The following is a 55306-nucleotide window of genomic DNA, read 5'->3' on the forward strand; positions in this document are numbered from 1 at the left end:
TCGACTCCGCTAAGCTCCACCATCAAAGGCCTCGCGGAAGCCCCGCGGGGCCTTTGTCCTATCTGGCTCCTGATATTCAGTCCTCGTCCATCGCGCGGAACATGGCCTCGGCCTCGTCGAAGCTGTCATAGGTCAGTTGTTCAGGCGGACGAGCGATGACGAACCAGGTGACGGAGCGCCCCGGCGCCAGGGTGCGTGTCTGCTGCCAGAAGCTGCGGTCGGACCGGGCCTGAAGCAGGGTCCAGTCCCCCTCGCCCTTGGGCGGTTCGGGCTGTGAGCGTGCGTCCATAGGCTCCCTTCCATCCTAGCCAGCCCCCACACCACAACAGCCACGCTGGAGAGTCAAAGATCAAGGCGTGCGGCCGAAAGGGCGCCGGACTGCCAATTTGTTCCGGCAAGGCGTATGGAACCCTCCATATCCGCATTCAGAGGCTTTATTCGCTCGTGAGCTCTCCGCTGACCGCATCCTCCGCCGAGGACCAGACCAAGACCCGCGCCATCGTCCCCGTGTCGATGCAGGGCTATGACGCCGACTTCCAGGCCTTCGCCGACGCCCTGGGCGCCTCCTTCTCGCGCTACGGCTTCGCCGTGATCGCCGACCACGGCCTGGATCAGGCGACGATCGACGCCGCCATCGCCGACGCCAAGGCCTTCTTCGCCCTGCCGGAAGACGTGAAGCGTCAGTATCACCAGCCCGGCACCGGCGGCGCGCGCGGCCTGACCCCCTTCGGCGTCGAAGCCGCCAAGGGCGCAGCCGCCGTCGACCTGAAGGAGTTCTGGCACGTCGGCCGCGAGCTGCCGGAGGGTCATCCCTATCGCCAATACATGCGCGACAACGTCTGGCCGACCGAGATCGAGGGCTTCCAGCCCCACCTCTACGGCATGTTCGACGCCCTGGATCAGCTGGGCCGCAAGATCCTCAAGGCCATCGCCCGCTACATGAAGCTGGGCGACGACTATTTCGAGGACAAGGTCGAGCTGGGCAACAGCGTGCTGCGGATGCTGCACTATCCGCCGGTCCCAGCCGACGCCCCGGGCGTGCGCGCCGGCGCCCACGAGGACATCAATGTCATCACCCTGCTGCTGGGCGCCGAAGAGGCCGGCCTGCAGCTGAAGGACGCCGACGGCGAGTGGCTGGACATCGCCCCGCCCGCCGGCGCCCTGGTGGTCAATATCGGCGACATGCTGCAGCGCCTGACCAACCACGTCCTGCCGTCGACGACCCACCGCGTGGTCAACCCGGCCCCCGAGCGTCGCGGCTTCGCCCGCTATTCGACGCCCTTCTTCCTGCACTTCAACCCGGACTTCCCGATCGAGACCCTGCCCTCGACCATCACCCCGGAAAACCCCGACCGCTATGCCGGCAAGACCATCCTGGCCGAGGACTTCCTGATGGAGCGCCTCAAGGAGATCCGCCTGATCTGACGGGTCGGCGCATCGCCCAGAAATGAAGAAAGGGCCGGCGGAGCGATCCGCCGGCCCTCTTGTCTATCCGCCGCCGCTCGCGTCAGCGTGCGATGCGCAACCGCGTGATGTCCCGCCCGATAGCCTTGAAGGCGTCCTTCAGGTCCGAGCCGCTGTTGGCGTTGAAGAAGTGAGTGTTCTCGTTGGTGGCGCATGTGCGCAGCACCTCAATCGCCGTATCCACGCCCGCGCCGCCGGTGCTGGGATTGGCGCCGAGATTGAAGCCGACCGTATAGACGATGACCCCCTGATCCCGCATGCCGTTGCACAGGGATACCGACTGCGAGAAGGCGTTCCCATTGGTGGCGTTGCAGTTGATATGGGTCGCCGCCCCGCCGCTGCCGTTGCCGGCATTCTTGGCGATCACGTCCTGGCAGAAAGGGGTGTTGAACTCACCGTCGGTCATCAGGATGACGACCTTCAGCGTCTTCTGCGGATCATAGGCCGCCGGCGCGCTGGAGCCCGTCCACAGCGAGGTGAAGTTCGGCGACACCAGATACCAGCCCCAGGCCAGCCCGATCTGACCCGCTGTCGAACCATCGTCCTTCAGAGCATTGATCGCGGACTTCAGATCGGTTCGACTGCTGGACAGCGGCATGATCGTGGCCGACGGACAGGGATTGCCGCTGTCCGTATAGCTGCGGCCGACGCGCGCGCTGCTGGTGGGGGCCGCGTCCGTGTAGGCTTCAAGGCCCGTGCGCTCGCTGGCGCAGGTGCTGACCTGGTAGGTGCTTATCCCGCCGGCGGCGTTGTCGAAGCGATACCATTCGCAGCCCTGCTGGGCGCACCAGGCGCGCCCGGCGCTTGTATAGGCCCCGTAGCCGGTGGCCAGGACTCCGGTCGAGAAGGAGTTGGTGGTGACATTGCCCACGACCCAGCTCTTTTTGTTCAGCTGAGTCATGCCCTTCACTTCGTCGATATAGACAGCCTCGCCGTTCGTGAGGCCATGACCGCTGGCCGTGACCACCGCCGAGCAGTCCGACACCAGGCATTTCTGGATCGTGCCGCCCGAGGAATAGCTGCTGTAGCCCGACGACGTGCTCAGGGCGTTGGATTGGCCCGGCACCCGCACCTGGAAGGTGTTGGTCCCCTTATTGACGATCTGCAACAGCCGGTTGTTCATCTGGGTCATGCCGCTGATGCCGCTGATCCAGACATAGTCGCCGTTAGAAAAGCCGTGGTTATTGGAGGTGAAGACCGCAGGATTGGCCCGCGTGATGCCGCCGATGTTCTTGGCGGCGCCCGACTTCCACTGAGCATTGGTGATGGCGACCGGCGCCGGGATCGCGCCTCGCGCGGACGCCGCATAGGTCCCCAGGTTCACGCCCACCGCATAGGGGGCCAGGCCGACCTTGGAGTAGAAGGGCGTCTGCTGATCCTGCACCACGATGTCGATCAGTTCGCTGGCCGCCGCCTTCAGATCGATCAGCGGCTGGCCCTTCATCGATCCAGTGACGTCGAGCGCCATGGCCACCTCGACGTCGCGCGAGGCGCGCAGGACTTCGGAATGGCTGCCGACCGGCAGATAGTCGTCCATCAGCTTGCCGTAGGGCGGCAGGACGATGTTGGCGACCAGGACCTTCACGTTCACCCGCGCATCGGCGAGGATGGTGTTGCCCTGCAGCTCAAAGCTGGCGGTATCGGCCCCGCCTTCCTTGAAGTAGGCGGGCATGTTGGCCTTCAGGGCGTCCATCCCGATCCGGTTCAGGTTGTCATTGTCAGTGTATTTCGAACGAGCCGCAGCCAGGGCGGCGGCGTCCAGCGCGTCCTGAAGATTGGCCTTCACCTTGGAAGCCTGGTGAATGTCGACCGCGCCGAAGCTGACCATGACCAGGATCGGCAGAGCCACAGCGAACATCATGGCCACATTGCCGCGCCGACTGCAGGCAAAGCGCGTCGCAAAGCGTCGCACCGCGTGCGTCAGTCCCTTCATCGCCCCTTGCTTCACCGTCTCGATCCCTGAATCTGGCGGCGGACGCAGGTCCGCATTCCAGGCGATCCTGATGCGGTTCGGTTAAGGCTTGGCTCTATGCTGAGGGTTAACGCCGCCTTAGCGGTCGACGCAGCGGTCCAGCCCCGCCTCGCGCACCGTGCCCATGGCGGCCTGGATGCGGCTGGCGCGACGGCGGACATAAGGGCCGGGCGACGCCGCCTTGTAGCGACGCGGGCTGGGCAGGATGGCGGCCAGGCGGGCGGCCTCGCGCGCCGTCAGCTTGTCGGCGCTCTTGTCGAACCAGTGGCGCGAGGCGGCCTCGGCGCCATAGACGCCCGGCGCCCACTCGGCGACGTTCAGATACATCTCCATGATCCGGCGCTTGCCCCAGACCAGCTCGATCAGGCCCGTGTAGCCGACCTCCAGCCCCTTCCTCACCCAGTCGCGACTGGGCCAGAGGAAGACGTTCTTGGCGGTCTGCTGGCTGATGGTCGAGGCGCCGCGCCGCTTGTCCGAGCCGCGCTGCTCGGCCCGTTCATTGGCCTCCATCGCCTTCTGGATGGCCTCGACGTCAAAGCCGTGGTGCTGACAGAAGCGGGCGTCCTCGGCGGCGATCACCGCCTCGACCAGACGCGGCGAGATATGGTCCAGCGAGCGCCAGCGATAGTCCATGCCATGACCCGCGACCGCCTGCTTGACCATCAGGATGGTGAACAGCGGTGGCACGAAGCGGTGCAGCACCACCCCGCCGACGGGAATCAGGGCCAGGATCAGCAGCAGGGTCAGCAGCGGGCGCCGCTTGCGGGTCTTCGCACGGGTCATGACGCCATCCTGCCGGGCTCAAGCTTCAGCGCAAGCGCGATCTCAGAGCGAGACCACGCCCGCCTGACCGTCCTCGTCGGCCCAGGCGACGCGGGCGGCGCCGGAACTCATGGCCAGGGCGACGATGGGCGCGCCCTTGTCCTTCTTGATGAAGTCCAGCCCCTGCCCCGCCGGATCGGCCCACCAGACGCGGCCGTCCTCCAGCCCCGCAGCCAGACGGCCGTGGGCGGGCGCGGCGGCGACCTGGGCGATCAGGGTGGTCTCGTCGAAGCCGATCTCGGTCGCCTCGCGACCCATCGGGCCGTTGGCGCCGATGAAGGGCCACAGCACCACGCCCTGGGCGCCCGAGGTGGCCAGAAGTTGCCCCTTGGCCAGGAAGGCGAAGCTCTTGATCTTGGACGGATAGCCGCCCATCCGCATGTTCTTCTGATCCTTCAGGCGCCAGCCGTGCATCTGGTTGTCCTGCATGGCGGTGACGACGAAGGCCCCGTCCGGCGAGAAGCCGACCGCCAGGTGCGAGCCCGCCCAGGCCATCTTGACCGGCTGCTGCTGCTCGATGCGCGCGTACCACAGCCAGGCCCCGCCATAGGTCGAGGTGGCGATGCGGCGGCCCTTGGGATCGAAGGCCACGCCCGAGACGGTGCGCTCATGCTGGAAGTCGCGGCGGAAGGCGACGTCCTTGCTGTCGATCACCGACAGGGTGCGGCCCGCCGAAAAGGCGATCAGGCCGCTTTCGGCCGAGGCGTCGATGGAGTCGATCCACTGGCCCTTGGCCGTGGCCAGGACGACGCTCTCGCCCTCGCGGCTCCACACCACCTTGCCGTCATCGCCGCCGGTGACGACGCCCTCGCCCGACGGGTGGACGACGGCACAAAGGACGGCTCCGTCATGGACCTCGCTGCGGGCGCCGTTCTCGAACCGCACCGAGCCGTCGCCCAGGGCGAAGATCGCGCCCGTCTTGTCGAACAGGGCGGCGGTGACCTGGGCGTCGAAGGAGAAGATCGGCATGTCGGCTCACGCAAGGCAGAGAAAGTCAGACGCGCCTCATAGCCTTCCGCGTCGCGTCTGTCGCGCCGCTCGCCGACTTGGGCCTATAGAAGCCCCATGACCCTGCTGCTCATCCCCGGCTTCATGGCCGACGCCACCCTGTGGGACGCCATGACGGACGACCTGGCCCCGTTCGGGCCGCTGATCGCCACAGATCTGAGCCGGGGCGAGGACATCGAAAGCATGGCGGCCGCCATCCTGAGCGACGCGCCGGATCGCTTCGTCGCCGTGGGCTTTTCGATGGGCGGCTATGTGGCGCGCGAACTGGCGCGGATCGCACCGGAACGGGTGACGGCCCTGATCCTGATCGCCACCTCGGCGCGCGGCGACACCGAGGAACTGATCCGCCAGCGTCGCTCGGCCCTGAAGGCCGCGCCGAAAGCCTTCAAGGGCCTGAGCCGCCCGGCCATCGTCTCATCCCTGCATCCCGATCTGGCCGGGGACGAAGCGATGATCGCGCGGGTGCGCGACATGGGCCTGCGACTGGGCGGCGAGGTCTTCCATCGCCAGTCGGCGATGGCGCGGGCCGGCGACCTGGACCGTCTGGGCGATATCCGTCAGCCGACCCTGATCGTGGCGGCGGACGCCGACCTGCTGCGCGGAATGGATGAGGCCGAGGAACTGCATCGCGGGATCAAGGACTCGACGCTGGTCCACGTCGCGCACAGCGGGCACATGATCCCGCTGGAGCAGCCGCAGGCCCTTACCCAGGTAATGACGGAATGGCTGTCCACCCTCTCCCAATGGGAGAGGGCTTGAGCGCGCGGCGGCGATGCCGTCGCCCTTGCGCGAAAGGGTGAGGGTTGGCGGCCGAAGTCGGCCGAAGGCCGTGGCGCGGCGGCGCATGCCGACGGAAAGCGTGAACCCTCACCCTTTCGCCTTCGCCAATCGCTTCGCTCTTGGAGGCTCAAGCCCTCTCCCAATGGGAGAGGGTGGGCGACTTACTTGTGCGTCTCGACCCAGCGCTGGGTCATCAGAGCGCCCGAGGCGTAGGCTTCTTGCAACTCCACGCTCCAGTAGTTGAGCATGTCCAGGGGGATGACCGCGCCCGAGACGGCGCAGCGCACATGGTCGCCGCCCTTGACGATCTCGAACTCGGGCGTGCCGTAGATCAGCTTGGCCTCGACCCTGGCGCGGGGCGGCGGGTTCATGCCGCGCAGGCCTCGAACCCGGCCTTAAGCTCGGCCTCGTTGAGGTCGCGGCCGATGAAGACGGCGCGGCTCCAGCGGCGTTCCTTGTCGCCCCAGGCCTGCTGCAGGTCGCCTTCGAGGATCATGTGCACGGCCTGGAAGACCAGGCGGCGGTCCTCGCCGTCCACGTCGATGATGCCCTTGGCGCGCAGGATGTTCTGACCCTGCTCGCCCAGCAGCTTGTCCAGCCAGGCGGTGAACTTGGCCCCGTTCAGCGGGCGGTCCAGCGTCAGGGAGATGCCCTTGATGTCGTCATTGTGGGCGTGGCCGCGCGGGCCGTGCTCATGCGCGTGGTCGTGGTGCTCATGACCGCAATGCTCGTCATGAACGTGGTCGTGCCCGTGATCGTGGCCGCAATGTTCGTCGTGGACGTGGCCCTCGGCGCCGTGGGGCGGGTTCACGAAGTCCGGCTTGACCTCGAGAATGCGCTCCAGATCGAAGGCGTGCAGGCCCAGCACCTGATCCAGCGGCACGTTCGAACGCTCGGCGCGGACGATGGGGGCCAGGGGGTTAAGGGCGCGCAGGCGAGCCTCGAGCGCGTCCAGTTCCTCCGCCGTCGCCAGATCCACCTTGTTCAGGATGATGCGGTCGGCAAAGGCCACCTGCTCGCGCGCTTCCCTGCTGTCATCCAGACGCGCCATGACGTGTTTGGCGTCAACCAGGGCGGTGACGCTGTCCAGCTGGGTCTTGGCCTTGACCTCGTCGTCGACGAAGAAGGTCTGGGCCACCGGGCCGGGGTCGGCCAGGCCCGTGGTCTCGACGATGATGGCGTCGAAGGCGGGCTTGCCGGGGCGCTGGCGCTTCATCAGGCCGTTGACCACGCGGATCAGGTCGCCGCGCACCGTGCAGCAGACGCAGCCGTTGTTCATCTCGAACACGTCCTCGTCGGCGCCGACCACCAGGTCGTTGTCGATGCCGATCTCGCCGAACTCGTTGACGATGACGGCGTAACGCTTGCCGTGGTCCTCGGTGAGGATGCGGTTCAGCAGGGTGGTCTTGCCGGCGCCGAGGTAGCCGGTGAGGACGGTCACGGGAGTCTTCTGGGTCATGGGCGGCTAGATGGCGCTTCGTTGCTGGAAATGGAAGACGTCCTCTTTCCTCCCCATTGCATGAGGAGGGGGACCGCGTAGCGGTGGAGGGGCTTCTGCGCCTGAAGAAGCGGCCCCTCCGTTGCGGGCGCTACGCACCCGCCCCCATTGCATGGGGAGAAGAAGGATCAGCAGCTCGGGCAGTCCGGCAGGGCGCCGCTTTCCAGCTGGAAGGTGGTGTGGTTGACGCCAAAGCGGCTGCGCGCCACGCCCTGCGCCTCGATCAGCAGGGCGTCGGCGTCGGACCGGTCGTGGACCAGGTGCGCCGTCAGGGCCGTGTCCGTGGTCGACAGGCCCCAGATGTGCAGGTCGTGCACGGCGCTGACGCCCGGCAGTGCCAGGAAGGCGTCGTGCACTTCGGCCACCTCGACCCCGTTCGGCGCGGCGTCGAGCGCCAGGTTGACCGAGTCCTTCAGCAAGCCCCAGGTGCCGATCATGATGACGACGACGATGCCCAGGCTGACCAGGGCGTCGATCACGGCCCAGCCGGTCAGCAGGATCACCGCCCCGGCGACGACCACGCCCAGCGACACCGCCGCGTCAGCCATCATGTGCAGATAGGCCCCGCGCACGTTCAGGTCCTTGTGCTGGTCCTTCATGAACAGCAGGGCCGTGCCCAGGTTGATGACGAAGCCGATGCCCGCGACGATCATGATGACGCCCGACGCCACTGGCGCGGGCTCGGCCAGTCGCCGCACAGCCTCGAAGGCGATGGCCCCACAGGCGAAGATCAGCAGCAGCGCATTGCCCAATGCCGCCAGCACGGTCGCCTTGCCATAGCCATAGGTGCGCCTGGGCCCCGCCGCGCGCCGCGCCAGCCAAGCCGCGCCCCCGGCCATAGCCAGACCCAGAACATCGGACAGGTTGTGGCCCGCATCAGCCATCAGAGCCGTGGAATCGGCCCAGATCCCGGCGCCGAACTCGCAGGCCACAAAGGCCAGGTTGACGATCAGACCGACAGCGTAGCGCCAGTCGCCGGTGTTCACCGGCCCATGATGATGCCCGCCGATGCCGTGGGAGTGGGAGTGGCCGTGATCATGCCCGTGTCCATGGCCATGCGAATGGTCGTGGCCCGCATGGCTGTGGTCGTCATGGTCGTGTGCGTGATCGTGCGCCATGCACCCCCTCTATGCCCGCCCGCTGCGCCGCGTCAACGACGCCGAACATAAGTCATTGAATGTAAATATATAAACTATCAGCGCATCAGTGCTGATGGGTCATCACCAGGAAGCCGATCAGGATCAGGGCCACACCCAGGATGGCGCCCTCATAGCGCGCCCAGCGTTCCAGCCGCAGGATGGAATAGCCGGCGCTGGCCAGGGCGGCCAACAGGGTCATGCCCAGCACCGTCCCCGCCGCGAAGGCGAGCGTCAGCAGGGCCAGGGCCATGACCCCCTCGGTCGCCGACGACAGATAGATGGGCAGCAGCACCTCGCCCGGCGTCACCGCCATCATCAGCACCAGGCCCCAGAAGGCCGCACGGTCCGACACGGCCGGCTCGGGCACCTCGGCCTCCGGCCCCGTCGCCGTAATCGGTTTCTGCAAGGAGGCCCGCGCCAGATAGAAGGCGCCGAAGATAAAGAGCAGGGCCGCCGACAAGTGCGGCAGCAGGCCGCCGATCCAGGCGTTCAGCGCCAGTCCCGCCGCCACGATCAGCGACCCGACCAGGGCGGTGGACGCGATGTGCGCCAGCCCCGCCGTCACCGCGACCGTCATGACCCGCGTCAGGCTCCACCGCTGCGCCCGCCCGACCAGGACAAAAGGCAGCCAGTGGGTCGGCAGGGCCGCATGCAGGAAGGCCGCGACGAATCCTCCGCCCAGAAGCGAAATCAGAACGGGCTGCTGAAGATCGTGCGGCGACATTCCCGCCGCTATATCGTGTTACTTTGTAACAGTCGATCCCCTTTTCGCTATTGATAGAGGCTGGCCCTATCCAGCGGCAGGCCCGACGGTCCGGCTCGACGTTTCTGGGCCACGGTCTGGTAGACCTGCACCGCGCCGCGCTCGAACCCCTTGGCGAACAGGGCGAAATAGATGAGCCACAGCCGCGTGCGCGCCTCGCCCGCCAGGCCGTAGGCGTCCTCGCGACGCTCATACAGGCGCCGGGTCCATTCGCGCAGCGTCAGCTCGAAATGTTCGCGCATGTCTTCGACGTCCAGGGTCTCGAAACCGAGGCGCCCCAGGTTGGTGACGGTCATACCGATGGTGTCCAGCTCCCCGCCGGGGAAGATGAAGCGGGTGATGACCTTGGTCGTCGGCGTGGGCCGCAGTTCCCCCTTGCCGCCGCGCCGCACCGAGGCCTGATGGAAATAGAGGCCGCCCGGCTTCAGCAAACGCCGCATCTGTTCAAAATGCCGTTCGTGGTTGGCGAAGCCGGCGTGCTCGAACATCTCGACCTGGGCGATGGCGTCATAGGCGCCGCGTTCATCAACCTCGCGATAATCCTTCAACTCCAGCGTCACCCTGTCCGACAAACCCAGGCGCTCGACCTTGGCGCGGGCGTAGTCCAGCTGAGCCTGACTGAGGGTCACGCCGTGAACATGGACGCCGTACTTGCCGGCCGCCCAGCAGGACAGTCCGCCCCAGCCGCAGCCGACATCGAGCATCCGCTGGCCAGGCTTCAGCCGCAGCTTGCGGCAGATTCGATCCAGCTTGGCCTGCTGGGCCGCCTCCAGCGTCGCGTCGTGGCTGGTGAAATAGGCGCTGGAATAGACCATCTCCGGATCGAGGAAGAGGCCATAGAAGTCGTTGCCGACATCATAGTGGAACTGGATGAAGTCCTGGTCGCGCCGCCCGCTGCGGTCGCGCCCCACGCCGTCATCGCCCGTCGCGTCCCAGGCCGGGAGCGCCTCCGCCCCGCCCTCGCCGCGCCCCAGCAAGAAGGGCAGGGCCTCTCTTAGGATCAACCCGCGATCCAGGGACCGCTTGAGATGGACCGCCCGACCATGGTCCCAACGATCCGCCGCCTCCAGCGGACTGCCGCCCTCCACCCGGACGTCGCCTGAGGCGAACAGCTCAAAAAGCGTCATCAGACTGGGCTTGAAAATCATGCGGCGCACGGCGCTCGGCCGCGCCACCACGATCTGGATGTCCTCACGCGCGCCTGGCCCCAGAGGAAGAACCTCGCCGTTCCACAGCCGCAACGAAAGGTCCGCCTTGAGATGCTCCGCCACATGGCCGACGATGCGACGCGCGGCGACGATACGCCGATCTGTGGATTGTTTCATTCAAACCCCCTACTGAACCCTGTTCGCCCATCGCACGGAAGACGGGCGCAGGATAGCTTGACCGAGCTTTTCAGCCTGCGGACGGGGTTTTCACCCCCGGCACGTTGACTCTGGCGCGCCCTTCCGTATATGTCGCCGCTCTTCGCCCGCAGGGTTTCCTGACGGGCGCATTCTTTTTTGCGTTCACGCTGAGGCTTCCAAATGTACGCGGTGATCAAGACCGGCGGAAAGCAGTACCGGGTTCAACCGGGCGATGTGATTGTTGTCGAGAAGATCGACGGCGACGCTGGCGCTGCCGTCAATTTCGGTGAAGTCCTCATGCTGGGCGGCGACAAGGGTGTTACGGTCGGCGCTCCGCTGATCGACGGCGCCGCTGTCGCAGCCACGCTGATCGAGACCCGCAAGGGTGAGAAGATCAAGATCTTCAAGAAGATCCGTCGCCAGGGCTACCGCCGCACGAACGGCCACCGCCAGATGGAATCGGTCCTGCGCATCACCGGCATCGAAGGCGCCGGCGAGAAGGCCAAGTGGGACGGCAAGGTCGAGCTGATCACCAAAGCCGAGATCAACGCTCGCGCCCGTGGCCTCGCCCCGCGCGTTGAAGCTGTTGAAGCTGCTCCGGCCAAGAAGGCTCCCGCCAAGAAAGCCGTCAAGGCTGAAGGCGCCGAAGCCTAAGACATTCACCGGCGCCGGGATCGGCGCCTAGCAGGACGAAGGTCGCGCTCAAGTAGCCCGCAAGGGCGGTAGCGCACCAAGGAAGAGGAGCAGCAAGATGGCTCACAAGAAATCCGGTGGTTCGTCGCGTAACGGTCGCGACTCCGAGTCGAAGCGCCTTGGCGTGAAGAAGTACGGCGGCGAGAAGGTTCTGGCCGGCAACATCCTCGTGCGTCAGCGCGGCACCACCTTCCACCCGGGCGACAACGTCGGCCTGGGCCGCGACCACACCCTGTTCGCCACGGTGAACGGCTCGGTGAAATTCACCACCAAACGTGGCGGCCGTTGTTACGTGTCGATTCTCGCGGCCAACGACGACGCTCAGGCCATGGCCGCCGAGTAACGCGAACTGGACAAAATCCGGGATCGCGTCGCTCAAGAAGCCGCGATCCGGACCAGGGAAATTTTCCGCGGGGAGTCTGGATCACCAGGCTCCCCGTTTGCGTTTCCCCGCCTCGCTGACCGCCCGAGCCCTGATGAACAAGGACGGCGGTCGCACCAAAGGGGCGTGACCCATGTGCGTGATTGAAACCTCTCCCGTCGTCGAAACCCGGCGCCTCATCCTGCGTGCGCCCGGCGCCCAGGACGTGACCCGCATCGCCGCCCTGGCCAACGACCGCGACATCGCGCGCATGACCAAGCGCATGCCCCACCCCTTCCAGGTCCAGGACGCCGAGGACTTCGTCCTGCACGTCGCCTCCCAGGACCCGAAGCGGGCCAACACCTTCGTCATCGAGCACGAGGACCTGGGTCCGGTCGGCGTCATCGGCCTGTTCGAGGGCGAGGACGCCGTGCCCGAGGCCGGCTACTGGATCGGCCGCGAGTTCTGGGGCCGGGGCTTCGCCACGGAAGCCCTGGAGGGCGCCCTGGTCTGGGCCTCGAAGCGGTGGAAGCGCCGCGCCCTGGTCGCCGGCCACTTCGCCGACAACCCCGCCTCGGGCCGCGTGCTGGAGAAGGCCGGCTTCCTCTATACGGGGGAGACCCGTCCCGCCTTCAGCCAGGCGCGCGGCGCGATCGCCGACACCCGGATGATGGTCTGGCTCGCCTGATAGAACGCTGATTTCGCGGGAATTTCGGTCAACAGCGCAGTTTTTTCAGAGATCGGAAAAAAGGCTGTTGACCGCCCGGAAGGTCCCCCCTATTAGATCGCTCCTCGGCGGGGCGACCCACCGGGCCCAGATGGCGGAATTGGTAGACGCGCTGGCTTCAGGTGCCAGTGACTTAACGGTCGTGGAGGTTCGAGTCCTCTTCTGGGCACCATATTCTCAAGCGGCGTCGCATCCTATCGGATGCGGCGCCGTTTGTCATTTCAGCCCCCTGCTTCATCATCGATAACGGCGAAGGTCGGCGCTGCGTCCTAGCGATAGCGCGCGGTTCGTCTATGTTGTCGCCCTGAACGACCACCCGAGTTTCCAAGCATGACCGTTTACCTGCACGAGGGCGACCTGCCCGACGGCCTCGACCTCGGCCCCGAGGTCGCGATCGATTCCGAGACCATGGGCCTGCGCTTCCGTCGCGATCCTCTGTGCGTGGTGCAGCTGTCCTCAGGCGACGGCGACGCCCATGTCGTGCGCTTAAGCCGCCCCGACTATGACTGCCCCAACCTGAAGGCCCTGCTGGCCGATCCCAAGGTGCTGAAGCTCTTCCACTTCGGCCGTTTCGACATCGGCATGTTCGACCTGCACCTCGGCGTCGAGACCCGCCCGGTCTATTGCACCAAGATCGCCTCCAAGCTGGCCCGCACCTACACCGACCGTCACGGCCTGAAGGACGTGGCGCGCGAACTGGCCGGCGTGGACATGTCCAAGGCCCAGCAGAGCTCGGACTGGGGTTCGCCCGTCCTGTCCCAGGCGCAACTGGACTACGCCGCCTCGGACGTCCTTTATCTGCACGCCATCAAGGCCAAGCTGGACGTCATGCTGGAGCGCGAAGGCCGCGCCGAGCTGGCCCGCGCCTGCTTCGACTTCCTGCCCACGCGCTCGCGTCTCGACCTGGCCGGTTGGGACGAGATCGACATCTTCGCGCACGCCTGAGGATCGAATGAGCGACCTCGACGCCCAGGAAGCGCGCAAGCGCGCCGACGAGGCCCGAGTCGCCCAGGCGGGCGAGCGCTGGCGCGCGCGTTCGCGTCGGGTGAAGCTGTATCGCCGCGTCCTGCCTATCATCATCCTGATGCTGGCGGGCGGGGCCCTGACCTGGACCGTGTTCCGCACCGTCATGTCGGGAGTCGAGCGCAAGGCCAGCGAAAGCCGCGAGATCCGCCTGGACAACCCCATGTTCCACGGCCAGGACGCCCAGGGGCGCTCCTTCGTCATCGGGGCCAAGGGCGCGATCCGCGACCCGGCCACGGGCCACTTCCGTCTGGTCGGCCCTCTGCTGAAGCTGAACCTTGGCGGGCGCAAGGTGACGGAACTGACGGCCGACGGCGGCACCTATATCGAGGCCAGCCGCAAGGTGGTGATCGGGCCGAACGTCAAGATTTCCGACGGCGGCTCCGGCTTCGTCCTGACCACGCCGGAAGCCGTGGTCGACACCAACACCGGCGTCGTGACGGGCGACAAGGGCGTCCAGGGGCAAGGCCCCCTTGGAACGATCAATGCTTCGTCCTATGCCATCTATGACCAGGGCCAACGGGTCGTCTTCAGCGGCCAGGGCGACAACAAGATGAGCGGGACCATCAACCCCGCGGGATCCGACAGATGACCATGTCCAAGTCGAACACCATGATCGCAGGCACCGCCCTGCTGCTGGCCCTGACGGTCCCCGCGACCTCGGGCGCCCAGAGCAGCCGCGCCGACGCCTCGAAGCAGCCGGTCCAGTACGGCGCCGACGGCGGAGAATACACGCCCAACGGCTTCGCCCTGCGCGGTCGGGCCGAACTGACTCAGGGCGGCAACCGCCTGCGCGCCGACGCCATCACCGGGGTCACGGCCAACGGCGACCTGAGCCGGGTCGAGGCGACGGGCAATGTCTACTTCGTCACCCCGGACCAGAGCATGCGCGGCGACCGCGCCGTCTATACCCTGAACAACGCCGAGGTGGTGGTCACGGGCGACGTCATCCTGACCCAGGGCAAGAACGTCCTGACCGGCAACCGCCTCGTCTATAACGTCCGCACCGAGAGCGCCCGCATGGAAGGCGGCAACGGTCGCGTCCAGGGCGTCTTCTATCCGCAAGGGAACTGACCCCGCTTGGCGCGCAAGGAACTCTCAGCCCTCAACCTCGACCAGACGGACGCCGATAGCGCGCCCGTCCTCGAGGAAGCACGCCAGACCGGTCTGCGCGTCGAGCACATCGCCCGCAGCTTCGGCCAGCGTCAGGTGGTGCGCGACGTCTCCCTGACCGTCCAGCGCGGCGAGGTCTGCGGCCTGCTGGGCCCCAACGGCGCGGGCAAGACCACCTGCTTTTACATGATCACCGGCCTGATCCCGGCCGACAGCGGCGCGATCTGGCTGGACGGCGAAGAGATCACCCAGCAGCCCATGTATCAGCGCGCCCGGATGGGCCTGGGCTATCTGGCGCAGGAAGCCTCCATCTTCCGCGGCATGACGGTCGAGCAGAACATCAAGGCGGTGGTTGAACTGCGGGAAAAGACCGCCGCCGGGGTCCGCGACGAAACGACCCGCCTGCTGGAAGAATTGCGCATCGACCATCTGCGCCACGCCCCGGCCACAGGCCTGTCGGGCGGCGAGCGTCGCCGCGTCGAGATCGCCCGGGCTCTGGCCGCCCGGCCCAGCTTCATGCTGCTGGACGAACCCTTCGCCGGCATCGACCCCCTGGCCATCGCCGACATCCGTCATGTGATCCGCTACCTGTCCAGCCAGGGCATCGGCGTCCTGATCACCGACCACAATGTGCGCGAGACCCTGGACATCATCGACCGCGTCTCGATCATCTCGGCCGGTTCGGTCCTGTTCGAAGGCACCGCCGACGAAGCCGTTCACGACGCCGAGGTCCGCCGCGTCTATCTGGGCGAGATGTACGCCTGACGCGTTGCGGCCACCTGGCGAACCCGCCGTTCGCCAGACGTTAAGGTCTCTGCCGCACGATCCCAGCAAGAACCGGGCCAATTGCGCCCGCCGGAGGGATTGAAGCGCCGTGATCGGTCAGAGGCTGGAGGTCAGACAGGGGCAGGGGCTGGTCATCACGCCCCAGCTGCAGCAGGCGATCAAGCTGCTGCAACTGTCGAATCTCGAGCTGGAAGCCTTCGTCGAGGGCGAGCTGGAGCGCAATCCCCTGCTGCAACGCGACGAGGGCGAAGCCAGCGGCGACAGCTCCGCCGAATCGGTCGAGGCCGTCGCATCAGGCGACGCCGCTGAACTGCAGTTCACCGAACCCTCGGGCGAGGCCGAGCAGGCCTTGGATGCCCGCACCGAAGACCTCTATGACGACGCGCCCGGCGAACGCGACGCCGAGCGCAAGCGCGACGCGGGCGAGGTCGGTGCACAGCCCGGCCTGTCCGACTGGTCCCGCGCCGGCGGCGGCGGCGGCCTGGACGGCGAGGGCCTGGAGCGTCCCGACACCCGTGACGTCACCCTGTGGGAGCATCTGCAGGCCCAGGCCTCGTCCGCCGGTTTCAGCCCTGCCGACCACGCCATCGCCCTGACCCTGATCGACGCCACCGACGAGGGCGGCTACCTGCGCGGCGAACTGCAGGAGATCGCCGACAGGCTGGGCGTGGACCTGGCGCGGATCGAGGCGGTTCTGGCCTTCTGCCACGGCTTCGAGCCGACCGGCGTCATGGCCCGCTCGGCCCCTGAATGCCTCAAGCTTCAGCTGATCGAGCGCAACCGCTTCGACCCGGCCATGGAAGCCCTGCTCGACAATCTTGAGCTGCTGGCGCGGCGCGATCTGGCGGCCCTGCGCAAGGTCTGCGGCGTCGACGCCGAGGACCTGGCCGAAATGATCGCCGAGCTGAAGGGCCTGACGCCCCGCCCCGGCGCCGGCTTCGGCGGCGAACCCGCGCAGACTGTCGTGCCCGACGTCCATGTCCGGCCCGACCCGGCCGGCGGCTGGCGCGTCGAGCTGAACAGCGACACCCTGCCCCGCCTTCTGATGGACAAACGCTATCACGGCGTGGTCGCGGCGGGCGCCCGATCCGAAACCGAAAAGGCCTATGTCGCCGACTGCGCCGCCCAGGCAAGCTGGCTGGTCAAGTCGCTGGACCAGCGCGCCAAGACCATCCTGAGGGTCGCATCGGAAATCGTGCGCCAGCAGGACGCCTTCCTGGCCTTCGGCGTGGAGTTCCTGCGTCCCCTGACGCTGAAGACCGTGGCCGACGCCATCGAGATGCACGAATCGACGGTCAGCCGCGTGACGTCGAACAAATATGTCGCCACGCCGCGCGGCGTTTTCGAGCTGAAATTCTTCTTCACGGCGGCCATCCAGTCGTCTGACGGCGGCGCCTCCCACTCGGCCGAAGCGGTCCGCCATCGGATCAAGACCATGATCGACGGAGAGGCCGCAGACGGCGACGTGCTGAGCGACGACCGGATCGTCGAAATTCTCAACGAAACCGGCATCGACATCGCCCGACGCACTGTGGCGAAGTACCGAGAAGCCCTTAGAATTCCGTCCTCTGTCCAGCGTCGCCGCCTGCTGAAAGCTGGCTGATCACGCTGCGGAGAAGCGTCACCACAAATCGGTGATCGGCGTTGACACCAAACGCGACCCGTCGCGTTCTATGCCTATGCAGATCCAAGTCAGCGGCAAGCAAGTGGATGTCGGCGAAGCGCTAAGCTCGCGCATCTCCCAGGAACTCGAAGAGGGAGTCGGCAAGTATTTCGCCCGTGGCGGCGAGAACGCCGAGGTCGTGGTGTCCAAGGACCGCCACGGCTTCCGTGTCGATTGCTGGGTCCGTCTGGCCTCGGGCCAGAGCCTGGTGACGACCGGTTTCGGCGGCGACGCCCAGGGCGCCTTCGCCGACAGCCTGGACAAGCTCGAGAAGCGCGTCCGCCGCTACAAGCGTCGCCTGAAGGACCACCACATCGGTCCCAAGGGCCTGTCGCCCGAAAAGACCGAGGACGCGGCCCGCGAAGTCGCGGCCATGACCGTCTTCCGCAACCCTGACACCGTCGAGGACGAAGCCTTCGGCGAGGCCGGGGCCCCGGACGAGCCGCCCCCCGTCGGCATGGTCATCGCCGAAACCGAATCGGAGATTCGCACCATCACGGTCGGCCGCGCGGTGCTGGAACTGGACATGACCGGCTATCCGATCGTCATGTTCCGCAATGCAGCGCACGGCGGCCTTTCGGTCGTCTATCGCCGCCCGGACGGCAATGTCGGCTGGATCGACCCGGAGCGCACGCTCAAGACGACGAACGGCAAGGGATCCTAAGGCTTTCCCGCGGGGGGCGAAGGCGCTAGAAGACGCCTCGCCCTTCCGCAATGTCGGGTACCAAGGTTCGGGGTGATTATGGACATCGCTGATTTGTTGTCGTCGGGCGGGATCGTCCTGCGGGGCGGCGTGTCATCCAAGCGACAGGCGCTGCACACGGTGGCCGAGGCCGCGTCGGTCGCGCTGGGCATTGACGAAGATCGGGCGCTGGACGCCCTGCTCGAGCGTGAAGCCCTGGGCTCGACGGGCCTCGGCTCGGGCGTCGCCGTGCCTCACGCGCGCATCAAGGGCCTGGACCGCGTCTGCGCCGTCTTCGTGCGGCTGGAGACGCCCGTGGCCTATGAATCTCTGGATGATCGTCCGGTCGACCTGATGTTCGCCCTGTTCGCCCCGCTGAACGCCGGCGCAGAGCATCTGCGGGCGCTGGCGGCGGTGTCGCGCGCCATGCGTTCGCCGGAACTGCGCGAACACCTGCGTCAGGCCCGGACGGTCGATGCCGTGCGCGCCCTCTTCGTCAAGGACGCGCCCGTCGCAGCCGCCTGAGGCTAGACCGCCTGCCGCCCCGCAGGCGGCGCCACCACATCTAGAGAGTTCCGTGCTCAAGTAGGCCAGCCGGCCGATAGCGGCCTATGAGCGCCGCTCAAGCAGGCCGACCGGCCGGTAGCGCCCCTTGGGATCAGTGAACCGAAACCGGCTCCAGTTCATGGGCGGCGGCGGCGGCAAAAGCGGTTTCGCGATCCAGCATGACGGCCAGCCGCTCGCCGTCAGCGCCGTGGACCGCATAGAGAATCTGATCGGGATCAATATCCACGCCAGACCCTACCTCGACATGGGCGTCTTCCATCAGGTCCGATGCGCGGATGGCGCGCACATAGACGAGGTCGGGCGCGCCAAGGCCCGCGAAATCTGTCTTGTTCATCATAGGCGTCATAGGACCGCCTCCTTGCGCTTGACTAAACGCCCGGCCAGCCGAGCGGTTCGACGGCTGTTTCAGCCCGTCGTGATGGGAATTCGACGGACCTGCCGCTCCTGTTCGGGACGCACCATGTCCACATGCAGCAGTCCGTGTTCCAGCTTCGCTTCGGCGACCTCCAACCCGTCAGCCAGGACGAAACTGCGGACAAAGCCCCGCGCCGCGATGCCACGATGCAGGAAGGCCTGCTCGCCCCTGCCCGCCTCGTCGCGCTTGCCGGCGATGGTCAGCTGGCGCCCCTCCAGGGTGACGGTCAGCTCCTCGGGTGCGAACCCGGCCACCGCCAGGCTGATGCGCACCGCCGCCTCGCCGACCTGCTCGACATTATAGGGGGGATAGCTCTCGGCCGCCGCCTTGGCCGCGCGGTCGATCAGGGCGCGGGTATGATCGAAGCCCAGCAGGAAGGGACTGTCGAACAGGATGGTGCGTGTCGTCATCGGTCCTCGCAAACAAGCGACCCGGTCGTTCACGCCCTCCCTCAAGCGGCAAGGGCGCACGTCCGTTTGCAACAAATGGTTATGGGCGGCGCTGGGGTCAACCGTTTGTCTGGGCGCACCCTCGTTCACATGACATACAGGTTGGAACCTTCACTGTAGGGTCACGTTTTTCGGCCTGATCGCCGCAACAAAGGACATTCCATGCGCGCCAAGCTCATTGTCGCCAGCGTCAGCATCGCCGCCATGCTCGGCGCCGCCGCCTGCACCACGACCGATCCCTACAGCTCGACCCCGACCCGCAACAACACCGGCACCGGCGCCATCGCGGGCGCCCTGGGCGGCGCCCTTCTGGGCTATCTGACCAACACCTCCAGCGGCGAACAGGGCCGCAAGAACGCCCTGATCGGCGCCGGCATCGGCGCCCTGGCCGGCGCAGGCGTCGGCCAGTACATGGATCGCCAGCAGCGTGCTCTGGAAGCCGAGCTGTCGGGCACGGGCGTCGGCGTGGCGCGTCAGGGCGACAACCTGGTTCTGCGCATGCCGTCCGACGTGACCTTCGCCACCAACCAGTCCAGCCTCGACAGCCGCTTCCTGCCGGTCCTCGACGACGTGGCCCGCGTGCTGCAGGAATACGACCGCTCGATGGTCGACGTCATCGGCCACACGGATGCTTCGGGCGGCGACGCCATCAACCAGCCGTTGTCGGAGCGCCGCGCTTCGTCGGTCGCCTCCTATCTGATCGACCGCGGCGTGATCCGTGAGCGCCTCTATGTCGCCGGCAACAGCGCGCGCAACCCGATCGCCTCGAACGACACGCCTCAGGGCAAGGCCCAGAACCGCCGCGTCGAAATCCTGATCCGTCCGTTCACGGGCTGATCGAGCAAGAGGGCTGAAACGACAAAGGGCGGCGCGAAAGCGCCGCCCTTTTTCTTTCGTCGCCGCGATCAGCGTGCGCTTTCAGGCCGCCCGATGGAGGTGTAGCGGAAGCCTCGCGCCTTCATGTCCTCAGGGCGATAGACGTTGCGCAGATCGACCATGACCGGCTGCTTCAGCAACAGCTTGATCCGGTCCAGATCCAGGGCGCGGAACTGGTCCCATTCGGTCATGATGACCACCACGTCGGCGCCTTCAACCGCGTCATAGGGACCGTCGCGGAAGACGACGCCCTCCAACAGCTTGGCGGCCTCGTGCATGCCCTCTGGGTCGAAGGCCTGAACCGTCGCTCCCATCGCGATCAGGGCGGGCGCCACGTCCAGCGACGGAGCATCGCGCATGTCATCGGTATTGGGTTTGAAGGTCAGACCCAAAAGACCGACCGTCTTGCCCTTCAGGTCCGTGCCGCCCAAGGCGGCGGCGACGCGGTCGGCCATGGCCTTCTTGCGGGCATCATTGACCTCGACCGTCGTCTCGATCAGGCGAAGCGGCGATCCGGCGTCGGTGGCCGTGCGTACCAGGGCCAGGGTGTCCTTGGGGAAGCAGGAGCCGCCATAGCCCGGGCCCGCATGCAGGAACTTGGCCCCGATCCGGTTATCCAGGCCGATGCCGCGGGCCACCTGCTGCACGTCGGCGCCCAGACTTTCGCACAGGTCGGCCATCTCGTTGATGAAGGTGATCTTCAGCGCCAGAAAGGCGTTGGCGGCGTACTTGGTCAACTCGGACGTGCGCCGGCCGGTGAACAGGATCGGCGTCTCGTTCAGATTCAGCGGGCGATACAGTTCGGCCATGACCGGACGCGCGCGTTCGTCGTCGATGCCGACCACGACGCGGTCAGGACGCTTGAAGTCGCCGATGGCGGCGCCTTCGCGCAGGAACTCTGGATTTGAGACGACTGCGAAGTCGGCCTCAGGACGGCGCGCGCGGATGATGCGCTCGATCTCGTCGCCCGTGCCGACCGGCACCGTGGACTTGGTGACGACGACCGTGAAGCCTTGGATGAGATCGGCGATTTCTTCAGCAGCGGCATAGACATAGGACAGGTCGGCGTGACCGTCCCCCCGGCGGGAAGGCGTGCCGACGGCGATGAAGACCGCGTCGGCCGAGCGAATCGCCTCGGCGCCGTCCACGGCGAACGACAGGCGACCGTCGCGCACATTGGCGGCGACCAGGTCTTCCAGACCCGGCTCGTAAATCGGCATCTGTCCAGCGTTCAACCGGTCAATCTTGCCAGCATCCTTGTCGACGCAGGTCACGACGTGACCGAAGTCCGCAAAACAGGCTCCGGACACCAGGCCCACATAGCCGGTGCCGATCATTGCGACGCGCATGCGCTCATCCTCTTGATGCAGTCAGGCCGAGATACCGTCCAAGCATGACGTTTGCCAGTCAAGCCATTCGACGGACAAAGAAAAAGGGCGGCCGACCCGCATGGATCGACCGCCCTCAATCTTATCGACCTTCCAGATCATCGGGGCCGGCGCAAACCGGCCCCTCTGAATCTTAGAAGTTGATGTCGATGGTGGCGCGACGGTTGAGCGGCTCGCGCACGCCGTCAGCGGTAGCCTTGGCCAGGGCGGTTTCACCCTTGCCGTCGAGGGCGATGACGCCGCCGTTGACGCCTTGGGCGACCAGGGCGTCGGCGACGGTGCGCGAACGACGGTTCGACAGGCCGAGGTTGTAGGCGGCGTTACCCGAGGTGTCGGCGTGGCCGACGACCAGGATACGGGTCGGGGCGCCCGACTTGGCGTAGTTGGCGGCTTGGGTAACCACCGAACGGGCTTCCGCCGTCAGGTCCGAGCGATCCCAGTCGAAGTAGACCACGAACTGACGCGCAGCCGGCTTGGCCGGAGGCGGCGGAGGCGGCGGCGGGGGCGGCGGGGGCGGCGGGGGCGGCGGCGGCGGCGGCGGAGGCGGCGGCGGGGGAGCCGCCGGCTCGGCGCCGAAGGCGTAGCGCAGACCCAGGGTCACGGTGTGCGACTGGTCGTAGTCGCCGGCCATTTCGCCGAAGGCGTTGGTCGCCGTGTTCGTGAAGGTCGCGAACTCGGCGTCGCCCGTCAGGTAGCGGTAGGTCAGGTCGATGTTGGCGCGATCGCCAACAGCCCAGGCCAGACCGGCGATCGCCTGAGCGGCGAACTTGGTCGAGCTGTCGTCAGCGCCGAAGGCCACGGTCGGGTTCTGACGCAGACGGCCGACGACGTCGGTGTTGACGTGGTTGGCGCCGACGCCCAGGCCGACGAAGGGACGGATGCCCCAGGCCGAGCGGCCGAAGTCATAGATGACGTTGGCCATCAGGGTGGTCGAGGTGATGTCGCCTTCGGGCGAGTAGCACGGACCGGTGGCCGGCGTGACGTTGCACAGGCCTTGCGGACCCGAGACGGCGCGCACGGTGCCGACGTCGCCCGAGCGGTAGCCGCCTTCCAGTTCAACGCGCCAGTTGGGGTTGAAGCGGTAGCCGAGGCGGGCGAAGGCGGCCCAGCCGTCGTTGACTTCCCAGTTCCAGTTGGAACCGCGGGTCGACGACTCGGTGTTGATGTCATCGATGATGTGGTAGCCGGCGTCGACGGCGCCGTACCAGCCGTCCGGCTCAGCCGAAGCGGCGCCAGCCGACAGGGCCAGAGCCGCCGCCGCGCTAGATGCCAGGATCAAACTCTTGACGCGCATGGATGCGGCCCTCCGAGATCAGTTGTTCGTGGACGACGGATACGTCGCCTACCCCACTCCCTATCAGCGTTGCCGTGGGCGGTCGAGCGTCAAACGCCTATTTTACCGAAGCTTGCAACACACCGTGGCCCAAGGGCTACAGGATTTAACGGCGCGTTAAGGTCAATCCGCAGCAAGGATCAAGAAACTTGACCTGCGCGACGCCCTGTCGTCCACATCGCGCCGAACCTAGGCCCCTCAGGATTTCATGACTTCTATTTGCATCGACGGTTTCAACCTGGCCCTGGCCAAGGGAACAGGCATCGCGACCTATGGGCGGAACCTGCTGGACAGCGCCCGCGCCAGCGGATTCGGAACTCAAGTCCTCTATGGCCCCGCCGCGCGCCGCCGCAACGACAACCTGCTGAATGAAACCTCGCTGGTCGACGCCGAGCGGCCGCCACAGCGCTTGAATCGAAAACAAAAGGTCCTGCGTTTCGCCGACACCTATATGTCGCGCTACGGTCGAACCGCCCATTCCATCCTGCCGTCGGGCGAGGTGATCTGGCCGGCGCGATCCGGCGGCCGCCCCTCGGCCGATCGCTTCTGGGCCGCGCGCGACCTGTTCACCCACGCCAATCGCTGCTTCGCCGCCTATGGCAAGGAGACGCCGGTCGCGTTCGAGGCCACGGCCGACGCCCCCGCGCCCGACGTCATGCACTGGACCGCCACCCTGCCGCTGCACGCGCGCAAGGTTCCCAACATCTACACCATCCACGACCTGATCCCGCTGCGCCTGCCGCACACGACGCTGGACGACAAGGCGACCTATCGCGCCTTGTGCGACGCGATCGCGCGACGCGCCGACCACATCGCCGTGGTGTCGGAAACCACCCGCCAGGACGTGATCCGCCTGCTGGGCGTCTCTGAAGACCGCGTCACCAACACCTATCAGGCCGTCAGCCTGCCCGAAAAGCTGACCTCGCGCAGCCAGGCCGACGTGACGCTGGAACTGGAGGGCGTCTTCAATCTGGGCTGGAAGGACTACTTCCTTCACTTCGGCGCCATCGAACCCAAGAAGAACCTGGGCCGAGTCGTCGAGGCCTATCTGGCGTCCGGCAGCCAGACGCCCCTGGTCATCATCGGCGGCCGGGCCTGGCTAGACGAAGGCGAGACCGCCCTGCTCAATCAGGTCAAACGCGACGGCGGCCCCAGCGCCGACCGCATCCGCCAGTACGAATACATGCCCTTCTCCATGCTGATCAGCCTGATCCGCGGGGCGAAGGCGACGCTGTTCCCCTCGCTTTATGAAGGCTTCGGCCTGCCGGTGCTGGAATCCATGGCCCTGTCGACGGCGGTGCTGACCTCGACCGGCGGCTCCCTGCCGGAAGTGGCGGGCGACGCCGCCGTGATCGTCGATCCCTATGACGTCCAGGCCATGACGCGCGGCATCCAGGCGCTGGACGCCGACGAAGGCTTGCGCCTGGACCTGCAGGCGCGCGGCCTGATCCAGGCCGGCAAGTTCACGCCCGAAGCCTATCAGACGCGCCTCGCCGATCTCTATCGCAAGGTCGGAGTTTCGGCCGCCTGACATGACGACCGCCGCCGCATCCCCCGAGCGACTGAGCCACCTGCAACGGCTCGAAGCCGAAAGCATCCACATCCTGCGCGAGGTTGCGGCCGAGTGCGCGCGCCCGGTCCTTCTCTACTCCATCGGTAAGGACTCGGCGGCCCTGCTGCACCTGGCGCGCAAGGCCTTCTATCCGGCGCCGCCGCCCTTCCCCCTGCTGCACGTGGACACGACGTGGAAGTTCCGCGCCATGTACGCCCTGCGCGACCGGATGGCGGCGGAGAGCGGCGCACGGTTGATCGTCCACCACAACCCGGAGGCCCAGGCGCAAGGGATCAATCCCTTTGACCATGGCTCTGCGGTCCACACCGACATGTGGAAGACGCAAGGGCTTAAGCAGGCGCTGGACCTACATGGTTTCGACGCCGCCATCGGCGGAGCGCGTCGCGACGAAGAAGCCAGCCGCGCCAAGGAGCGCATCTTCTCCTTCCGCGGTCCCGGCCACCGCTGGGACCCGCGCCGCCAGAGGCCGGAACTGTGGAGCCTCTACAACGCTCGCGTCGCCCCCGGCGAAAGCATGAGGGTCTTCCCCCTGTCCAACTGGACCGAGATGGATGTGTGGGAATATGTGGCGCTGGAAAACATCCCGGTCGTCGATCTCTATTTCGCCGCCGAACGCCCCGTGGTCCGGCGGGACGGCGCCCTGATCGTGGTCGATGACGAGCGTATGCGGCTGAACCCCGGCGAGGCGCCCGAGATGATGTCGGTGCGGTTCCGCACCCTGGGCTGCTACCCCCTGTCCGGCGCCGTCGAGAGCCAGGCTTCGACCCTGGACGCCGTTATCGCCGAGATGCGCGCCTCGCGCAGTTCCGAACGCCAGGGGCGGCTGATCGACCGCGACCAGGCCGGGTCGATGGAGAAGAAGAAGCTGGAGGGCTACTTCTGATGGCTGCCTCGACGCCTCAGCGCGACACCCTGCGCTTCATCACCTGCGGCTCGGTGGACGACGGCAAGTCGACCCTGATCGGGCGACTGCTCTATGACGCCGGCGCCGTGCCCGACGATCAGGTCGCGGCCCTGCGCGACGCCGACGGCAAGCTGGACTTCTCTCTGCTGGTCGATGGCCTGCTGGCGGAGCGCGAGCAGGGCATCACGATCGACGTGGCCTATCGCTACTTCTCGACGCCGCGCCGCCAGTTCATCGTCGCCGACACGCCCGGACACGAACAGTACACGCGCAACATGGCCACCGGCGCCTCGACCGCCGACGCCGCCGTGGTCCTGATCGACGCGCGCAAGGGCGTGCTGACCCAGACGCGGCGTCACAGCCACATCGTCTCCCTGCTGGGCGTGCGCCACGTCATCCTGGCCGTGACCAAGATGGACATGATCGCCTGGTCTCAGGATGCGTTCGACGCCATCGTCGCCGACTACCTGGCCTTCGCCGAGGCGGCCGGCCTGCCGACGCCGACCGTCATTCCTGTCTCGGGCGTCAATGGCGACAACCTGGTCCAGCACGGCGAAGCCGCCGAATGGTACGCAGGCCCCACCCTGCTGCAAGTGCTGGAGACCCTGCCCGGCGCCGCAGAGACCGCCCGCCCCTTCCGCATGGCCGTCCAGGGGGTCAGCCGTCCCAACCTCGACTTCCGCGGCTATACGGGGCGCATCAACAGCGGCGCCGTGACGGTGGGCGATGCGGTGGCCGTTTCACCGTCGGGCGTCCGGTCGCGCGTCGAACGGATCGTCGTCATGGGCGGCGACCTGGATCACGCCCAGGCTGGCCAGTCCGTCACCCTGACCTTCGCCGACGAGATCGATGTGACGCGCGGCGACGTCCTGGCCGCCGCCGAGACGCCCCTGGAGGCCGCCGACCAGTTCGAGGCCACGATCGTCTGGATGGCCGAAGCCGAACTGATCCCGGGCCGGGTCTATGACCTGAAGATCGGAGCGCGCACCGTCCCGGCCCAGATCACCGACATCCGCCACCGGGTGAACGTCAACACCCAGGAAAAACTGGCGGCCCGCTCCCTGGCGCTGAACGACATCGGCGCCTGCCACCTGTCGCTGGGCCAGGACGTGGCCTTCGAACCCTATGAGGTCGATCGCGACCTCGGCGCCTTCATCCTGATCGACCGGCTCACGCGCGCCACGGTCGGCGCCGGAATGATCCGCTTCGCCCTGCGCCGCGCGCACAACATCCATCGCCAGGCGATCAAGGTCGATCGCGACCAACGCGCGGCGCTGAAGGGACAGAAGGCCGCCGTTCTCTGGTTCACGGGCCTGTCGGGGTCCGGCAAGTCGACCATCGCCAACCTGGTCGAGGAACGCCTGACCGCCGAGGGCCGCCATACCTATCTGATCGACGGCGACAACCTGCGTCACGGTCTCAGTCGCGACCTGGGCTTCACCGAGGCCGATCGGGTCGAGAACATCCGTCGCGCGGCCGAGGTGGCGCGCATGATGGCCGACGCGGGGCTGATCGTCCTGGTTTCGCTGATTTCGCCCTTCCGCGCCGAGCGCGACATGGTTCGCGACATGATGCCCGTCGGCGAGTTTCTGGAGGCCTTCGTCGACGCCCCGCTCGACGTGGTCGAGGCGCGCGACGTCAAGGGCCTCTACGCCAAGGCCCGGCGAGGCGAGATCGCCAACTTCACCGGGGTCAGCAGCCCCTACGAGCCGCCGCCCCAGCCTGACCTGCATCTGCGAACGGACCAAATGACTCCCGCAGAGGCGGCCGAGGCCGTCATCACCCGTTTGCGCGCCGACCAGCGGCTGTCAGGGTAGTTTCAAAACGGAGCCAGCGACCACCGGTCGCCTGAAAACACGAAGGAAGTTTCGCCCGACCAGCGGCGAGATCGCTTGCGCTTGCGACGGCGCAAGCTATGGTCGCGGCGTGATCGCGCCCATGGTAAAGGCTGTTTTCACGCTCGATTTTCTCGCGCTCGGCGCGCCTTGAATGCCCTGATGTTCGAACCCATCGTCCGCCATTTCAGAATTCTTGGCGCGCTCATCATGCGCGAAATGGCGACACGTTTCGGACGCGAAGGGCTGGGGTTCGCCTGGGTGGTCGGCGAACCTCTGGTGTTTTGCTTCGGCGTCATGGCGCTGTGGACACTCACCAAGCCCAGCTATGAACATGGCGTCCGGCTCGCCCCCTTTGTCATGACCGGCTATATGTCGCTGATCTTGACCCGGCACTTGATCGCGCTGCTCAGCGGCGCCCTGCAAGCCAATCTGGGGCTGCTTTATCACCGTCAGATCGCCCCGCTTCACATCTTCGGCGCGCGCATCCTGCTGGAATTGGGCGGGGCGACCGCCGCCTTCTTCATCGTCTACGTCGTGCTGTTCTGCCTCAAGCAGGTCGGGCTCCCGCACAACTATCTCCTGCTGTACTCAGGCTGGCTTCTGCTGGCGTGGGTCTCATGCGGCTTCGCCCTCATCCTCACCGGCCTGGCGATGCGTTATGAAAGCTTCGAACGGCTTGTCAGCCTGATCAGCTACACCCTGATACCGATTTCCGGCGTCTTCTTCATGGTGTCCTGGCTGCCGCCCCATCTCCGAGAGATCTACCTTTACGTTCCATTTCCTCATGGTGTGGAAATGATCCGGGCGGGAGTTTTCGGAGAATTCGTACCGACCTATTATCACCCGCTCTATGCACTCGCGGTGGGCTCTATTTTCAATATCCTGGGCCTGCTGCTGATCTCCGGGGCCCGAGATCGCATCTCGGTTGAATAAAGACGTCGTCCGACCATGAAACATATCACCCAGAAGACGAATGGCTGACACCAACCTGACCTACCTCGGCGCGGCCGAAGAACCGCGCGCCGTGCCCCCGGCCAAGCGTTCGTGGCGCAAGCGACTGCCGCTCGGCTTCCTGATCGTGGTCGCCGCGCCCACCCTGGTGGGGGCAATCTACTACGGGTTGATCGCGTCGCCGCGTTACGTCTCGGAATCCCGCTTCGTGGTCCGCTCAGCCAATTCCAGCCAACCCAGCGGCCTCGGCCTGGCCCTGCAGGGGGTCGGCATTTCAAGCGGGATGAACGACGCCTTCGCGGTTCATGAATATCTCGATTCACGCGACAGCCTGAAGGTCCTGCAGACCCGCTACAACCTCAAGGCCATGCTCGGTCGACCCGACGTCGACTGGTTCTCACGATCGCCGCGCCCATGGGAAGGGGCCAGCGACGAGGCCCTCTACAAGAGCTTCAAGCGTTTCCTGACCGTCGGCTATGACGCCACCTCCGGCATCAGCACCCTGCGCGTCGAGGCGTTCACCGCAAAGGATGCGGCCACCCTCAACGCCGCCATGCTCGACAGCGGCGAGGCCCTGGTCAACCGTCTGAACGAGCGCTCGGCCGCCAACGCCGTTCGCGACGCCCGCGTCTCCCTTGACCAGGCCCGCGCCGAGGTGACCGCGTCTCAGCAAGCTCTGACCACCCTGCGCAACAGCGCCCAGTTCATCGACCCGCGCGCCGCCGTGACGGAAACGACCGAAGTCGTTTCCGGTCTTCTCGTGACTATTGCTCAGCTTCGCGCTGAACGGGCGCAACTGGCGGCCGAGGCTCCGTCCAGCCCGCAACTGCCCACCATCGACAGCCGCATCGCCGCCTATGAGCGTCAGGTCGCCGAAGCTCGCGCCAAGGCCACCGGCAGCGCCTCGTCTCTGGCGCCCAAGGTCGGCGCCTATGAGGACCTGGTGATGCGCCGCGAGATCGCGGACAAGGTCCTGGCTCAAGCGACCGCCGCTCTGCTGAACGCCGAACAGGATGCGCGCCGCCAGAAGCTCTACCTGGAGCGCATCGTGGCCCCCAGCGAGCCCGACAAGCCGACGCAGCCTCGCCGTTGGCTGGCCGTTCTGACCATCTTCGCCTCGTCGTTGCTGGCTTACGCGGTGGGCTGGCTCATCTGGGCCGGCGTTCGGGAGCACAGGCAGGACTGATGCAAACCCCCGAGGCTCCCGGCCTGCGTGTCATCGGCGTTGGGAAGACCTATCACGGCTCCCACAAGCCATTGTTCAAAAACATTAATTTTGATCTTGGCACTTCAGGCAGACTGGCAATTCTAGGCCGCAACGGTCAGGGCAAGTCAACCCTGATCAAGATGCTGGGCGGCGTGCTGCCTGAAACGGAAGGCCGGATCGAGTGGCGCATGTCGTCCTCGTGGCCGATCGGCTTCGGCGGCGGCTTCCAGGGCAGCCTGTCAGGACTGGACAACGTCCGGTTCCTCGCGCGCCTCTACAAACGCGACTATCACGACATGCTCGAGCGCGTCGACGACTTCGCTGAACTGGGCAAGGCCCTGCGCGACCCCGTCAAGCACTACTCGTCCGGCATGCGCGCGCGTCTGGCCTTCGGCCTGTCCCTGGCCATCGAGTTCGACTGCTATCTGATCGACGAACTGGTGGCCGTCGGCGACGCCCGCTTCCAGCGCAAGTGCCAGGAAGCCCTGTTCGAGCATCGCGCCCATCGCGCCTTCCTCATGGCCTCCCACGACACCCACCTGATCGCCAACTATTGCGACCGCGCCCTGATCATCGAGGGCGGACAGGCCAAGGTGTTTGACGACATCGAGGAAGCCGTCGAAGTCTATACCTGGTTGCGCGCCGCGTGAGCCGTTCCTCGTCTTCGCATGCGCGATGGATCGTCCTTCCGCCCTTCCATGACGACGTCGTCTGGCGCGCCGCCGTCGCCAGCGCCGTGACCGAAGCGGGCCTGCGGCTTCACGACCTGGACGCCGATCCGCTCCACGCCCCCTTCAACGACCCGCAGGTCGTCATCCTGACGGCGGATGCACAACAACCTCTGGCGTTCGGAGCGCCGGCCGAGGCCGTGGCATGCCTGATCGCCGGATCAGGCATGCGCCTGGACGGCGTCGAGGCGCCGGACGCCCTGCCGCCGCTCATCCCCTTCCTGACCGATCTGATGGGACGGATCGATCTGCTGCCCCCTGGGCGCATCTTCCGCCATACGGACTTCGCCAAGGGACCGATCGAGATTCTGCCCCAGGTGCATCTGCATCGTCCGGCCCCGTCTCCGGCCATGCCCCTGTCGCCTCGGCTCACGGCGGTTCAGGCGGCGGTCGCCCTGCTCGACCCGGCGCATCCTCGCGCGACCTGGGCCCCGGATCTGTTCAACTATGATTCGCGCATCGTGGCGGGAGGGACCCGCGGTCAGTTGGACCTGACCGGCCGCCCGCGCTTCATGATCACCGGCCCCTACATCACCATGCCGCCGGGCCGCTGGCGTGCGACCTATCGTCTGACCTTTGACGCCAAGGGCAGCCGTCCGCGCTTCCGTGTCGACTGGGGCGGACAGACCGACTTCCTGTCGGAAGAGTTCGTGCCTGGCCGTCCCGGCGTGTTCGAGATCGTTCAGGACTATGACTGGACCGAACGGTCGGTCTGCGAGCTTCGGGTCGTGGTCATGGAGGGCGTGTTCGACGGACGCATGACCTTCAGCGGCGCCGAGATCGAACGGGTCGGCTAGAGCCGTCCCAGGCGGGTCAGCCCCTGGGGATCGGCGACCAGGGGCGCCCACCAGGATTCAGTGTCCAGATACCAGCGCACCGTCCGCTCCAGTCCTTCGTCGAAGCTGACCTGTGGACGCCAGCCCAGTTCCGCGCGGATCAGAGCGGCGTCGACGGCGTAGCGGCGATCGTGGCCGGGACGGTCCTCGACCATCTGGATCCGCGCTGCATGAGAACGACCGTCCGCGGCGGGTTGCAGGCGATCCAGCACTGCGCAAAGCGCATGGACCAGTTGCAGATTGGTGCGCTCGGCGTCGCCCCCGACCGCATAGGTCCGGCCTGGCGCGCCCCGCTCCAGAATATCGGCCAGGGCGCGCGCATGATCCTCGACGAACAGCCAGTCGCGCACGTTCCCGCCGTCGCCATAGACCGGCAGGCTTTCGCCGCGCAGCGCGCGCAGGATCATGGTCGGGATCAGCTTCTCGGGAAACTGGCGGGCGCCGTAGTTGTTCGAGCAATTGCTGATGATGGTCGGCAGACCGAAGGTATGTCCCCAGGCCCGGACCAGATGGTCCGACGCCGCCTTGGACGCCGCATAGGGCGAGCGCGGGTCATAGGGGCTGGCTTCCGAAAACCGTCCCTCCTCGCCCAGCGAGCCGAACACCTCGTCGGTCGAGACGTGCAGGAAGCGGAAGGCGTCGCGGGCCGCGTCCGAGAGACCGCGCCAGGTCGCCAGGGCCTGATCCAGCAGCACCTGGGTTCCCACGACATTGGTGCGCACAAAGACGGCGGGACCGTCGATCGACCGGTCGACATGAGTTTCCGCCGCCAGATGGGCCACGGCCTCGGGGCGGAAATCGGCGAAGACGGCGGCGACCGCGACCGGGTCGGCGATGTCGGCGCGCACGAAACTATAGGCGGGATCGGCTTCCAGTTCCGTCAGGGATGCGGCGACACCGGCATAGGTCAGCAGGTCCAGAACCCGGACCTCATGACCCCGCGTCAGCAGTTCGCGCGTCAGGGCCGAGCCGATAAAGCCGGCGCCGCCGGTCAGCAATATCCTCAACGCTCAACTCCTCAGCCGCCGACTGAAGTCGGGCTAACCGTTAATCCGGCCCAGGTCCACGACCGACAGGGTCATGGGGGTCTCGCCGACGAAGGGCGTGTCCAGATCGCCTAGGCGCGGCCAGTTCCGGTCTCGATCGGTCAGGACTGCATCGGCCGCCTTTACCGGCCAGGCGATGTTCAGTTCCGGGTCGTCCCAGGCCAAGCCCCCCTCGTGCGCCGGCGCATAGGGGGCCGAGACCTTGTAGATCACCTCGGTGCCCGGCTGCAGGGTGACGAAGCCGTGGGCGAACGATGGGGGCACGAACAACTGGTCGCCGCTGTCCGCCGACAGCTCGACCGCATGGTGCATCCCGAAGGTCGGCGAGCCGGCGCGGAGGTCCACCACCACGTCCAGAATGGCGCCGCGCACGCAGCGCACCAGCTTGGCCTGGGCAAAGGGCGGGCGTTGGAAATGCAGGCCGCGCACCACCCCTGCCGGTTCCGAGCGCGAGTGATTGTCCTGCACGAAGTCGCTGTCGATCCCGGCGGCGCTGAAGCGTGCGCGCGACCAGGTTTCGGAAAACCAGCCCCGGTCGTCCCCGTGACGCGGGGTCCGCAGCAGGATCACCCCGCCCGTCACGACCCTGCCGGCGCGGAAGGCTCGCTGGGCGCCGCCTGGGCCGTCATCAGCGTATAGGCGCGGTCCAGCGCCTCGTTGCGCACGAACAGCAGACCGCTGCGGGCCGGTTCGCGTTCCCGCTCATAGGCGCCGGGATTGGTCCCGCCGTTCAGCGGCGCGCCATAAAAGATATGGGCGCCGATCTGGCGCACACGGGCCAGCCGCGAACCCCAGGACGGGCGGACATAGTTGGCGTGATAGTTGACCGAGTTCTTGGGCAACTGGGCCGAGCGTCCCTCGTAGACCTCGCGGGCGATCCGCTCGGCACGGGCCCAGGCCACCGGATTGACCGCGCGCCGCCCGATCGAACCGTCGCAGGTGAAGGTGAACTGGCAGGTGCGGCTGTTGCGCTGATAGACGACCTCGCAGACCCGCTTGGGATAGGCGCGGTGGCGCGAGCGGTTCAGCACCACCTCGGCGACTGCGGCCTGACCGGCCTCGCTCTCGTTGCGCGCCTCATAGTAGATGGCCTGGGTCAGGCATTCGAGGTCGTTGTCCGGCACCCGCGGCGGGGTCTTCAGATCCAGGTAGGGCGGGGTATAGCCCGCGCGACGCACCGACGGTCTGGCGTTCGGATTGACCGGCGGCGGCGTGAAGCTTGCCGTCGGTTCGGCACGGGTCGAGGGGGTGGCGGCGCGGGTGGCCGGCGCCGGGCGGCGAGGCTCAGCCCGGCGGCGCTGAACGGCGGGCGGGGCGTCGGTCAGACGCACTCCCTTGCCGTCCTTGATCATGGTCTGCAGACGAGCGTTCAGGCGGGCGCGGCGCTCCTGGTCGCTTTCAACCGGCGCCGCGACCACGGCAGGCGCATAGGCGGGGATCGGCTTGACCGCGCCGGGCTCGGCCTGGGCGAAGCGGGCGTGATTGGCCAGGCCCGCCCAAACGGCGCACCCCAATCCCCCTGCAATCAGCACCGAGACGACGCCGCGCATCGCTCCCCCCAAAACTACTCGGCCTGCATACCAGCCGCGAACATCAGCGCCAAGCTGAGGCGTGATCGCGCCCGATTGGCAGGGGCGTCGCGAAGCCCTATCAAGGCCCTGTGATGCAAACCGCCCGCCGCGCCGGCTTTTCCCTGATTGAAGCCCTGGTCGTCCTGGCGATCGGCGGCATGGCGCTGGCCGTCATCTTCTCGATCGGCATCAAGGCCGGCGACACCGGCTTTTCCCTGGGACGACGCGCCATGTCGGTCGCCGACGCCGATGTGGCCATCAGCGACCTGCGCGCCATCATCCGCAGCCTAAGCCTGCGCCCCCCCGCCACCATCGTCGAAGGCGTCGATCAGCCCATGGTCGCGGGGCCGGACCGGCTGGAGGCCGACGCCGTCATGGAACGCGCCACCGGCTGCGCGCCCCAGGGCTGGGCCGGACGCCTGACCCTGACCATCGAGACCCAAGGGGCGGAGCGCGTCGTCATGTGCCAGGCCGGGGCGCGCAAGACGCCGATCCTGACCCTGCCCCGCGGCTCGGCGGCCGCCGCCTTCTCCTATTCCCCCGACGGCGCGACCTGGAGCCCGTCGTTCGAGACACCCCGCGACGCGCCGATCAACATGGAGAATTTCCGCAGCCAGAGCCTGTGGGTGCGGCTGAACGGCGGCCCCAAGATGGATGTCGTGGACCTGGTCTATTCCGGCCAGCCCGCCCTGTGGATGCGGCCTAGTGCGGAGTTCTAGCGTCTTGCGCCGCGACGGCTTCGCCCTGCCAGCCGTCCTGGCTGTGACGGGGGTGGTGACGCTGATCTTCCTGGTGGCGATCACGGCGCTCGCCAGCCTGGCGGCGGAAGCGGCGTCGGCCCGGGCGCGGGTGCGCTTCCTGCAACGCGCCCTAACCGCCGAGGCGACCCTGTCCTACATGGCCGCTACAGAGCCGATACGGGCCTATGGCTTTTCCATCAACGACGTGCGCGGCTTCATGGACCTCGGCCAGACCGAGCCGCCGCCCAACCTGTCGGGCCTCCCGGTTGAGCCGATTCGCCTCGACGGGCGCCCCTTCCTGATGGAGGTCGACGGCCCTCTGGTCGTTCGCATGCGCGACGAGGCGGGGATGATCAACATGGCCCTGCTCTACGGCCAACCCTACGAGCGCCTGATGGAGCGTCTCGGCGTCGAGGCTGGGCAGCGTCAGGAAATGATCGCCCGCTATCAGGACTACGTCGATACCGACGACCTGAAGCAGCCGAACGGCGCCGAACGCGGCGACTATCCGGACGGCGGCCCCGCCAATCGCCGCCTGATGCGACCCGCCGAATGGTTGTCGATTCTGGGCGCGCGCGAGGCCGTGAACAAGAAGGCCTGGCGCGAGCTGCGCGACGACCTGGCCGCCGATCCCATGTCCGCCGCCATCAACGTCAACACCGCCAGCCCCACGGCTCTCGGCATCCTGTTCGGCATGAGCGAGGATCAGGCCCAGGCCCTGATCCGGGCGCGTGAACAGGCGCCCCTGATGTCCGCCGCCGACATCGCCAATGTGACAGGCATGCCGTTCGGCGAGGATTTCGAGCGCATCTACACCTATCCGGCGGGCGTGACCCTGGTCACCATCCGCGACACCCGGTCGGCCTGGACCTATCGGGCGCGGCTGACCCTGACGCCTTCCGGCCTTGAGCAACCGCTCTGGATCGATCAGACTGAACTGACAGAGGCCCCTCGCCGGGCCGTGGCCGACACATCCGATGCAACTCGACTTCCTTACGCCCCGCGTTGAGCGGCTCAGCGCCGACGGCGCGATCGACGTCGTCCATCCGGGCGGCGCCCTGGGCCGCGTCCTGCGTCGGCCCGTCCTGCTCCTGGCTCGCGATCTGTGCGCCTTCGCCCTGTTCCAGACCGCCGCCCTGCCGCGCGGTCGCCGCCGCCAGGCCGCCGTCCTGCACGCCCGCGTGGCCGCGCCCTATGTCGTCTCCGGCTCGGCTTTGAGCAAGGCAGGCGACGACTTCGGCGTCTGGTGGTGGGATGCGGATCGCGTCCAAGCCCTGCTGGAAACCGGCGTCGCCACGCCCTCTCGCCCGCTCATCCGCCCCGAGACCCTGGCCCAGCCGCGCGGCGACGCCTGGCGGATCGTCCGACTGAAAGCCGGTTACGAAGCTCAACTGTGGCGCGGCAAGGCCCTGGTCGCCTCGGCCTGGCGACGTGAGCGTTACGACGCCCCTGCCTGGTCGGCCTTCGTGCGGTTGCAGCGGGCGGACGAGGCCGCCCCCGATCATCCGCCCGCCCCTGCCGACCTGCCGATCGCCTTCGACAATCCCGACGCCTTCGCCATGGCGGCGCCTGAGCTCACGCGCGAGCAGATGGCCCTTCTGGTCGGCGGCGGCGTGGCCCTGGCCTCGGTCTGCTTCGGCGCCTTCCTGTTCGGTCAGGGTTACCAGCTGTCCAAAGACGCCGGCCGCGTCGAAGTCGAAATAGCCGAGATTCGCGCCGCGACGCCGCTCGCCGCCGCCGTGCGCAACCTGGACGCCAGCCAGAAGAAGCTGATCGCCTATCGCCGCATCGAAGCGCAGACGAGCCCCCTGAGCGCCGCCGGCGCCGCCATCGGCATCCTGGCCTTCCATGACCTGACGCCGACCTCGGTGAACGCCGAGACCGAGACCCTCAGCTTCAGCCTGCCCTATGCCGCGATCGACAAGATCGCGCCTCTGGTCGAGGAACTGGAAAGCTCGGGCTATTTCCACGATGTCCAGCCACGGACCGACGGAACGGGCCAGACCTTGACGGTGGAAATGAAGGTGCGTGAGGAGGCTCCGCCGTTGACGCCGGAACCCTAGGTCCCGCGTCCTTTCTTCGGGACGTCCTGCAGGCGCATGAAGCGGCAGGTTCCGTCGTCGGCCCGCAGGGTCATGACCACCCGGTCCTGATTGATCAGATTAGCGCTGACGGTCGAGCAACCGCCGCCCTCGGCGATGTCCAGGGCTGGCGCCAAGGTATAGCGCCAGGGCGCCCGCAGCTGCAGAAGGCGGTCGCCCTCGGTTTTGGGCATGGAGGGATCGACGATCCGCACAGGTTCGCCGGTCCGGTTGGCCTCGCGTCGCAGGTCGGACACCTGACGTTGGAACTCGAAGAAGACGGCGTGCGAGGTGGTCTGATCCAGCATCCGCGCCGTGGACGGCATGATGATGGCGGTGCTCAGAGCGAAGATCGCCAGCACCACCAGAACTTCGATCAGGGTGTAACCGCCCCGGGCGGGCCGGGACGGCGCAGGATCAGCGGGCCTGATCGGAACTGACATCGGCGTTGACGCCCTGGCCGCCTTCGGCCCCATCGGCGCCGTAGCTGATGACGCGGGCGCGATTGTCGGGCGCGACCTCGCCCGCGGTAGGAGCCGCAGGGGCGACATAGATGTAGGGGCGGGCCCAGGGATCGGACGGCAGAGCCTTGTCCAGATAGGGGCCGGACCAGCCAGGCACGGTTTCGGCGTTGGCCTGCATCAGCAGGGCCAGGCCCTCCTGCTCGGTCGGCAGGCGGCCGATGTCCAGACGCATGGTCTCCAGCGCCGCTTCCAGCGAACGGATCTGCAGACGCGCCGTCTGGGTCTTAGATTTATCCAACTGCGCAAACAGACGCGGCCCCACAACCGCCGCGATCAAAGCAATGATCGACAGGACGACGAGGATTTCGAGCAGGCTGTAGCCCTCGCGGGCCTTACGGCCACGCTGATGCGACGGGGCCACGATCAGCGAAAAACGGTGACGGAGACGGGAACGGCCGCAATGCATCAAACGATCGCCTTGGATTTCTAAGCTGTTATGGGCTTTTAACGGTTGCTATAGCTCACGGCTCTTGGGGGGTCGATGCGAAATGCAGGCCCGAGCGCCGCAACACTGACACGGGACGCATCTTGCAGGGTTTCTTGGCTGACATGGTCGCTTCGACGCGTGCGTCGATCGAGACGCTGAAGGACCGCATGCGCCGCACCACGATGCGCGAGCGCATCCTGCTGGGAGGGCTGGTTCTGGGCGCCGCCGTCTATGCCCCTGTCGCCGCGCTGGAGTGGCGCACGGCCCAGGCCGACCGTTACATCGACGCCCTGACCGAACAATCGACCGCCCGCCTGACCGCCAACGCCGCGCGCCGCATCGCCGACGGCGCCGCTGATCGCCTGGCGCTGGACGACATGAACGGCTGGGGCTTCGAGGCCGGCAATCCGGCGGTCGCTCAGGTGCTGATCGAACAGCGCCTGCTGGAAGCCGCCATGGCGACCGGCCTGCCCAATCCGCGCATCACGACCAACGCCAAGGTCGAGGCCATAGGCCCGACCCAGTGGCTGGAGGCTGAGGTTCAGTCGGACCTGCGCTGGGGTCCCGCCTTCGCCTTCCTCGACAAGCTCGGCGAATGGCCCGAGGGCTTCCGCGTCACGGCTTTCCGCTATGAGGTCACGCCGCCCAATCCGTTGCTGGTCGGCACGCCCGACGCGCCCCCGCCCAGCGGAAAGCTGCGCATCGGCCTGGCCTTCCCTGTGCGGATCGCCAATCCTGGAGCGGCGTCATGAAGCCCCTGTTGTGGGCGGTCCCGCCGGTGCTGCTGGGCTTGGCCTTCCTGACGGGCGCGGCCTATCCTGGTCGCCCTGATGAGCCGCCGGCCGTGGTGCGCGGTCAATCTGCGCGTGCGGGCGCGATCTTGCGTCCGGGCGAAAGCGCCGTGGGCGCCGTGGCCTTCCTGAAGACGCTGCGGTCGGATCCCCCGCCGCCGCCGCCGCCGCCGCCGCCTCCCCCGCCGCCGCCGCCTCCCCCGCCCCCCGACGTGGCGGTGACCTTCAAGGCGGCCCTGCGCGGGGTTGAACGCAATCCAGCGACGGGACGTCAGCACGTCCTGGTCAGTGACGCCTCGGGCGGCGTCTCGACCCTCAGCGAAGGCGGTCGCTACGGCGACGGCTGGCGTATCAAGAACATTTCGGCGGAAGCCGTGACCCTGGCCAAGGGACGCGAGATGCGCGTCATCCGGGTGTTCGGTTGAGTATCGAGGAAAATGGCATGACGACCCTGACCCACCGCCCTGCCGCGACCGTCCTGCGTCGCGCCGGTCTGCGCGCCGCTGTCTGTCTCGCGCCCATGGTCATCCTGGCGGGCTGCGCCGCCTTCCCCGAGATGAACACCATGGTGTCGCGTCCCGACACGCGGGTCGAAGGCTCATCGCAGGACGGCCTCATCGGCGGCGGCGTCAACGTGGATCGCGGCTCGCGCAGTACCGCCGGCATCACCACCACGACAATTCCCGGCGCCGCTGCGCCTGCCGGTCCGGCCCGTCAGCCCGCAACGTCGGAACAGATCGCGGCCCTGGTCTCGGACGAGATGGTGGACGCCAACCTCTCGCCCCAGTCGATTCCGCAGTTCGCCGCCACTGTCTTCGGCGGCGTGCTCAAGGTGCCCTTCACCCTGGCCCCCGACGTCGCCACGCGCACCGAAGTCATCGCCGGCGGCAGCGGCGGCCCGATCAGCAAGCGCGCCCTGTTCGCCCTGACGCAACAGGCGCTGAAACAGTACGGCGTCGAGGTCTATGCCGACGGCGGTTTCGTCACCGTGGGCGCCGCGTCGCAGGGCACGGGCGTCGAGGTCAACCGCAACCGCACGCCTTCCAGCTCGGCCGGTCGGGTGGTGCAGTTCTATACGGTCCAGACCATCGAGGTGAGCGCCCTGCAGGGCCTGCTGCAGGACCTCTATCCCAATCTGTCCGGCGCCCGCATCACGCCTGATCAGTTGAGCAACAGCCTGATCATCTCCGGTCCGGGCCGCGAGGTGGCCCAGGTCGTCCGCGCGCTGCGCGAGATCGACCAGCCGCGCTACGCCGGCGCCGAGGTGCTGCGCATCGAGCCGTCCTTCTGGGCCACAGAAGCTCTGGCTGAAGCGCTGAGGCGGACTCTGGTGACGGAAGGCTATGTCATCGCCTCGCAAGATAGGGCGAACGGCGCACTAAACATCCAGTCCTTCCCGAGCGCCAACCAGATTCTGATCTTCGGCCGCGATCCCGAGGTCCTGGCCCGCGCCCGCTACTGGGCCGAGACCCTGGATCAACCCGCCGCTCTCGGCGACAAGGCCTCGACCTTCGTCTACCAGGTCAAGAACACCGACGCTGCCTCCCTGGGTCAGATGGCCATGGGTCAGGCGCCGACGACGGCCCAGCCGCGCGCGCCCGTCGGCGTTCCCGGCACGCCGGCCGTGCAGATCGCGGGCGCCAACGGCGGCGCCCAGACCAACGCCAACGGGCAAGGCTCCACCCCGCCGATCGGCCAGGGCGGTCAGTTCATGAACGGCCGGGTGCTGACCGACCCGGTCGGCAACCGCATCATCTTCACCGGCACGGCGACCGAGTTCGCCCAGCTTCGCGGCCTGCTGACCACCCTGGATACGCCTGCGCCCCAGGTGGTGATCGAGGTCATGATCGCCGAGGTCACCCTGACCGACAACACCAGCCTGGGCGTGCAGTTGTTCGGCACGGAGACGCGCGGCGACGGCGTCCTCAGCGGCGGCACCGAGGGCATTGAACTCGGCGGCGGCGGATTGTTGATGAGCTTCATCGGCCCGGAGTTCCGAGCGCGCCTGAACGCCCAGGCGTCGAACAACCGCGTCAACATCCTGCAACGGCCCCAACTGGTCGCCCGCAGCGGCGGCACGGCCCGCTTCCAGGTCGGCTCCGACGTGCCGATCATCACCTCGCAGCGCGCCAGCGACAACCAGAGCAACAACGGCACGGACATCCTGCAAAGCGTCCAGTACCGCCAGACCGGCGTGATCCTGGACCTGCAGCCCGTGGTCTACGGCGACCGAGTCGACATCACCATCAGCCAGGAAATCTCCGAGGTCGGCGAATCAACTAACCGCGCCATCGCCAGCCCGCCGATCCTGAACCGCAGCCTGACCACCCAGATCGCCATCACCGACGGCTGGACCGGAGTTCTCGGCGGCCTGATCAGCAACAACTACAGCAAGGTCAACAACGGGATACCCTTCCTCAAGGATGTCCCGCTCGTGGGTTCAGCCTTCCAGAATAATACGACGAAGGGCACCCGCACCGAACTGCTGATCCTGATCACTCCCCATGTCTTGCGGGGCGATGAGGACATGGCCGATTACGCCGAGCGCTACGCCAGCGACATGAACTCCGCCTTCCGCACCGGACGCGGCTGGTCCTATACGCTGACGCCGTTCAACGTCGGCTTCGGCGTGCGCGGCGTGGGCTTCGACCTGCCGTCGCCGAGCCGGGCGTCTGAGCGTCGCGCCGCCGAAAAACCGGCTGGAGCGGCCGCCGCCCCCACATCGCCCGCCGTGCCTGACGTCACGGTCACGCCCCCTCCGGCCGAACCAGCCGCCGACTGAGGGCCTAGCCCTCGAAGGCCTGCAGCCGACGCCAGCCCATGCGGTCGAACACGAGAGGCGCGGGGGGGCGTCCCTGCGCCCGTTCGACCCCGACCGTGACCTGATAGAGTTGGACCTCGAAGACCCCGTCGCCAGCCGGGAAGCCCGCATTGACGCGGCGCTCGCTCATGGGTTCGGCCGACCAGACGATCGTGTCCCCGCCCGGCAGTTCGATTCGCCCCTGCGGCTGCTGCATGGGATTGAGGTTGCGCGTCAAAGCCAGGGCGTTCTCCTGGGCCGCCACCTGCTCGACGGCCAGGGCCGCGCGCTGCTGGCTGCGGGTCATCTGAATCTGCAGCTCAAAGATGGCCATCAGGGTCATCGAGGCGATGGCCAGGGCCACAAGGGCCTCGATCAGGCTGAAGCCGTCGCGCCCCCGCGCCAACGCCGTCATCAGACGACGCCTTCGTAGACGCTCGACAGGGCCAGAACCAGCGACAGGGCCACGAAGCCGACGACGATGGAGATGATGCCGATGGCCATGGGCTCCAGCAGGGCCGTCATCCGCTTCATCCGGTCGCGCAGCCGCGCCTCGTAGTTGTCGGCCATGAAGCCGAACATGGCGCCGATGGCCCCCGACTTCTGGCCCGCGCGCAGCAGGCTGAGGTCCATGGCTTCCAGCCGGGTGTGCGCCCCCAGCGAGGCGTCCAGCGTCATGCCGGCGCGCAGGTCGCTGTCCAGCAGGTCGAGCCCCTGACGGAAGGGGCCGATCGGCACCGCCGCCCGCGCCAGGGCCGCCGCCGACAGCAGGGGCACGCCATTGTTCAAGGCAAAGGCCGTCAGCCGCGCCCAAGAGGCGATCTCGCGCGCCTGGATCACGGCGCCCACGACCGGCAGACCGTGAGCGACGGTATAGGCGCGCTCGCGAAAGGCCTTGTTGGTCACGATGAAGAAGATGGCCCCGGCCAGCAGGAGCGCGACCGCGCCGACTACGCCCAGGTTGGCGTTGGCGAACTCGCCGGCTTCCAGAACCCAGCGCGACATGGCGGGAATGTTCTCCCGGTCGTCGCCGATCATGGTGGCGAAGCGCGGCACCACCTGGGTGAAGATGAAGCCGATAGCGGCCACCCCGGCGAAGCCGAGGAAGCCCGGATAAGTCATGGCGTTGGCGAAGTCGCGCTGCAGCCTGTCCTCATAGGCCATCTGCTCGGCGGCCTCTTTCAGCACGTCGGCGATGCGGCCCGAGGCCTCGCCGACGCGGGCCATGGCGTAGACATAGTCGGGGAATCCGGGGACGTGCTCCTCCAGGGCGTCGCCGAGCGAATCGCCGCGCCTCAGGGCGCCGATGGCGGCCTGGAACTGGCGCTTGCCCTTGCGGGCCTGCATGCCCTGGGCGACCGTATCCAGCGCCTCCAGCAGGGAGACGCCCGCTTCCAGCATCAGCGCCATCTGGCGCAGCACCAGCACCCGCTCGCCCGTCTTCAGGCCCCGTTCGCGGCCCTCGGCCTTGGCGGCGGCGGCGGGCTTGATGCGGACGACCGTCAGGCCGTCAGCGGCCAGGCGACGCATGGCCACGGCCTCGTCGGCGGCGCCGATCAGGCCCTTGACCATCCGCCCGTCGCGACCGGCGGCCTCATACTGGAAGGTCAGTTGATCGGTCATCTAAAGCTTGCGGAAACAGGCCATGCGCTGACCGCGCGGGTGATCCCACTCTCCGATCGGCTCGAAGACCCACTGGGCCGGCTCCACCGTCCAGGCCAGATCGCTCAGACGGTAGTGATAGGGGTCCTGATAGTCGTAGGTCGTAACCCCGCCACCCGGCTGGGCCAGGGGCGTGAACAGGTCCTGACCGTCCAAGCACTCGAAATAGGTGGCGAAGAACCGCCCGCCCCTGGCCATGTGCGGGGCGAGATTGTGCAGGCAGCGGCGCAGGTGGTTCAGAGGCAGGTGGGTGAAGACCGACTGGGCAATGGCGACATCCATCGGCTGGGTCAGAAAGTCGAAGCTGAAGTCGTCGTTGACGCCGAAATGATCCCACGGCGTCTTGGCGCGACCGGCTTCGTCCAGTTCCTGTTCGTATCCCGCGCGGATCAGGGACACATTGAGATCCGAACCGAAGTAGCGATCGGCGTCGAGATAGGCGACGGCCCGCGCCCCGAGGCGCAGCGAGCCGCAGCCGACGTCGAGCAGACGGTGATGCCGTTGCATCCCCTGGGCGATCAGGAAGCGCATCTGCAAATCGCCGATCTCGTCCCACATGCCGCCGATGATCTCGCGGTGGCGGCCGTCGCGCACGCCCTCGCCGACGGCGCCCTGATCGTAATAGCCGCTATGGGACACTGGACGCTCCTTCGGCTCCGGCGATTCGATAGACTTCGGACAGGGCCGTCTCGCCGCGACGCGCCTTCAGGAAGCCGTCGTCGGCGAAGCTGAGGAAGCCCTCGCTGCGCGCGGCGGCGGTCAACTGGTCCTCGTCGGCCGAGGCGCGCATGCCGGCGATGATGGCTGACGACATGGGGGCCAGTTCATAGACGCCGACCCGGCCACGGAAGCCGCTGCCGCCGCACTTGGCGCAGCCCACGGGCTCGCGCCAGGCGGCGGGCTCGCGTTTGGCCACGGCGCGCAGGTGGGCGGGAATGGCCATGTCGTGGACCTTGGCCTCGGCGGCGGTCGAGGGACGGGCGCAATCGCTGCACAGGCGGCGAATCAGGCGCTGACCCGCCACGCCGCGCATGACGTCGGCCAGCAGATAGTCCTCGATGCCGAGGTCCAGCAGACGCGGAATGGCGGCCAGGGCCGTATTGGTGTGGACGGTCGAGATGACCATGTGGCCGGTCAGGGCGGCCTGGACGGCGATCCGCGCGGTTTCAGGGTCGCGGATTTCGCCGATCATGATGACGTCGGGGTCCTGACGCAGGATGGAGCGCAGGCCGGCGGCGAAGGTCAGTCCGATCTCGGAGCGCACCCGCACCTGGATGACGCCGGGCAGGTCCAGTTCGACCGGGTCCTCGACGGTGATGATCTTGCGCTCGCCGTCGTTCAGGTGGGTCAGCAGGCGATAGATGGTCGTAGTCTTGCCCGAACCGGTCGGACCGGTGATCAGGAAGACGCCGTTGGGGTGTTCAGCCAGACGCAGGAAGCCCGCTTCCTGTTCGGCGCTGACGCCCAGTTCGGACAACTGCGGCAGGCGGCTGGTCTTGCCCAGCAGACGCAGGACGATGGATTCGCCCCAGGAGCACGGCAGGGTCGAGACCCGCAGATCGACCTCCTGGCCCGAGACGCGAATCGACTGGCGGCCGTCCTGCGGCAGGCGGCGCTCGCCGATGTCCATGCCGCTGAGCAGCTTGATGCGCGAACAGACGGCGTCGAAGTTGGAGCGCGGGGCGCTGCGGGCCGTCGTCAGGACGCCGTCGATCCGCATACGGACCAGGAAGCGGTCCTCGTAGGGTTCGACGTGGACGTCGGACGCGCGCCGCGTCAGGGCTTCGGCGAAGACGGCGTTGACGAAGTCGATGGTCGGCGCTTCCTGCGCCAGTTCGCGCAGCCGGGCGGCGTCTGCGCCCGCGCCGGCCGTTCCCACGTCCAGCGTCGGGGCGTGGTCGCGGCTGAGATCCTCGGTCAGGGCCTCGATCAGCGAACGCTGGGCCAGAAGGAAGACGACAGGCTCGGCCGTCGCCTGACTGATTCGCTCGGCCAGGGCGGGGTCCATCGGCTGGACGGCGGCGCACAGGATGCGCGAATCGCCGCCCTCCCCCTCGCGCCAGGCCACGGCCTCACGTTCGGCCCACCAGCCCAGGGGCGAGCGGATCTCTTCGAGGAAGGTCGAGATGCGTTCCGGCGCCGGCCCGTCCTCGGGCAGGAGGATCGGCAGGTCCAGTTGTTCGGACAGGACCTCCAGAAGCTGGGCTTCGGACAGGGCGCCCAGGCGCACCAGGTTGAGCCCGATCAAACCGCCGTTCTGGCCCTGTAGCGACAGGGCGTTGGCGATGTCGGCGGGGCGCACCAGACCGCGCTCGACCAGGACCTCGCCCAGGCGGGCGCGAGCGAGGATCGGACGGACAGCGGCGGTCTGGGTCACGCGTGGATGCTCCGACGACGGAAGGGTCAGGTCCTAGCCCTGAAGCTCGGGGATCAGGCCCAGCACGACCGGACGCATGTTGGTCGCGGCCGGCGCCATCATGCGCAGGAGGTTGATCGTATTTCCGGCCGCGCCGCCCAGGTTGAAGGTGGCGTTGTTGAACCGGCAGTTGTCAAAGCCAGGCGGCACGCCGCCGTCGTAATTCAGAAGGGCGTCGTTGAAATCGACATTGATGAAGACGTTGCCGTCCAGCGTCACGGCGCCGGTCAGGGTTTGATCTTTGAATTCAGCCACGGGGCTCTCCGACGCAAAACAGGTCCGAGTGATAGCCGTTCAGCGGCCTGTGGCGCAAAAGAAAAGGGGAGGGCGTAAGCCCTCCCCTTCCTTTGTCTGAGACTAAGACGGCGAGTCTTAGTTTTGCGGCTCTGCGCCAGCGGCCGAACGGCCCAGCGAGACTTCCGACAGGGCACCGTTGACGGTGCTCTGAACGAAGCGACGGACGATCAGGTCGGCCGGTTGGGCTTCGACGGTCAGACGGATGTCGCCGCGACCGAAGTTGGCACCAACCAGGGTTTCGATCTGACCGCTGGTCAGAACAACTTCACCGCCCTTGGCGATCGACGCGGCGACCGGGATCAGGGTGGTGCTGACCGGGGTGCCGGCCGAGCTGGTCAGCAGTTCCAGCGACACCGGGCCGGTCTTGGCGCCGACGTTGGCGATGCGGATGACCGTGTTGCTGGTCGAGGACGTGGCCAGGGTGCCCGAAGCCACCCACGGCACCATGTAGGAAGCGCCGTCGCGGACGATCGAACGCAGCGACTGAGCAGCGTAGGCGCCTTGAGCAGCGAAGGCCGAATCCAAGGTCAGGTCAGCAGCGACCGTGTAGGTCGAAGCGGCGATGGCGACCGGCGTGGACTTGGGAGCAGCAGCGAACGTCACGGCAGCCGGACCCGACGCGTTGACGACGCCCGAAGCCGGAACGTTGCCAGCCGTGACATCCGCACCGGTGAAGCCGATGTCGACCGTGGCGATAGCACCCTTGACGGCGTACTTGACAGCCGTCACGTCGCCAGCAGCCACAGCGCGCGAACCGGTGCCGATGCCGGTATAAGCGTTCGATGCGACCGTGACTTCAGCGGTGCCGAGCGTCTTGTTGGTGCCCAGAGCCTTGAAGTCCGGCAGCAGAGCCGTGACGTTGCCAGCAGCAGCCGGCGTGACCTTCAGAGCGAAGGCCGGAGCGAAGCTGAACAGGTTGACAGCGGGAGAGCCGCCTGCGGCAGGCTTAAAGGTCGAGGCCGTGGCGCCGTCGATGGCGGTGCCGGCTTCGGTGCGCAGGTCGGTCGAAACGTTGACGTTCGACGTACCGTTCAACTTGACCGGGATATCAATGGTGATCGGCTGAGCCGGAGCAGCCGGGGAAGTCATAGCACCCTTACAGTTGTTCAGGGTCGAGACCAGGAAAGTGACACTCGAGTCGTCCTTGCCGCCGCCAGCCGACGGAGTGACGGTCGGGGCGCAACCGCCCAGACCACCGATAGCGGCCGAGGTCACAGGCGCGCCGAAGGTTGCGCCGCCGTCCAGCGAAATCTTCAGGATGGCGTTGCCTTGCGGCAGGATAGCGTTGTCCGACGGGGTCAGAGCCAGCGACACCGTGCCCGACAGGCTGGCGGCGGCGGCTTCCGTGGCGATGACGCGGTTCTGCGTGACGATCGAAGTGCCAGCAGCGTTGGGCGACAGGGTGCCCGCGTGAGCGGCACCGGCCACTGCGAGCGTGGTCAGCGCAGCAGCGCCGAGCAGGGTTTGTTTCTTCATGGGATCCCCCAAAAGGTCCAAAAACAGCCAGATTGCAGTCAAGAGGCGAATTCAGCTGACCGCGTTACGCTGCCCGCCTGCTCCTCAGACCTTCGCTTATTGAACGGCGCAGAGCGCGTAGTCAACCACCACGCGAGGTTTGAATTGCATCAGTTTTGTCGAAAGGGTCAAATCGACGATTTTCAAAACCTTTGTTGCGCATTTGCAACCGCAAGGTAAAGCTTTGTTCACTTTTTGTGGCGGGTTTTGGGCAGCGACATGGCGAACGTCGCTCCCAGAGCCTGTAAAAGCGGCGATTTCTGCTTGATGAAGACTTCGGCCTGAGCGCGAAGCTCTGCAATATTGGCCTCTGCGGTCTCAATCGTCTTTCCATCCTTGATCATCAGCCGCCCTTCAGCGCTCAAGATCGACCAGACCTGATCCGCGATAACCTCGGGATTCGATGCCCCACGCCGAAGCATGTCGGCTATAAGCTGTGTCACACGGTCCATAGCCACCGCTCCACCCAGCTGAGACGAGGCGACAAATGGAAACTCTTCGCCTTGCTGGACGCGATCCAGAATGGTCGCATTCATCCGCTCGACGCTCCCCTTGGCTTCCGTCGCCGCCTTTACGGACTGGGCGGGCACGACCAGATTGGTGGCGAGCAGGACCACAGCAGCCTGCAGCACCATCAAGGGATCCAACCCCGCAGCAGCCACGGCCGTCTGAATCTCGCCTATGGTATGCGGCTGGTGGTCCGACAGAAGGCTCAGAATCGGCCGATAAACCTCTTCCTGAAGCGTGACCTGACGTCCGCTCAACTCGAGCGTCATGCTGACGCTTTCTACCGGCGCGACGAGAGCGATCCGCTGCTCTGCCAACATCTGCATCCGACGCCGGGGGGAAGGCGTCTCGCCGCCCTTGATCCAGATGTCCTTGCGGAACTGCTGGTTGACGATGAAGTCGCGTACGCCCTGGGTGAGGAGGTCGGTGGGCGCGGCGTCGATCTGAGCCTTCTGTTCCGGCGTCATCCAGATCTCGTCCAGCATGTCGCTGTAGTTGGCCGAACAAGCGAAGTTAAGCTTGGCTGCAGACAGCATGTCCGCGACCTCGCTGAAATACATCGGCTTCCAGTCGCGGTTGAAGTACTCGTGCGCCAGATAGCGCCGATCCATGCCCTTCATCTGGGCGAATCGCTCAGCGATCTGAGGGTTAGCCGCCAGATAGGCCGGCTCTGCGGCGAACAAGGCTTCAACATGAGCCAAGGCGGCCTCAACCTTGGTCTCGGTGGCCAGACCGGGCGCGGACAGGGTGGCGGCGTGCTGGGCCATCAGCTGGCGCAGCGGCATGGCCGCAGCCCAACCCGGCAGAGTGTTGTAGCTGATATAGACCACGCCGCCGACGCGCAGCTTGCGCCGAATGAAGTCGACGATCAGGGCGCGGTTCTCTTCCGAGATCCAGCTCCAGACGCCGTGCAGGCCAATGTAGTCGAAGTCGGGCAGGTCTTCGCGGGCGAAGAACTCGGCGAAGCTTTCGTCCGTCAGTTGCGCCTTGGAGCCCGCCGCCTCGGCCAGGCCAGCGGCAAAAGCCGCATGCGACGGATTGAAGTCATTGCCGTACCATTCCACGTCCGGCTGGGCCGCGGCGTGCATATTGACCGATACGCCCTGGCCGAAGCCCAATTCGCAGGCGGTGCGGATGCGCGGCGGCGCATAGCCTGCGTTCAGCAGGGCGATCGGCAACCGGGCCGGATTCAACTCTGCATAATACTGGCTGCTATAGCCGATGTCGGCCACATAGCCTGCGGTCCAGTCCATACGATCACTCCCCTCACGTCGTTTGCATCCCAGCCGTTACCCGCTAAGGCAGCCGTTGAAAACAGCAACGGCCCGGCCGGAGATGGAAAACCGATGAACGTGCGCGACTTCAGCAATGAGCAGGCCCGGGAACTGTCGGCCGGGGCCGGCCACTATCGGAGCTTCGTCGGTCCCGCCTATCGCTATGACCTGCTGGGCGGGTCGCAGTTCTCGCTGCTGTTCCTGCTGGGACTGCGTGAGCATCACAAGCTGCTGGACTTCGGTTGCGGCTCGCTGCGGCTGGGGCGGATGGCCATCCCCTATCTGGCCGCAGGAAAATACTTCGGCGTCGAGCCCGAGGCCTGGCTGATCGCCGACGGCCTGGCGCGCGAGATCGGCCGCGAGGTCCAGGAGGTCAAGCGCCCCCGCTTCGACTACAACACCGACTATCGCACCGACGTCTTCGGCGAGCGCTTCGACTTCATCATCGCCCAGTCCATCTTCTCGCACACCGGCGACGAGGCGACGCGCAAGGCCCTGCATTCCTTCGCCGGATCGCTGACCGACACCGGCCTGATCGTCGCCAACTGGCTGATCGGCGAAGAGACGGCGGAACTGGCGCCGGAGACCTGCGGCTGGGTCTATCCGGAATGCGTGCCCTTCGCCCGCGAACGCGTCGAACGGCTGGCCGCCGAGGCCGGGCTGGCCGTGCGCTTCTGCCCCTGGCCGCACGGTGGCGGGCTGAGCTGGTTCGTGATGGCGCGCTCTGCCGAGATGCTGCCGACGGAAGAAGAGCTGGCCCGTCTGGCCGTGCCGCCGCTGGAACGGCCCTGAGACCTGAGAGGCGGGCTAGCGCCCGCCTTCGACCAGCCCCCTGAGATAGCGGCCGTAGGCGTTGTCGCCCATGGCCGCCGCCAGCCGCTCCAGCTGACCCGCGTCGATGAAGCCCTGACGCCAGGCGATCTCTTCGGGGCAGGCGATCTTGACGCCCTGGCGCTGCTCCAGGGTGCGGACGAACTGGGCCGCGTCGATCAGGCTGTCGGGCGTGCCGGTGTCCAGCCAGGCGTAGCCCCGGCCCAGGCGCTCGACCGACAGCTGGCCGCGCTCCAGATAGGCGCGGTTGACGTCGGTGATCTCCAGCTCGCCACGCGCCGAAGGCTTCAGGTTCGCCGCGATGTCCACCACCTGTTCGTCATAGACATAGAGACCGGTGACGGCCCAGTTGGAACGAGGCTGTTTCGGCTTCTCCTCCAGCGAGCGCGCGCGGCCCTCGGCGTCGAACTCGACCACGCCGTAACGGCCCGGATCATTGACGTGATAGGCGAAGACGGTGGCGCCGGACCGCCGGGCGAAGGCCGCGCCGAACAGGTCGGTCGCGCCATGGCCGTAGAAGATGTTGTCGCCCAGGATCAGGGCCGACGGCCCGCCCGCGACGAAATCCGCCCCGATGACATAGGCCTGGGCCAGACCCTCGGGGCGGGGTTGCTCGGCATAGGTGATCGAGACGCCCCACTGGCCGCCGTCGCCCAGCAGGGTCTCGAAGGCGGGCCGGTCGTGCGGCGTGGTGATCAGCAGGACGTCGCGCACCCCCGCCAGCATCAGGGTCGTCAGCGGATAATAGATCAGCGGCTTATCATAGACCGGCATCAGCTGCTTGGAGACCGCGATGGTCATGGGATGCAGCCGCGAGCCTGTGCCGCCGGCCAGAATGACGCCCTTCATCGGCTCTCCCTTTTCAACCACGCATCGACTAGGCTGGGCATACCCTCCCGCCAGTCGCGGCCCGAAAGACCAAAGTCGCGAGCCATGCTTGTGCTGTCGAGCCTGGAATCCGGCGGTCGTCGCGCCGGCGCCTTCCAGTCTGCGGATTTGACAGGCCTGACCGACGGCGGCGAGCGCCCCGTTCGCTCACTCCACAAGGCCGTCAGCGCCTGCGCGATCTCAAACCAGTTCGCATCCGCGCTCCCAGCATAGTGATAGGTTCCGATCCCCTGCACGAAGGGATGCGATCGCGCCAGAACCGCCAGGGCTTGGGCAAGGTCCGCCACCAAGGTCGGCCGCCCCCACTGATCCCCGACCACCTGCAAGGGCTCGCCGCGCTCGGCGCGGTTCAGGATGGCGCGAACAAAGCCGCTCCTCAGCCCCAGCAGCCACGAGGTGCGAAGCAGGATTCCCTTGCCGCCCGCCTCAAGCACCGCCCGTTCTCCGGCAAGCTTGCTCGAACCGTATATGGACAGGGGATTGACCACGTCGCCTTCGACATAGGGCTGCCCCTTCTCGCCGTCAAAAACATAGTCCGTCGACAGATGGATCAGGGCGGCGTCATGAAGCCGCGCAGCACGGGCGACCACGCCCGCCGCCGCGCCGTTGACGGCGAACGCCGCCGCCTCGTCCGTTTCTGCAGCATCCACCGCAGTAAAGGCGGCGGCATTGATCACCACCGAGGGCCGGATGCGAGCAACGGCGCTATCGACCTGCACCGGATCGACAATGTCGACCTGCCCATGAGACAGACCGACAACCGGACAGCCGGAATGCTCAAGGACGGCGAGCGTAGCCTCCCCGACCTGGCCTCCAGCCCCCAGCACCAGAACCGGCCGTGTTTCGCTCGGCGTCATCAGCCGGAATAGGGCGGCGGCGGTCGGAGCCGGGCGAATGGCGCCGACAGCCTGTCGAAATGAGGGTTGAACCCTGGATCACGGCTGAAACGCTCCCCCCAACGCTTCCAGAGCAGGCGCGACGCAGCCTCTGCCCGAGCCTGTCGAACCGGGGCGAAATTGAAACCGCGCGACTTGGACTCCAGATGGTAGAGGGTGGCGAAGGGATCATACAGGACCTTCAAGCCCTCCGCCTGAGCGCGCATGCAAAGGTCAACATCATTGCCTTCGACCGGCAAGCTCGCCGCATCGAACCCTCCCAGAGCCCGGAAGGCTTCAGCGCGTATCGCGACGCAGGCCCCGGTCACCGCCACACAGGAACGCAGCAAGGCGTGCCGGCCCATATAGCCAGGGCTTGACCCAGGCTGCCCGACCCCTTCGTGGACCAAGAAGGAATAGATCTCTTCACGCGCCACAAATCCGGCATGCTGAATCGTGCCGTCCCCATAGAGCAGACGACATCCCACAAGGCCGACTTCGGGACGCTGAGCCTGACTGACGAGCTCATCCAGCCAATCGCGCGTCAGAACCACGGTATCGTTGTTCAGGAAGATCAGAACCTCCGCATCCGTTTCCGCCGCCGCCAGATTGTTCATCAGCGCCCAGTTGAACTCGCCCTTGTACGGCAGGATGCGCGCCAAGGCCTTGTCGGCCAGGTCCGCAAGATAGGCCTGGGTCTCCGGGCTCTGGCTCTCATGGTCGATGATGATGAGATCAAAGGGCGTGGCGTTGCTCCCACGCCGATCAAGGATGCTGTCCACGCAGGGACGCAGAAGGTCCAGACCATCCTTCGTCGCGATGATGACGCACGCCTTGGCCGCCGCCGGCGCACGACGCACCCGCACCGCGCCTTCGACGTGCGCGCCCAACTGGTCTTCATGGTCGAGGACCGCCACACCTTCGCGCGGCAGATAGGCCTCCACCACCGCCCTCCAGTCCGATGCCTCCTCCGTGGACCAGCGGCCCAGCAAAACCCGACCAATATGGTCGATCAGCCCGCCCTGGTCCGAAAGGCGCAAAACAAGCTCCGCGCCGAAATCGTCTCCGGCGGCGTCGTTCAGACCGAATGTCCGTACGAGATCCGAGCGCACGGCGATGCGGCGTCCGACATAGGGGTGCTGGAGCAGCAGGTCTCGATCGAAACCCGGTTTCAACAAAGGGCGTCCACGGCGCCGCAGCACCGAGTCCGCTTCGCGATCTTCGCCCTCATAGCAGTCTTCATCGAAGTAGACGGCGTGGACCTCAGACCGGCCATCAAACCGTCCGTCGATACGGCGAAGCGCCCCTGGCGCGAGATCGTCGCCGGCGACCAGAAACAGGCAGACATCCCCACGAGCGCCGACGGCGTCGAACGCCCCCATAATCCGATCTGCGGGCGACGGCGCTTCCGTCACGTGGACCGAAACTCTGAGCCACCCCTGCCAAGCGCAGCGGTTGCGGAGATCTTCGGCGAGAAGACGCTGGCCCTCCTCGACCACCAAGGCAATGGACAGAGCTTCCGGCGGAATGGTCTGAGCGGTCAGGCTGAGAACGGTGTCGGCAAGAGCGCTCGCGGAGCGCCCGACCGCATCGACGATCACCAGATTGCTACACGACGTCACGGGAATGTCGGCGCCGTAGTCCCTCCAAGCCGCGGCATAGGCCGCGTAGTTGGACAGCGGCTGAGCGGCCGCCGCCTCCACCCAGGGAATTCGCGCCTCCAGCCGCTCCAACAATTGGCGCACCTCCGCCAGTTCCCGCGCGGCGGCGGCCATGCCGTCGAGAGTGGGCTCCCGCCGATGCACGACCGCCCGACCGATCAAGCCGCCACCGGCTCTCAGTTCGACCTGCTGATCCCGGTCCGAAAGGCAGACCTCCTCTGGCAGGGGCGCCTCGAAACCAGCACGACCATCGCCGCCAAAGCGGTCTTGAACGTCGCGCCGAAAACGATCAGCCACGACCGCCGAAACAAAGGCTTCGCCAGCCCAAACCTCGACGATCAGGGGCGCGTCGCGTCGATCGAAACCATGCACCCAGCCGCGGATCACGTGACCATCCACGGCTTCAATGCCGCCTATGATCCCCGCCTGGGCTTCCAGCGCCTTGAGACGTTCCTCCCATTGAGGGGAGTCAGCCCCGACCAGGGCCTTGAATTGTTCATCGCTCAGAAGCGTCCGGTAAAGGCGCAACCAGGACGGGGCGGTTGAAAGCAACGCCCGCCTCGCCGTCTCATTCCGTGCAACGCGTCGCGCCGCCCAGGCGACCAGTTCCTCTGCGGGAACTCCTCTGGAATCAAGCCCCGACTGCAGGCCACGGGCCGCCACGCCATCGAGAAATTCAATAAATTCCTCGGACGAAAAAAACATACGCAGAAGATGGTCAGGCTCATGCGCCGGCATACTGCTGACGATCGCCTCGGATTCTGGTTCTCGGCGCAGAACAAAGCGATACAGGTTCCGCACATCTTCATCGGACCAGTTGATCGGCCCCACGGGACGCGCTTTTTTTTCTTTTGCCAAATCAACCAACCTTCGATGCGCAGACCGCTCTTTAGCCCCCGCACGTCGACCCGTCGATATCAGACTGGAGACCCTGGCTCACAGGCTCGTCTCGTTCGCCGTCAGCCGATAGGACCCTACAGGCTGGCGCGCGCAGGAGCCGAGGAGCCCCGCCTAGAGCTTCTCGATGGTGAAACGGTGGGACAGACCCATGGCGCCGATCGAGGCGTCTTCCGTCACCTCCACGACGCGGCAGCCTTCCTGTGAGATAATTTCGAAAATGGCGCTTTGCGGCAGGGCGTGCATCTCCATGTCTCCTGTCGGGTTCGCCAGATAATGTTCGACCGAGAAGTATTCGGAAATGAAGGTCGGCATCTGGATCACCGCGACGCCGCCCGACCGCAAGGCCCGAAGCAGGCGCCGGAAGGCGTAGGCCATGACGGGCGGCGGGTTATGCTGCAGCACAATAAGCGACAGGATGAAATCATAGCCCGAAAAATCGTCGAGCGCGCGGAGATCGCGCAGCTGGACGAAGTCCACATTGGACACTCCTGTTTCCGCCGCACGCGCCCGCGCCAGCTTCAGATGCCCTGGCGAAACGTCCACGGAGGTCACCTGAGTTGCAATGGACGACAACGGCATGGACAACCGCCCGACGCCGCATCCGAAGTCCAGCGCGCGCTCGAACCCTTCAGCCTTGAGCCCCGCACGCCGCAGGGCGTTCAGAGCGACCTGAAGGTCATGCACCCCGCTCAGATAGAACTGAGCGATGTTCTCATCGATGTTGTCGGGCGAGTATCGCTCGCTCGTCAATACAGACCAATGGGGCGCCTCCTCGCCGAACTGGCTCCACGTCCGGCTGGTTTCCCGCAGCATTGCGTCGAGTTCTTCGTCAGCGCAGTCGATCTGGATTTCCTGCCGCGTTCGCTCAGCGTAGCGACCGACAGTTAGAAGGCCATAGGTGCTGCTCACGAACTCTTCCGACGCCATGAAGTGTTCACGCAGAGCTTTGACTGTCGGGAAATTGAGATGGATCGTTATAACTTCAGAATTTTCAGGTTCTCTCCCAAGAACGAAGCGATAGGCATTCAGAACATCTTCACGCGTAACCAAGACCCCCTCCATTCCCGATGAACGAATATCATGAAGCATGCTGCCCGCAGCGGCGCAATAGAATCGCCGTCCCGCCCCAGCATCCTCTCCTCTCCTCCCCGCCTCCGCCACACGGACACGCCCCATTTCATCGATAAATCGGCGGCTCGGCTTGACCGTTTCAGCAGGAACTGCTCTTGCGCCGAGTACACTGGTTGCAACGCCTCGGAGCTTAAATGAGCGACAAGACGCCGATGCCTCACAGCATCATCAGAAATCTGACCGCAGCCAGCGCACCACTCATGGGCCGCAGCTCCGTTCAAGAGCTAAAGCGCAAGGCGGCGGCGGCTCGCGCGCAACGCGACTGGGCCCTCGACACCTTTTACCGCCGCAAGATTTGCGGCCTGGACCCAGCCAAGCCGGCGAACTGGATACAGTTCGGCCACGCCCTGAAAGAAGCCGGTTTCCACGAGCGCGCACGAGAAGCCTATGAAAAGGCGCGTGAATTGGAAGGACAAAATCCCGAAGCCGCGCTTCAACTGGCGCACCTCGCGAAGATCCAGGGC

The 55306-nt window shown here is 66.6% G+C and carries 57 protein-coding genes and 2 tRNA genes (2 of these 59 cut by a window edge); 30 read left to right on the plus strand and 29 right to left on the minus strand.

Annotation, left to right across the window (positions count from 1 at the left end):
• Positions 1-22 (plus strand) — tRNA-Ala (locus tag RTY13_RS08995); it begins 154 nt to the left of the window's first position.
• A gap of 54 nt (positions 23-76) precedes the next feature.
• Here RTY13_RS08995 and RTY13_RS09000 read toward each other — a convergent pair.
• Positions 77-289, minus strand: coding sequence for a hypothetical protein (locus tag RTY13_RS09000; protein WP_312782795.1), 213 nt, complete (start codon positions 287-289; stop codon positions 77-79).
• 224 nt (positions 290-513) lie between these two features.
• On the opposite strand from RTY13_RS09000, the gene RTY13_RS09005 reads away from it, so the two are divergent.
• Positions 514-1425: a 2-oxoglutarate and iron-dependent oxygenase domain-containing protein gene (locus RTY13_RS09005; protein WP_312783149.1), complete on the plus strand. Its 912-nt coding sequence runs from the start codon at positions 514-516 to the stop codon at positions 1423-1425.
• Positions 1426-1507: 82 nt separating this feature from the next.
• Here RTY13_RS09005 and RTY13_RS09010 read toward each other — a convergent pair whose 3' ends face one another.
• From RTY13_RS09010 to RTY13_RS09020, 3 genes are all read right to left on the minus strand, one after another.
• Positions 1508-3397 carry a ubiquitin-activating E1 FCCH domain-containing protein gene (locus RTY13_RS09010; RefSeq protein WP_312782797.1) on the minus strand — a complete coding sequence of 630 codons (1890 nt, stop codon included), beginning with the start codon at positions 3395-3397 and terminating at the stop codon, positions 1508-1510.
• Between the two features lie 117 nt (positions 3398-3514).
• Positions 3515-4219: a monofunctional biosynthetic peptidoglycan transglycosylase gene (mtgA, locus tag RTY13_RS09015; protein WP_312782799.1), complete on the minus strand. Its 705-nt coding sequence runs from the start codon at positions 4217-4219 to the stop codon at positions 3515-3517.
• A 42-nt stretch (positions 4220-4261) separates the two neighbouring features.
• Positions 4262-5227, minus strand: a complete 966-nt coding sequence (locus RTY13_RS09020; RefSeq protein ID WP_312782801.1) for a WD40 repeat domain-containing protein — start codon at positions 5225-5227, stop codon at positions 4262-4264.
• A 96-nt stretch (positions 5228-5323) separates the two neighbouring features.
• Here RTY13_RS09020 and RTY13_RS09025 point away from each other — a divergent pair, with 96 nt between their 5' ends.
• Positions 5324-6025 carry an alpha/beta hydrolase gene (locus RTY13_RS09025; RefSeq protein WP_312782803.1) on the plus strand — a complete coding sequence of 234 codons (702 nt, stop codon included), beginning with the start codon at positions 5324-5326 and terminating at the stop codon, positions 6023-6025.
• A gap of 182 nt (positions 6026-6207) precedes the next feature.
• Here RTY13_RS09025 and RTY13_RS09030 read toward each other — a convergent pair whose 3' ends face one another.
• From RTY13_RS09030 to RTY13_RS09050, 5 genes are all read right to left on the minus strand, one after another.
• Positions 6208-6417 carry a DUF2093 domain-containing protein gene (locus tag RTY13_RS09030; protein ID WP_207823370.1) on the minus strand — a complete coding sequence of 70 codons (210 nt, stop codon included), beginning with the start codon at positions 6415-6417 and terminating at the stop codon, positions 6208-6210.
• On the minus strand, positions 6414-7505 hold the full coding sequence (locus RTY13_RS09035; RefSeq protein WP_312782804.1) for a GTP-binding protein: 1092 nt from the start codon (positions 7503-7505) through the stop codon (positions 6414-6416). Before RTY13_RS09035 ends, RTY13_RS09030 begins: the two co-directional genes overlap by 4 nt.
• Positions 7506-7672: 167 nt before the next feature.
• Positions 7673-8662 (minus strand): cation diffusion facilitator family transporter, encoded by a 990-nt coding sequence (locus RTY13_RS09040; RefSeq protein ID WP_312782806.1) that lies wholly within the window; start codon positions 8660-8662, stop codon positions 7673-7675.
• Between the two features lie 85 nt (positions 8663-8747).
• The gene (locus RTY13_RS09045) at positions 8748-9407 is read right to left on the minus strand and encodes a hypothetical protein (protein ID WP_312782807.1); all 660 of its coding nucleotides are present in this window, start codon (positions 9405-9407) and stop codon (positions 8748-8750) included.
• 47 nt (positions 9408-9454) lie between these two features.
• On the minus strand, positions 9455-10771 hold the full coding sequence (locus tag RTY13_RS09050; RefSeq protein ID WP_312782808.1) for a cyclopropane-fatty-acyl-phospholipid synthase family protein: 1317 nt from the start codon (positions 10769-10771) through the stop codon (positions 9455-9457).
• A 201-nt stretch (positions 10772-10972) separates the two neighbouring features.
• Here RTY13_RS09050 and rplU point away from each other — a divergent pair, with 201 nt between their 5' ends.
• The 11 genes from rplU (at position 10973) to RTY13_RS09105 (ending at position 18365) form a co-directional block, all read left to right on the plus strand.
• Positions 10973-11446, plus strand: a complete 474-nt coding sequence (gene rplU / locus RTY13_RS09055; RefSeq protein WP_312782810.1) for a 50S ribosomal protein L21 — start codon at positions 10973-10975, stop codon at positions 11444-11446.
• 97 nt (positions 11447-11543) lie between these two features.
• Positions 11544-11828, plus strand: coding sequence for a 50S ribosomal protein L27 (gene rpmA / locus RTY13_RS09060; protein WP_207823383.1), 285 nt, complete (start codon positions 11544-11546; stop codon positions 11826-11828).
• Positions 11829-12000: 172 nt separating this feature from the next.
• Positions 12001-12534, plus strand: coding sequence for a GNAT family N-acetyltransferase (locus RTY13_RS09065; protein ID WP_312782814.1), 534 nt, complete (start codon positions 12001-12003; stop codon positions 12532-12534).
• 124 nt (positions 12535-12658) lie between these two features.
• A tRNA-Leu gene (locus RTY13_RS09070) sits at positions 12659-12745 on the plus strand.
• 158 nt (positions 12746-12903) lie between these two features.
• Entirely contained in the window at positions 12904-13518 is a 615-nt protein-coding gene (locus RTY13_RS09075) for a ribonuclease D (protein WP_312782815.1), read from the plus strand.
• 7 nt (positions 13519-13525) lie between these two features.
• Entirely contained in the window at positions 13526-14188 is a 663-nt protein-coding gene (lptC, locus tag RTY13_RS09080) for an LPS export ABC transporter periplasmic protein LptC (protein ID WP_312782816.1), read from the plus strand.
• Positions 14185-14670 carry an LptA/OstA family protein gene (locus RTY13_RS09085; protein WP_312782817.1) on the plus strand — a complete coding sequence of 162 codons (486 nt, stop codon included), beginning with the start codon at positions 14185-14187 and terminating at the stop codon, positions 14668-14670. Before lptC ends, RTY13_RS09085 begins: the two co-directional genes overlap by 4 nt.
• Before the next feature lie 6 nt (positions 14671-14676).
• Positions 14677-15474 (plus strand): LPS export ABC transporter ATP-binding protein, encoded by a 798-nt coding sequence (gene lptB / locus RTY13_RS09090; RefSeq protein WP_312782819.1) that lies wholly within the window; start codon positions 14677-14679, stop codon positions 15472-15474.
• A 109-nt stretch (positions 15475-15583) separates the two neighbouring features.
• Positions 15584-17098, plus strand: a complete 1515-nt coding sequence (gene rpoN / locus RTY13_RS09095) for an RNA polymerase factor sigma-54 (protein ID WP_312782821.1) — start codon at positions 15584-15586, stop codon at positions 17096-17098.
• A gap of 76 nt (positions 17099-17174) precedes the next feature.
• Positions 17175-17822 (plus strand): ribosome hibernation-promoting factor, HPF/YfiA family, encoded by a 648-nt coding sequence (hpf, locus tag RTY13_RS09100; protein ID WP_312782823.1) that lies wholly within the window; start codon positions 17175-17177, stop codon positions 17820-17822.
• A gap of 78 nt (positions 17823-17900) precedes the next feature.
• Positions 17901-18365 carry a PTS sugar transporter subunit IIA gene (locus RTY13_RS09105; protein ID WP_312782825.1) on the plus strand — a complete coding sequence of 155 codons (465 nt, stop codon included), beginning with the start codon at positions 17901-17903 and terminating at the stop codon, positions 18363-18365.
• 133 nt (positions 18366-18498) lie between these two features.
• On the opposite strand, the gene RTY13_RS09110 is transcribed toward RTY13_RS09105, so the two are convergent.
• Positions 18499-18753: a DUF1150 family protein gene (locus RTY13_RS09110; protein ID WP_312782827.1), complete on the minus strand. Its 255-nt coding sequence runs from the start codon at positions 18751-18753 to the stop codon at positions 18499-18501.
• A 59-nt stretch (positions 18754-18812) separates the two neighbouring features.
• Positions 18813-19232 (minus strand): Hsp20 family protein, encoded by a 420-nt coding sequence (locus RTY13_RS09115; protein WP_312782829.1) that lies wholly within the window; start codon positions 19230-19232, stop codon positions 18813-18815.
• 201 nt (positions 19233-19433) lie between these two features.
• Here RTY13_RS09115 and RTY13_RS09120 point away from each other — a divergent pair, with 201 nt between their 5' ends.
• Positions 19434-20108, plus strand: a complete 675-nt coding sequence (locus RTY13_RS09120) for an OmpA family protein (RefSeq protein ID WP_312782831.1) — start codon at positions 19434-19436, stop codon at positions 20106-20108.
• A gap of 68 nt (positions 20109-20176) precedes the next feature.
• Here RTY13_RS09120 and RTY13_RS09125 read toward each other — a convergent pair whose 3' ends face one another.
• Positions 20177-21496: a UDP-glucose/GDP-mannose dehydrogenase family protein gene (locus RTY13_RS09125; RefSeq protein WP_312782833.1), complete on the minus strand. Its 1320-nt coding sequence runs from the start codon at positions 21494-21496 to the stop codon at positions 20177-20179.
• A 172-nt stretch (positions 21497-21668) separates the two neighbouring features.
• Positions 21669-22829, minus strand: coding sequence for an outer membrane beta-barrel protein (locus RTY13_RS09130; RefSeq protein WP_312782835.1), 1161 nt, complete (start codon positions 22827-22829; stop codon positions 21669-21671).
• A 247-nt stretch (positions 22830-23076) separates the two neighbouring features.
• Between RTY13_RS09130 and RTY13_RS09135 the strand changes: the two genes are divergently transcribed.
• From RTY13_RS09135 to RTY13_RS09165, 7 genes are all read left to right on the plus strand, one after another.
• On the plus strand, positions 23077-24399 hold the full coding sequence (locus tag RTY13_RS09135) for a glycosyltransferase family 1 protein (protein WP_312782836.1): 1323 nt from the start codon (positions 23077-23079) through the stop codon (positions 24397-24399).
• A 1-nt stretch (position 24400) separates the two neighbouring features.
• A complete protein-coding gene (gene cysD / locus RTY13_RS09140; protein WP_312782838.1) occupies positions 24401-25324 on the plus strand; it encodes a sulfate adenylyltransferase subunit CysD in 924 nt (307 codons plus the stop codon).
• Positions 25324-27162 carry an adenylyl-sulfate kinase gene (gene cysC / locus RTY13_RS09145; RefSeq protein WP_312782840.1) on the plus strand — a complete coding sequence of 613 codons (1839 nt, stop codon included), beginning with the start codon at positions 25324-25326 and terminating at the stop codon, positions 27160-27162. The genes cysD and cysC overlap by 1 nt, the downstream gene beginning before the upstream one ends.
• A 180-nt stretch (positions 27163-27342) precedes the next feature.
• Positions 27343-28116: an ABC transporter permease gene (locus RTY13_RS09150; protein ID WP_312782842.1), complete on the plus strand. Its 774-nt coding sequence runs from the start codon at positions 27343-27345 to the stop codon at positions 28114-28116.
• A gap of 40 nt (positions 28117-28156) precedes the next feature.
• Positions 28157-29320 (plus strand): chain-length determining protein, encoded by a 1164-nt coding sequence (locus RTY13_RS09155; RefSeq protein ID WP_312782843.1) that lies wholly within the window; start codon positions 28157-28159, stop codon positions 29318-29320.
• Positions 29320-29991, plus strand: coding sequence for an ATP-binding cassette domain-containing protein (locus RTY13_RS09160; RefSeq protein WP_312782844.1), 672 nt, complete (start codon positions 29320-29322; stop codon positions 29989-29991). Before RTY13_RS09155 ends, RTY13_RS09160 begins: the two co-directional genes overlap by 1 nt.
• Complete coding sequence (locus tag RTY13_RS09165; protein WP_312782845.1) at positions 29988-30866, plus strand: hypothetical protein; 879 nt, start codon at positions 29988-29990, stop codon at positions 30864-30866. Before RTY13_RS09160 ends, RTY13_RS09165 begins: the two co-directional genes overlap by 4 nt.
• Here the strand turns inward: RTY13_RS09165 and rfbB are convergent.
• The 3 genes from rfbB to RTY13_RS09180 are packed head-to-tail and all read right to left on the minus strand — an operon-like array spanning position 30863 to position 33501.
• Entirely contained in the window at positions 30863-31912 is a 1050-nt protein-coding gene (gene rfbB, locus RTY13_RS09170) for a dTDP-glucose 4,6-dehydratase (protein ID WP_312782846.1), read from the minus strand. The genes RTY13_RS09165 and rfbB overlap by 4 nt on opposite strands.
• Positions 31913-31945: 33 nt before the next feature.
• The gene (gene rfbC / locus RTY13_RS09175) at positions 31946-32533 is read right to left on the minus strand and encodes a dTDP-4-dehydrorhamnose 3,5-epimerase (protein WP_312782848.1); all 588 of its coding nucleotides are present in this window, start codon (positions 32531-32533) and stop codon (positions 31946-31948) included.
• A complete protein-coding gene (locus RTY13_RS09180; RefSeq protein ID WP_312782850.1) occupies positions 32530-33501 on the minus strand; it encodes a cell wall hydrolase in 972 nt (323 codons plus the stop codon). The genes rfbC and RTY13_RS09180 overlap by 4 nt, the downstream gene beginning before the upstream one ends.
• Before the next feature lie 113 nt (positions 33502-33614).
• On the opposite strand from RTY13_RS09180, the gene RTY13_RS09185 reads away from it, so the two are divergent.
• From RTY13_RS09185 to RTY13_RS09195, 3 genes are read left to right on the plus strand one after another with little or no spacing between them, the layout of a single operon-like run.
• Entirely contained in the window at positions 33615-34241 is a 627-nt protein-coding gene (locus RTY13_RS09185) for a prepilin-type N-terminal cleavage/methylation domain-containing protein (protein ID WP_312782852.1), read from the plus strand.
• Positions 34228-35271 (plus strand): type II secretion system protein GspK, encoded by a 1044-nt coding sequence (locus RTY13_RS09190; protein WP_312782853.1) that lies wholly within the window; start codon positions 34228-34230, stop codon positions 35269-35271. The genes RTY13_RS09185 and RTY13_RS09190 overlap by 14 nt, the downstream gene beginning before the upstream one ends.
• Positions 35240-36325 (plus strand): hypothetical protein, encoded by a 1086-nt coding sequence (locus RTY13_RS09195; protein WP_312782855.1) that lies wholly within the window; start codon positions 35240-35242, stop codon positions 36323-36325. The genes RTY13_RS09190 and RTY13_RS09195 overlap by 32 nt, the downstream gene beginning before the upstream one ends.
• On the opposite strand, the gene RTY13_RS09200 is transcribed toward RTY13_RS09195, so the two are convergent.
• Positions 36322-36786 (minus strand): type II secretion system protein, encoded by a 465-nt coding sequence (locus RTY13_RS09200; protein WP_312782856.1) that lies wholly within the window; start codon positions 36784-36786, stop codon positions 36322-36324. The two genes, RTY13_RS09195 and RTY13_RS09200, sit on opposite strands and share 4 nt — an antisense overlap.
• On the minus strand, positions 36761-37273 hold the full coding sequence (gspG, locus tag RTY13_RS09205) for a type II secretion system major pseudopilin GspG (RefSeq protein WP_312782857.1): 513 nt from the start codon (positions 37271-37273) through the stop codon (positions 36761-36763). The genes RTY13_RS09200 and gspG overlap by 26 nt, the downstream gene beginning before the upstream one ends.
• Before the next feature lie 134 nt (positions 37274-37407).
• Here gspG and RTY13_RS09210 point away from each other — a divergent pair, with 134 nt between their 5' ends.
• Genes RTY13_RS09210 through RTY13_RS09220 form a run of 3 tightly spaced genes read left to right on the plus strand, consistent with a single transcriptional unit; the run spans position 37408 to position 40867 of the window.
• The gene (locus tag RTY13_RS09210) at positions 37408-38046 is read left to right on the plus strand and encodes a hypothetical protein (protein ID WP_312782858.1); all 639 of its coding nucleotides are present in this window, start codon (positions 37408-37410) and stop codon (positions 38044-38046) included.
• On the plus strand, positions 38043-38510 hold the full coding sequence (locus RTY13_RS09215; protein WP_312782860.1) for a hypothetical protein: 468 nt from the start codon (positions 38043-38045) through the stop codon (positions 38508-38510). The genes RTY13_RS09210 and RTY13_RS09215 overlap by 4 nt, the downstream gene beginning before the upstream one ends.
• Before the next feature lie 17 nt (positions 38511-38527).
• On the plus strand, positions 38528-40867 hold the full coding sequence (locus RTY13_RS09220) for a secretin N-terminal domain-containing protein (RefSeq protein ID WP_312782862.1): 2340 nt from the start codon (positions 38528-38530) through the stop codon (positions 40865-40867).
• A 4-nt stretch (positions 40868-40871) separates the two neighbouring features.
• Here RTY13_RS09220 and RTY13_RS09225 read toward each other — a convergent pair whose 3' ends face one another.
• The 7 genes from RTY13_RS09225 to RTY13_RS09255 form a co-directional block, all read right to left on the minus strand.
• Positions 40872-41300 (minus strand): prepilin-type N-terminal cleavage/methylation domain-containing protein, encoded by a 429-nt coding sequence (locus RTY13_RS09225; RefSeq protein ID WP_312782864.1) that lies wholly within the window; start codon positions 41298-41300, stop codon positions 40872-40874.
• A complete protein-coding gene (locus RTY13_RS09230) occupies positions 41300-42508 on the minus strand; it encodes a type II secretion system F family protein (protein ID WP_312782866.1) in 1209 nt (402 codons plus the stop codon). Before RTY13_RS09230 ends, RTY13_RS09225 begins: the two co-directional genes overlap by 1 nt.
• Positions 42509-43186: a class I SAM-dependent methyltransferase gene (locus RTY13_RS09235; RefSeq protein ID WP_312782868.1), complete on the minus strand. Its 678-nt coding sequence runs from the start codon at positions 43184-43186 to the stop codon at positions 42509-42511.
• Positions 43176-44924: a GspE/PulE family protein gene (locus RTY13_RS09240; RefSeq protein WP_312782869.1), complete on the minus strand. Its 1749-nt coding sequence runs from the start codon at positions 44922-44924 to the stop codon at positions 43176-43178. The genes RTY13_RS09235 and RTY13_RS09240 overlap by 11 nt, the downstream gene beginning before the upstream one ends.
• 33 nt (positions 44925-44957) lie before the next feature.
• On the minus strand, positions 44958-45218 hold the full coding sequence (locus RTY13_RS09245; RefSeq protein ID WP_312782871.1) for a hypothetical protein: 261 nt from the start codon (positions 45216-45218) through the stop codon (positions 44958-44960).
• A 117-nt stretch (positions 45219-45335) separates the two neighbouring features.
• Complete coding sequence (locus RTY13_RS09250) at positions 45336-46736, minus strand: hypothetical protein (RefSeq protein ID WP_312782873.1); 1401 nt, start codon at positions 46734-46736, stop codon at positions 45336-45338.
• 227 nt (positions 46737-46963) lie between these two features.
• Positions 46964-48535: a methyltransferase regulatory domain-containing protein gene (locus RTY13_RS09255; protein ID WP_312782874.1), complete on the minus strand. Its 1572-nt coding sequence runs from the start codon at positions 48533-48535 to the stop codon at positions 46964-46966.
• 93 nt (positions 48536-48628) lie between these two features.
• Here RTY13_RS09255 and RTY13_RS09260 point away from each other — a divergent pair, with 93 nt between their 5' ends.
• Entirely contained in the window at positions 48629-49348 is a 720-nt protein-coding gene (locus RTY13_RS09260) for a class I SAM-dependent methyltransferase (protein ID WP_312782875.1), read from the plus strand.
• A gap of 15 nt (positions 49349-49363) precedes the next feature.
• Here RTY13_RS09260 and rfbA read toward each other — a convergent pair whose 3' ends face one another.
• The 4 genes from rfbA to RTY13_RS09280 all read right to left on the minus strand — a co-directional run bounded on the left by rfbA (position 49364) and on the right by RTY13_RS09280 (position 54761).
• Positions 49364-50236 carry a glucose-1-phosphate thymidylyltransferase RfbA gene (gene rfbA / locus RTY13_RS09265; protein WP_312782877.1) on the minus strand — a complete coding sequence of 291 codons (873 nt, stop codon included), beginning with the start codon at positions 50234-50236 and terminating at the stop codon, positions 49364-49366.
• On the minus strand, positions 50233-51132 hold the full coding sequence (gene rfbD / locus RTY13_RS09270) for a dTDP-4-dehydrorhamnose reductase (protein ID WP_312782879.1): 900 nt from the start codon (positions 51130-51132) through the stop codon (positions 50233-50235). Before rfbD ends, rfbA begins: the two co-directional genes overlap by 4 nt.
• The gene (locus RTY13_RS09275) at positions 51132-53642 is read right to left on the minus strand and encodes a glycosyltransferase (protein WP_312782881.1); all 2511 of its coding nucleotides are present in this window, start codon (positions 53640-53642) and stop codon (positions 51132-51134) included. Before RTY13_RS09275 ends, rfbD begins: the two co-directional genes overlap by 1 nt.
• A gap of 180 nt (positions 53643-53822) precedes the next feature.
• Entirely contained in the window at positions 53823-54761 is a 939-nt protein-coding gene (locus tag RTY13_RS09280) for a methyltransferase domain-containing protein (protein WP_312782883.1), read from the minus strand.
• A 215-nt stretch (positions 54762-54976) separates the two neighbouring features.
• Here RTY13_RS09280 and RTY13_RS09285 point away from each other — a divergent pair, with 215 nt between their 5' ends.
• A protein-coding gene (locus RTY13_RS09285) for a glycosyltransferase (RefSeq protein WP_312782884.1) crosses the window boundary here: on the plus strand, positions 54977-55306 show its 5' portion. It continues 1476 nt past the right edge of the window; the window shows 330 of its 1806 coding nt (coding positions 1-330); its start codon is at positions 54977-54979; its stop codon lies off the right edge, out of view.

Origin of the sequence: Brevundimonas sp. (assembly GCF_032055285.1) — a bacterium.
Taxonomy (GTDB): domain Bacteria; phylum Pseudomonadota; class Alphaproteobacteria; order Caulobacterales; family Caulobacteraceae; genus Brevundimonas.

What these genes read in the sequence shown, in the direction of transcription:
- RTY13_RS09000 (WP_312782795.1), bottom strand. Translation starts at nt 289, where the DNA reads ATGGACGCACGCTCACAGCCCGAACCGCCCAAGGGCGAGGGGGACTGG.
- RTY13_RS09005 (WP_312783149.1), top strand. Translation starts at nt 514, where the DNA reads ATGCAGGGCTATGACGCCGACTTCCAGGCCTTCGCCGACGCCCTGGGC.
- RTY13_RS09010 (WP_312782797.1), bottom strand. Translation starts at nt 3,397, where the DNA reads ATGAAGGGACTGACGCACGCGGTGCGACGCTTTGCGACGCGCTTTGCC.
- mtgA (WP_312782799.1), bottom strand. Translation starts at nt 4,219, where the DNA reads ATGACCCGTGCGAAGACCCGCAAGCGGCGCCCGCTGCTGACCCTGCTG.
- RTY13_RS09020 (WP_312782801.1), bottom strand. Translation starts at nt 5,227, where the DNA reads ATGCCGATCTTCTCCTTCGACGCCCAGGTCACCGCCGCCCTGTTCGAC.
- RTY13_RS09025 (WP_312782803.1), top strand. Translation starts at nt 5,324, where the DNA reads ATGACCCTGCTGCTCATCCCCGGCTTCATGGCCGACGCCACCCTGTGG.
- RTY13_RS09030 (WP_207823370.1), bottom strand. Translation starts at nt 6,417, where the DNA reads ATGAACCCGCCGCCCCGCGCCAGGGTCGAGGCCAAGCTGATCTACGGC.
- RTY13_RS09035 (WP_312782804.1), bottom strand. Translation starts at nt 7,505, where the DNA reads ATGACCCAGAAGACTCCCGTGACCGTCCTCACCGGCTACCTCGGCGCC.
- RTY13_RS09040 (WP_312782806.1), bottom strand. Translation starts at nt 8,662, where the DNA reads ATGGCGCACGATCACGCACACGACCATGACGACCACAGCCATGCGGGC.
- RTY13_RS09045 (WP_312782807.1), bottom strand. Translation starts at nt 9,407, where the DNA reads ATGTCGCCGCACGATCTTCAGCAGCCCGTTCTGATTTCGCTTCTGGGC.
- RTY13_RS09050 (WP_312782808.1), bottom strand. Translation starts at nt 10,771, where the DNA reads ATGAAACAATCCACAGATCGGCGTATCGTCGCCGCGCGTCGCATCGTC.
- rplU (WP_312782810.1), top strand. Translation starts at nt 10,973, where the DNA reads ATGTACGCGGTGATCAAGACCGGCGGAAAGCAGTACCGGGTTCAACCG.
- rpmA (WP_207823383.1), top strand. Translation starts at nt 11,544, where the DNA reads ATGGCTCACAAGAAATCCGGTGGTTCGTCGCGTAACGGTCGCGACTCC.
- RTY13_RS09065 (WP_312782814.1), top strand. Translation starts at nt 12,001, where the DNA reads ATGTGCGTGATTGAAACCTCTCCCGTCGTCGAAACCCGGCGCCTCATC.
- RTY13_RS09075 (WP_312782815.1), top strand. Translation starts at nt 12,904, where the DNA reads ATGACCGTTTACCTGCACGAGGGCGACCTGCCCGACGGCCTCGACCTC.
- lptC (WP_312782816.1), top strand. Translation starts at nt 13,526, where the DNA reads ATGAGCGACCTCGACGCCCAGGAAGCGCGCAAGCGCGCCGACGAGGCC.
- RTY13_RS09085 (WP_312782817.1), top strand. Translation starts at nt 14,185, where the DNA reads ATGACCATGTCCAAGTCGAACACCATGATCGCAGGCACCGCCCTGCTG.
- hpf (WP_312782823.1), top strand. Translation starts at nt 17,175, where the DNA reads ATGCAGATCCAAGTCAGCGGCAAGCAAGTGGATGTCGGCGAAGCGCTA.
- RTY13_RS09105 (WP_312782825.1), top strand. Translation starts at nt 17,901, where the DNA reads ATGGACATCGCTGATTTGTTGTCGTCGGGCGGGATCGTCCTGCGGGGC.
- RTY13_RS09110 (WP_312782827.1), bottom strand. Translation starts at nt 18,753, where the DNA reads ATGACGCCTATGATGAACAAGACAGATTTCGCGGGCCTTGGCGCGCCC.
- RTY13_RS09115 (WP_312782829.1), bottom strand. Translation starts at nt 19,232, where the DNA reads ATGACGACACGCACCATCCTGTTCGACAGTCCCTTCCTGCTGGGCTTC.
- RTY13_RS09120 (WP_312782831.1), top strand. Translation starts at nt 19,434, where the DNA reads ATGCGCGCCAAGCTCATTGTCGCCAGCGTCAGCATCGCCGCCATGCTC.
- RTY13_RS09125 (WP_312782833.1), bottom strand. Translation starts at nt 21,496, where the DNA reads ATGCGCGTCGCAATGATCGGCACCGGCTATGTGGGCCTGGTGTCCGGA.
- RTY13_RS09130 (WP_312782835.1), bottom strand. Translation starts at nt 22,829, where the DNA reads ATGCGCGTCAAGAGTTTGATCCTGGCATCTAGCGCGGCGGCGGCTCTG.
- RTY13_RS09135 (WP_312782836.1), top strand. Translation starts at nt 23,077, where the DNA reads ATGACTTCTATTTGCATCGACGGTTTCAACCTGGCCCTGGCCAAGGGA.
- cysD (WP_312782838.1), top strand. Translation starts at nt 24,401, where the DNA reads ATGACGACCGCCGCCGCATCCCCCGAGCGACTGAGCCACCTGCAACGG.
- cysC (WP_312782840.1), top strand. Translation starts at nt 25,324, where the DNA reads ATGGCTGCCTCGACGCCTCAGCGCGACACCCTGCGCTTCATCACCTGC.
- RTY13_RS09150 (WP_312782842.1), top strand. Translation starts at nt 27,343, where the DNA reads ATGTTCGAACCCATCGTCCGCCATTTCAGAATTCTTGGCGCGCTCATC.
- RTY13_RS09155 (WP_312782843.1), top strand. Translation starts at nt 28,157, where the DNA reads ATGGCTGACACCAACCTGACCTACCTCGGCGCGGCCGAAGAACCGCGC.
- RTY13_RS09160 (WP_312782844.1), top strand. Translation starts at nt 29,320, where the DNA reads ATGCAAACCCCCGAGGCTCCCGGCCTGCGTGTCATCGGCGTTGGGAAG.
- RTY13_RS09180 (WP_312782850.1), bottom strand. Translation starts at nt 33,501, where the DNA reads ATGCGCGGCGTCGTCTCGGTGCTGATTGCAGGGGGATTGGGGTGCGCC.
- RTY13_RS09185 (WP_312782852.1), top strand. Translation starts at nt 33,615, where the DNA reads ATGCAAACCGCCCGCCGCGCCGGCTTTTCCCTGATTGAAGCCCTGGTC.
- RTY13_RS09195 (WP_312782855.1), top strand. Translation starts at nt 35,240, where the DNA reads ATGCAACTCGACTTCCTTACGCCCCGCGTTGAGCGGCTCAGCGCCGAC.
- RTY13_RS09200 (WP_312782856.1), bottom strand. Translation starts at nt 36,786, where the DNA reads ATGTCAGTTCCGATCAGGCCCGCTGATCCTGCGCCGTCCCGGCCCGCC.
- gspG (WP_312782857.1), bottom strand. Translation starts at nt 37,273, where the DNA reads ATGCATTGCGGCCGTTCCCGTCTCCGTCACCGTTTTTCGCTGATCGTG.
- RTY13_RS09215 (WP_312782860.1), top strand. Translation starts at nt 38,043, where the DNA reads ATGAAGCCCCTGTTGTGGGCGGTCCCGCCGGTGCTGCTGGGCTTGGCC.
- RTY13_RS09220 (WP_312782862.1), top strand. Translation starts at nt 38,528, where the DNA reads ATGACGACCCTGACCCACCGCCCTGCCGCGACCGTCCTGCGTCGCGCC.
- RTY13_RS09225 (WP_312782864.1), bottom strand. Translation starts at nt 41,300, where the DNA reads ATGACGGCGTTGGCGCGGGGGCGCGACGGCTTCAGCCTGATCGAGGCC.
- RTY13_RS09230 (WP_312782866.1), bottom strand. Translation starts at nt 42,508, where the DNA reads ATGACCGATCAACTGACCTTCCAGTATGAGGCCGCCGGTCGCGACGGG.
- RTY13_RS09250 (WP_312782873.1), bottom strand. Translation starts at nt 46,736, where the DNA reads ATGAAGAAACAAACCCTGCTCGGCGCTGCTGCGCTGACCACGCTCGCA.
- RTY13_RS09255 (WP_312782874.1), bottom strand. Translation starts at nt 48,535, where the DNA reads ATGGACTGGACCGCAGGCTATGTGGCCGACATCGGCTATAGCAGCCAG.
- RTY13_RS09260 (WP_312782875.1), top strand. Translation starts at nt 48,629, where the DNA reads ATGAACGTGCGCGACTTCAGCAATGAGCAGGCCCGGGAACTGTCGGCC.
- rfbA (WP_312782877.1), bottom strand. Translation starts at nt 50,236, where the DNA reads ATGAAGGGCGTCATTCTGGCCGGCGGCACAGGCTCGCGGCTGCATCCC.
- rfbD (WP_312782879.1), bottom strand. Translation starts at nt 51,132, where the DNA reads ATGACGCCGAGCGAAACACGGCCGGTTCTGGTGCTGGGGGCTGGAGGC.